Here is a 57,671-nt window from a genome sequence, read left to right on the forward strand (position 1 = left end):
GTATGGGTTTGTAGTGAGGACTTCAGTCCGCAATAAAGAAGGACTAAAGTCCTCACTACGAACCTTTTGTATGGGTTTGTAGTGAGGACTTCAGTCCGCAATAAAGAAGGACTAAAGTCCTCACTACAAACCTTTTGTATGGGTTTGTAGTGAGGACTTCAGTCCGCAATAAAGAAGGACTAAAGTCCTCACTACAAACCTTTTGTATGGGTTCGTAGTGAGGACTTCAGTCCGCAATAAAGAAGGACTAAAGTCCTCACTACGAACCTTTTGTATGGGTTTGTAGTGAGGACTTCAGTCCGCAATAAAGAAGGACTAAAGTCCTCACTACAAACCTTTTGTATGGGTTTGTAGTGAGGACTTCAGTCCGCAATAAAGAAGGACTAAAGTCCTCACTACAAACCTTTTGTATGGGTTCGTAGTGAGGACTTCAGTCCGCAATAAAGAAGGACTAAAGTCCTCACTACAAACCTTTTGTATGGGTTCGTAGTGAGGACTTCAGTCCGCAATAAAGAAGGACTAAAGTCCTCACTACAAACCTTTTGTATGGGTTTGTAGTGAGGACTTCAGTCCGCAATAAAGAAGGACTAAAGTCCTCACTACGAACCTTTTGTATGGGTTTGTAGTGAGGACTTCAGTCCGCAATAAAGAAGGACTAAAGTCCTCACTACGAACCTTTTGTATGGGTTTGTAGTGAGGACTTCAGTCCGCAGAAATCATCCGATATTTGTTAAGGCAATTGATAACTACTCGATCGCACAATCAATTTACCTTGACTCGGGTTGCGACTAAAAATAAAAGCTCCTTCTTTAGTTTCGCCACTTGACAAAAAATCAATTTGCTGGTCTCCCGATTCCAAAACTTCGCCGTTGACGCGCAGCTCGGCTATAACTTGCACTGATTGGGCCGTTTCGCCGCCCGTGTTAGTAACTGTAAACGCGACGTAAAATTGCCCTTGGGTGGCGCGAATTGGGGCGTTGCGAGTCACAGAAATCACCGGAGGTTCCTGCTTTTTAGTCACCCAGTTGTAGAGTACGAGTCCAGTGAGGGTTGACAGGATCGAACAGGCGATCGCAAATGTCACCCATTCAGCAAAAGTTCTTTTTTGTGGCTGTTCCTTCTGACTTTCCGTATTACTGTCACTCATACCGCCAACCTCCCCGCCGCGCCGCCAACAGTCGCAGGTAATCCCAATACTAACGTATAGCTCAACCAAACAGACCAAGGGTCATCAAAACTGAGTTTTTGGAAGAAAAACAGCATAAATGCAGAAGCCACCAGCGATACTAAATACGCCATCACAGTTTCGCTGAGGGGACTCTGAAAAATTCCTTGCTGCTGCTGGCGTTTTGCTTGATAAGTAAAGCCGGCGGCGAATACAATACCGTAGGAAATTAGCAGCGAAGCGGCGATAATTGCTAATTGCCAAGGTGGCGAAATAGCTGATGCTAGCATGGGAATTTCGTCAGTTGGGGCGATGTTGAAAGCGATTATCATCGCGCCGATTAAAGTAGCGCCGATATCTGCTACAGTTGGATTAATCATCGGTTCGCTGTCGCTGTCTGAGGTTTGATAGCGATCGCCACTCAAGAAACCGCTGGCTAGGGCCACTCCCAAAGCAAAGGGCAAGCCTTCAAACACAATTTTTCCCAAAGCTTCTTGCAGCGGAGTATCCGGCTTAATTTCCCTGAGCAAAAACAGGATAACAGCGGCGCAGACAATGCCAATCGCGATCGCTTCTACGGTATCGATTGCAGCATCTCGCCAGCGGATGTCCTTAGTTTTGCGAAAGCCTTCAGTGCGAGTCAGCAAGAAAACGACGATAAAAGTAGTTGCAATGGCGATCGACATTTGTGCTGGTTTAGTCGAGGAACCGATCCACCAAACCTCCATCGTATAAAGCAGCGGAATTCCGAACAAAAAGCCGCCCGATGCACCGCGAATGATGTCGTTTAGTTCATTTGACCACTGATTTTTGCGTCTTTTTGACTTGTTCATATTTCGGCTAAACGGCGAATCAAAAAATTATAAATTATGGCTTTGTTAACAACATTACGCAGTTGGTGATTGAGTTTCTATCTGCTTAACTTGATTCTGCAACTTTTCAACTTCATCAATTAACTGCAACACTGTAATTGCAATATCTGGTCTAATTGCTGGTTGGGCACTATTGTCAATCTGTGAATGCGCCCAATCTTGCAGTTGCTTTAAACTTCTTAGTTTGCTAAAGATAGGATTTCCGTCATGTTCAGCAATACTCGCAACTTCATGACTAAATTCAGCTAACCTAGCAAATAGTTCGTCCTTCCAGGAACCTACCAAAATGCACTGATTCACTGTGTAATGTACCAGATTAGGAGCCGTGAATCTCACATTAGGCTTAGCTAAAAAGTTATTATCTAAACCTAGCGATGAATCAAAAGTTTCGCAAACACTTTTGAAAATTTGTGTAAATTGTTCCTGCTTTTCAACTGTCAGCGGACGATCAAACAACACAGTGTGAGTATGTGCAGTAATGCCATTATCTGTACTTGTGCGATTTGTAGAACGAATTGTTAAATCGTTAATAGTGTATTTTTTTTTCATTAATCCTGCTTCCTGGCAAGGTTGAAAGTCAGCTTTTTTATTTAAAAAATCAAAGGCCTTAATTGAAAACCATGCTCCTTTATTTTTATACTAACTTAATTCACCACATTCGGGCGATCGCATAAGCATCAAAAATAGCATCCACGCTCAAAACGGGTATCTGTTCCGCCATAGACTGGGCAATTATCAGCCTGTCAAATGGATCGCGGTGGTGTAAAGGAAGTGAAGCCACAACCTCAATGTGGTCAAAACTTATTTCCAGTATCTCAATCCTATTAACTGCGATCTGCTCCTTGATAAACTCCATAAAAGGCATACTAAAATTTAGCCGGCTTATGCTGTGCTTAATCGCCATTTCCCAAACGCTAGCTGTGCTGAGGAGAATATCGTTATCTCCGTTGTCAATTAGCGATCGCCCTGTTATGCTGAGGCTTGAACTGTCTGTCGCGTACCAAATAAAGGCATGAGTGTCCAACAATAGCCTCATTCCATGTACTCCTTAAACTCTTCTAGCGGTTCATCAAAATCATCGGACATCCAAACCATGCCTTTAGCACTTCCTGCTTGCCGATTGGGTTTAGCTTTTTTAGGGATTACTACCAATTTTACAACAGGCTCGTTATCCTTAGCGATCGCAACTTCTTCACCTCTCATCGCCGCTTCGATTAATTCCAGAAGTTTTTCTTGGGCTTCAACAATATCTACTTGATACATAATTTTTGCCTCCATACTCTTGATTTATCTGTCAACAGTCAACAGTCAACAGTCAACAGTCAACAGTCAACAGTCAACAGTCAACAGTCAACAGTCAACAGTCAACAGTCAACAGTCAACAGTCAACAGTCAATACATCACCATTCTAACTCAACTCGATAAATCCTCTTCTTCCAAATCAATAGACGGCAACTCCATATCATCAGAGTTTAACTGAGCCGGAGTAGCTGGAATCGCCGCAATAATTGCATCGATTACTCTAGCCACCGGAATAATCTCCATCCCCAAATCTGGCACCGATTGATTCTTAGGAATAATCGCCCTTTTGAAACCCAATTTCGCCGCCTCCCTGATCCGTAACTCTAACTGGGAAACAGGCCGAACTTGTCCGCCCAAACCGACTTCTCCGAGCAAAACTGTGCGCGCATCAATTACCCGATCGCGAAAACTGGCCACAATTGCGATCGCCACCCCCAAATCTGCCGCCGGTTCCTCCACCTTCAACCCGCCCACCGACGCCACAATCACATCCAATTTAGATAAAGGAATCCCCACCCTTTTCTCCAAAACAGCCAAAATTTGCTGCAATCTACCAGTATCCACACCAGTAGTAGAACGGCGTGGCGCACCAAAACTCGCAGGGCTGACTAACGCCTGAATCTCCACTAAAATCGGTCTAGTTCCCTCACAAGCAACCGTCGTCGAAGTACCCGGAGAAAATTCATCTTTATTGCCTAAAAACAACTCCGACGGATTATCTACTTCTCGCAAACCATTTGCTACCATCTCAAAAACACCGATTTCATGAGTCGCGCCAAAACGGTTTTTCATCGATCGCAAAAGCCGATGAGAAGCAAAGCGATCGCCCTCAAAATACAGTACAGTATCTACCAAATGCTCCAAAACCCTCGGCCCCGCCAAAGATCCATCCTTAGTAACGTGGCCAACCAAAAACAAAGTAATATTTTCCCGTTTCGCAACCTGCATCAAAGCAGACGTACATTCCCGCACCTGAGCCACCGAACCCGGAGCCGATGTTAAATTAGCAAAATAAATAGTTTGAATGCTATCAATCACCGCCACATTCGGTTTCAGTGATTCCAACTCCCGCAAAACAACTTCTAAATCCGTCTCTGGAAGCAAGTAGAAATTCTCGGCTGAATTGTCCTCGGAATCGGTTTTAGCTTCCCGATTGCTATCAGATATCTTTCCGCCATTACTTGACAAATTAACCGGATTAGCCACGCCCAAACGCTGCGATCGCAATTTCACTTGCTGGCCAGACTCCTCCGCACTCACATAGAGTATTCTATCCTTACGAGCCAACATATTCGCCATCTGCAACAGCAGAGTCGATTTCCCGATTCCCGGTTCCCCACCAATCAACACCAGCGAGCCCGGAACAATCCCACCTCCCAAAACTCGATCGAGCTCCCCGTAACCAGAAGGCCAGCGAGACTGAGTTTGGTCAGAAATCTGCGATAATCTAAAAGATACCTTTGGTTGACCCTTCGACTTATCAGGAGGCGAACCGTGCAGTCCCTTACTTGTCACCCCAGTCAAACCAGCCCGCGGCCCACCAGCAGCATGTGGTTCTAACTGCTCGTCAAAAGAATCCCACTTGTGACAGCTAGGACACCTGCCAAAATATTGTGGTGAATCATACCCGCATTCCCGACAAATATATTGTATTCGAGGCTTAGGCATTGTTTACAGATATGATAAATAGTCAACCTTAACATTTGAAAAAGTCTGAGTTAAAGCAATTATCAAGCTTTCAGACCGATCGCCACAGGCCAATGAGTTTGTGTCTTCTATGATAGGGTAAAAAAAAATAACATTATCTGAAATGTAACTTAAGGAGTGCTCGGTAACTTGGAAAACCATAAAGAAAAAATTCTGGTAGTCGATGACGAAGCCAGTATCCGCCGCATTCTGGAGACTCGCCTTTCCATGATTGGCTACGATGTCGTCACCGCTGCTGACGGCGAAGAAGCTCTCGAAACATTTCGCAACACCGAACCCGACTTAGTGGTTTTGGACGTGATGATGCCAAAACTCGACGGTTACGGCGTCTGTCAGGAGTTGCGTAAAGAATCAGACGTACCCATCATCATGCTAACCGCTTTGGGAGACGTAGCCGATCGCATCACCGGTTTAGAATTGGGCGCCGACGATTACGTAGTCAAACCCTTCTCTCCCAAAGAGCTCGAAGCCCGCATCCGTTCGGTACTCCGCCGGGTTGACAAAAACGGCGCTTCCGGCATTCCCAGTTCTGGAGTCATCCAAGTCACCAACATTAGGATTGACACCAACAAGCGCCAAGTTTACAAAGGCGACGAACGAATTCGGCTCACGGGCATGGAATTTAGCTTGTTAGAACTGCTTGTCAGCCGTTCTGGAGAGCCTTTTTCGCGATCGGAAATTTTGCAAGAAGTTTGGGGATATACGCCAGAACGCCACGTAGATACCCGCGTTGTAGACGTTCACATCTCCCGGCTGAGGGCAAAGTTGGAAGACGACCCCAGCAACCCCGAATTAATTCTCACCGCCCGCGGTACCGGCTATCTCTTCCAGCGAATTGTCGAAATTGGTGAAGTCGGTTAACAGTTGACAGCTTGCGCGCTCGCGACTTGCCCGCCCGCGAAGTCGAGGGGAGTCGAAGAGTTGACAGTTGACAGAAGAGCCCGCCCGCGGAGTCGAGGGGTTGACAGCTTGCGCTGAGCGAAGTCGAAGAGTTGACAGTTGGCAGTTGACAGTTGACAGTTGGCAGTTGGCAGTTGACAGTTGACAGTTGGCAGTTGTTAAACTACCAACTACTAATTTATAGAACTTAAGCACGGGTGTCCAGAAACCGGGTTTTTTAAGCAAAATACTTGGTTAAAACCCTCAATCTCGTTAAAAAACCCGGTTTCTTGGTGAGCAAGTGCGTCAGCCTAAATGACCAATGATATCATCTCAGATCAATTACCATAACAAACATGGTTCGTAGTGCGGACTTCAGTCCGCAGCATGAGAGCGGACTGAAGTCCGCGCTACGAACCTTACTGATTGCGGTCACGGTTCGTAGTGTGGACTTCAGTCCGCAGCATGAGAGCGGACTGAAGTCCGCGCTACGAACCTTACTGATTGCGGTCAATCGATCGGCATGATATGACCAATGACCAATTCCCAATGAGTAATGACAAAATCTGATCCAAATAGAGTTTTACGGCAATTGCCCTTAGTTGCGGGAGGATTAGCAGGTACGCTGCTGATGGTCAACCGCTTGCTGACGCCGCAAATTACAGACTCTCAAGCTCGATCGGACGTTTTGGGAGTAATTATCAGCGCCCTGCTGATTTTAACAGGTTTGCTGTGGCAACAAGTGCAAGCGCGATCGCCCGATTCCGTGCAGCTTATCGGCTCTGAAGGGTTCGAGTTAGCGCCGGATTTGCCCGAGGCTGTCAAGCTAGAATTAGCCTGGGCGTCGCGTTTGCTGTTGACAAATACGGCCACAAGGGCGATCGTCATTGTATATCAAGGAAAAGTCCTCTTGCGCCGGGGCATCTTAGGCATCAATCCCGAAGTCAAACCAGGGCCAATATTGCAGCGAGTCCTAGACAAAAACAAACCAGTTTATTTAGTAAATCTGAATATTTATCCCGGTAAAATTGAATTTGATTACTTACCAGAAAACACCCAAGGAGTCATCTGTCAGCCCATTGGCACCCAAGGCGTTTTAATCTTAGGTGCCAACGCCCCCCGCAGCTACACAAAACAAGACGAAAACTGGGTAGAAGGCATTGCTGAAAAACTAGAAAATACGATCGCTCAGCACCTAAATGATTAAAATTGTAGGTGCGGATTACGCACCCTACTAACTAAAAAATCACAATTCGTAGAGTACGCAATCCGCATATAACAGAACTCAAAACCACTACCTAGCCCAATCAGTACCGCGCCAGATTGTGAAAAACAAAACGCTAGAAATCAGCGCGCCCAGCAGCCACTTAATAGAATTTTTAAATAACCCCATCCGCTGATTAGACTGCACCGCAGCGCTTTGCGTCTGCAACCGTTCCTTAGCCGGAGTAATTCTCGAAAGAATTTGGTTTTTCAATTCCTGCGGGTTTTGCGTATCCGCTGGTACTCCCAAACGTGTAAGTTCCCCCGCCAAATTCTTTAAATCTTCAGGAGTACCCTTGTTCAGCCGTTCTTCCACCTGTTGCAATTGAGCTAATTGTTGGTTGGCTTGAGTAGTAATTTGCTTGTTGTTTTGGTTGTTGACGTAAATCGTGCCAAAAATTCCCAAAGGCATCATCAACAGAAAAATTACCGCCAGCAGCAGAGAAATCCACGACAACGCCTTCAAAAACAAATCTTCAAAACTTCGGCGATCGTATCCTTCGCCAAAAAATATTAGCGCCATTGCTAGCAAAGGAACTGGTACTCGTTCCACTATAGCGCCAATAGTCTGCAATTCCCAGACGCGATTGCCAAAATTTGGTGGTATCAAAACTGCGATCGTATCTAATAAAGATAGAATTAATAGACCGTAGCCAATCCAACGCAGCCTGTAAATAGAAAAACCTTGTTCGCCTTGTACGTCATTCATAAATAATCACAATTGTGGTTCCAAAAAATCTCTTTTGACTAGAATTAAGGTTCGGGAAATCGCGGTTGCCACCACCCATGCCAAGAAACCCAAGCATTCTCTAGAATTTTTGTGGCCTCTTTTGGAGTGGTTTTATCCAAAGGTACAGACATTTGAGTCCACAAACAGCGTCTGTCTTGAATGTTTCCCCTACCCAAAAGCCAAAACAGAATGCGGTTCGGCTGCCAATCGCTAGTATTTCGATTGTATCTAAACTGTTGGGAAGTGACTGTAGCAGGGCCGCGAGGGTTGATACAGGAACTCAAATACAGTCGATTTTGCAGTTGCAAAATTCCGTGATATCCACCACCTGGAGTGTTAGCTAATGCTAGTTTACCAGGAGATGACTTGAGAACAGTATTTCCCTTCATCATAGCTTCCACATCCCCAATGGTGTTGACCGCGTAGCGCATTTCTATTTCGAGATTCGTGCCATTTTTTTGATATTCATATTTCCTGGCAGCTTTGAACTCGGAATTGTCAGTAATTGCCAGCGGCGCGCTCTTCTCCTGTTTCCAGTCTGCTAGAGGCACCGCCGGGGGAAAGTCAAAGTTGGTTGCCGCTGTGTTGGGTGCGGAGGGATAAAATATTAATTTTCCGGTCACCAACAAAACCCCTCCCAAAGTAACAGCCAACAGGGAAATTCTCAATGGTTTCCAATAAGTAATAGCCATTAGAAATTTTGTTTTTCCTTATTTTTCGGTTCGTCTTTCAAAATTGCAAACCAGCAGAACAACCCGAAAATGAATACAGCAATCATCGAAAAGACTACCGAACCATTTCCTTCGTGCCAGTATTTAAATGCTTGCGGTTGAGATAGCGATACCAGCACGGCCATGAGAGCAACTCGCGCGGCATTGACCACAAATGCAATAATTATTGCCAGGATTGGTACTACAATTTTTTGACCCGTAGTTGTCGGAAACATCAGCAAGAAAACCAGGGCTAGTCCTAACAATTGTAGAATCGCATTCACGCCCGAACAGCCGTGATACACTTCGACGCTGCCTTTTTCTAGGATGAGAAATACTCCTTGCCGCACCACTTCAAATCCTAAGTAGTGCAGGATGAAAGCGGAAAATTTTGCTGTTAATTTGGCTACGTCAACGAATACTCCAATCAATCCGGGAGGAATAGCTGTGTAGCCAAGAATTAGCAGTTCCTGCCAGTATTGTTTCAGTCCTTTTGTGCCGGATGCTAGCAACGCCAGACTTACTCCTGTCAAGAATGGCGAAAGTCTGATGAAAAAGTCGTATCCACTAGGTATCGAAGAACTTTTGAGTAAGATGAAAGCAATTAACGATGCTCCAAAAAAGCTGGCGAAAATTCCGCTTTCAAAGGTTAAGGATTCGTGTCTTTCCCAAATGAGAAATGCTACGACTCCCCAAAACAGTAACATGGTGCCAAATAGGTCAGTGTCGTTGGTTCTGGAAGTCAGAGTCAGGTGGAGGGCAATCAAACCGGAGCCGATGCCTAACAGCCAGTATTTAGGTTCTTGGACTTGTTTGAGCCAGTTGATTTCGGTCATTGCTGCTTTCTGTTTTTTACTAAAAGCTTTTAAAATGCTTAATACTCTAACTCTATTGAAATTATCAGCGACAAGCACTTAAATTTAGGCGTTGGCGATGACTGTTAACTAAATCTTCACAAAGATTGACAATTGTCAATCTTTGTGATATTGACTTCTAGCTAATTAAATCAGAGTAGTTTGTAGGGTGCGCGCTGCCCACCCGAATTAGCAATTACCAATTACTAATTAGCGTAAACTTTGCGGTAGTAATTTTGATATTCCTCCGAAAGCAGGGGTTCCCACCATTCGCGATGGGCTAAGTACCATTCCACAGTTTGTCGCAAACCTTGTTCAACTGTGACTGAGGGAGTCCAACCTAACTCTGTTTTAATTTTGTTGGCATTAATAGCGTAACGCCGATCGTGCCCGGCTCTGTCTTTGACAAATGAGATCAGTTGTTCGCAAGGACGTGCTGGCAATTCAGGAGCTAATTCGTCCATTAACTCGCAGAGCATTTTGACTAAATCGAGATTTTTTACTTCGTTGTTGCCGCCAACATTGTAGGTTTCCCCGGGCTGACCGCGGTTGATAACGGCATCTAAGGCGCGGCAGTGGTCGAGCACGAACAGCCAATCTCGGACGTTTTGACCGTCGCCGTATACTGGTAGCGGTTTGCCCAATAGCATATTGATGCACATTAACGGAATCAGCTTTTCGGGGAAGTGATAGGGGCCGTAATTGTTGGAACAGTTGGTGATAATTGTTGGCAGCCCGTAGGTGTGGAAATAGGCGCGGGCGAGGTGGTCGCTGCCGGCTTTTGAGGCTGAGTAGGGACTGTTGGGCGAGTAGGCGGTGGTTTCGGTAAATGCCGGGTCGTCGGGGCCCAGACTCCCGTAAACTTCGTCGGTAGAAACGTGGAGGAAGCGCATTTGGGCTTTGACAGACGAGTCATCAATGACTTCCCAATGCTTGCGGAAGGCTTCTAAGAGTGTGAAGGTGCCGACTACGTTGGTTTGAACGAAGGCGCCGGGCCCGATAATTGACCTGTCAACGTGGGATTCTGCGGCAAAGTGGGCGACTGTGTTGATGTTTTCTTCTTTGAGCAAGCTATCGACGAGGGTACGATCGCAAATATCCCCTTGGACAAACCGAAAATTTTCTCCTCCTTCCAAACTTGCCAGGGTTTGTCTGTTACCGGCGTAGGTTAAAGCGTCGAGTACGATTACTCGCGAGCCCGGATAGCTGCTGCACCAGTGATGCACAAAATTCGAGCCGATAAATCCAGCTCCGCCCGTCACCAACAATCTATGAGGCTCTCGCTCAATGCCTTGATTCCCGCTGTCTGTCATAAAAATAAGAGTTTTTCCAATAACGAAGTCTTTTCAAAAGTAGCCTTAAAAGTAGTTTGTCATCAAGTGTTTCCCTCACTGTGATTAAAATTTCTATTGTCTGGCTTCAGATTTTCTAATGGGAGCGCGATCGCCCGCGCGGGGAGCGCCTGATTTTTTTTTTACCTTTTTTTTAAGCTAAACGCTTGCGTCACAACGGTTTCAAATTTGAAAAACTGGAATTTGAAATGATAATTGCGATCGGGCGAGCGCTGAGATTTGCGATCGATCTGTGATTTGGGGCCGCCCTTCGAGTTGATACATTTGTAAAGAGCTGTTACCATTTATTTTTTAATTATCCTTTACCAAATCGCTTGGCACCATGAAGAAGTTTCAAGTGTTCGCTGGCATTGCTTCCACCATCGCGATCGCGAGCAGCATCGCACTATGTGAGGCCGCATCTGCTTTTCCCTGTTCCTACCAGAAATCTGGGGGTGGGGTAACTCAATCTAGTTCTGCGCCAACTGTTCTAGGTTCCGGTGGCTCGGATGACATGAATCCGTGGAGATCCAACAAAATATTAGCTCTCGGTTTCCTGGGTTTGGCTGGGGTTTTGGGCTCGGGTGCAGCTTACATGAGCTATCGCGCCGGCCAGCGCGTTTCTGCTGCTTGCGCTGCGATGAGCGATAATTTTGAAGTTTTTGAGGAGCCGATCGAGCCGATCGCAGATGCAGGTGTTGCTGAGCCAGCAGATGCGGTTACAGGCGTTCGCGAACACCCGGAAGCCCCTGGCGGCGAACTGGATGTGCCAGTTTCGCCAGTTGCCGAGTTAAGTTCGGAAATTGCGATCGAACAAGTGGATCGGGCGATCGTCAAATAGTTATTTGCAACCAAAATATTCGCGAGCATCGCCTCCAGTCGCAAGGCTGGAGGTTTTTTGATTGGAAATTATTGACTCGTACACCAAATCGCGATCGTGCGCAATAACCTACAACGTTGGTATTTTTATCGTTGGAATCCGGTTGCTGCGTCAGCTATTTCTACAACTAATACCATTTTTCTAAAGATGCAATAGAGAGCAACGACCGTTGGACATTGTAATTATCTCCTTGACCTTTTCATAAAACTCTATCATAACTTTAAAAAAATGGTATAAGGTTCGTAGTGTGGACTTTAGTCCGCTCTTATTGCGGACTAAAGTCCACACTACGAACCATTTTTGTTATGGTCATACCATTTTTCAAATATCTGGTAGAGATACAGGACAATTGGGCTTTGTAATTATTTACTTTACCTTTTAATGAAAGTTTCTCACCACATTAAAAAAATGGTATAACTAACTCAATAGGCTTGAATTGCCCAAATTTTTGATAGTAGAAGTAAAGCGCAGATGAAAGCTGATTAACGCCAGAGAATTTTCCAATTGGAGGGCGAATGCTGGCAATTGGACTATCAACGATACTTGAAGTTGAGTTGAAGCGAGACAGTGCGGCGAGCCGATCGCTCAAAATACTCCTTGATCTCAATCTGAGGTTAGACGGCAAGAGTTCCAATTGCCTGCTACGGTTGGAGATATAGCCCTACAAATTAGAAAGTATAGGTTGTCAGTAACTCAGCCCTTTAGGGACTGAGCTTGTAAGATAAATCGAGCAAGCTGTACTGACCAGACCCCTCGATCGCGAGGAGCCGTTATTTAGGTCACGACACCGAAGAATGCGACGCCAGTTTTTCGCTCTGTCATCTGCAATTAAACAGTTTTAAAGTCACTGAAACAGTGTTGCAGGTCTAACAAGCCTTTATAACCAGGTCGAGGCCAACATTACCCCGCAAGGGAGAAAGGAGACCACAATATCTCCATTGGAGGGGCAACCATACCCTTCCAACCCCGCAAGGGGGTTCACGGGGACTAAAGTCCCCCGGGTCGTTTCCCTCTCGGGACTAAAGTCGCCGAGTTTCCCACTTACCGTATTTCTTTTTATGAATGCTTGGCGCGATCGATTCAATCAATTTACAGGTAAAACTCGATTGGCAGTTTGCCGCATCTTCGTTCAGCTAACAGGCGAAGAAGTGGCACCGCTGTTAGGAGTTCTCAACCGCACCGCCAGAGAAGGGATAGATGCCGATGGCGACGTAGTAGCGTTAGGAGAAGGGCTGGTAGAAATTTGCAATCACCTGTTGCAGTATGACAACTACTGGCAAGCAGCGGCCAATGAGGGCGATGTTTTTTGGGATGAAGGCGAAGCCGGCGATTATGTCGATGAAATTTTTACTGATTCAGCCGATCGCTATCTCAGCGAGCCTCAATACAGCACATCTGTTTATGATAAAAATTCCCCCTTGTCTTTACCAGTAACGAGGAATGTCGTGGTGATGCTGACTGTCGCCTATGAAGGCGAAGTTCCGGCCCTGGAAACTGACCTCGCTGAGCTCGGCGCCCTGAAAGTCGGTTTAAAAGCACTGATTAATTTACATTACCAAGAAAGGCTGCGAGCCGTGCAAGTTCACTTTTCTCCCGCACAGTTGGGAGATGAACTCACTAACGACCAAGTTTTGGTCAATTTCCCAGAACTCATTCCCCTTTAAAACAGTTGACAATTGACAGTTGACAGTTGGCAGTTGACAGTTGACAGCTTGCGCTGAGCGAAGTCGAAGAGTTGACAGTTGACAGCTTGCGCTGAGCGACTTGCCCCGAGCGAAGTCGAGGGGAGTCGAAGAGTTGACAGTTGACAGCTTGCGCTGAGCGAAGTCGAAGAGTTGACAGTTGACAGCTTGCGCTGAGCGAAGTCGAAGAGTTGACAGTTGACAGTTGACAGTTGACAGTTGACAACTAAAAAACAGATACTGCGATTGCTTCGTTCCTCGCAATGACAAACAAAAAAAGCGTTAAGTTCAGTGAATTGATGACAAATGACTACTGACAAATGACTACTGACAAATGACTACTGACAAATGACAAATTATTATGATGCTGCGAAAATTGACAATTTATTTAATGGCTTTAACTTTTTTGTGGACGACAACTGCCTGCGGTTCTCCTCGCACGGAAACACGTGTAAATGAGCCACAGAATCCTCCGGCAAATCGGAGTGTTAACACAGTGCCTCAGGCACCGAGCAATAACTTGACTCAAGGTCAATATTCCGTACAGCAAGCTGCCTACGATGATAGTGATGGCGAATACAGTTTGATGTTGCTGAATACTCCCCCCGGCACAACTCCGGTTTACCGCACTACCGATTTGCAAATGGCTCGCTTGACGGAGGAAGAAATTTCGGCAGGTAAGAAAAGTTATCTAAGTCTGGATAACAATAAAGCAGTTTTGCATTTAACAGAAGATTTTAAAATAGAGTACGTTCACAACGTTACTGAAACTGTTAACAATTCTCAAACAGGTCAGCAGGAAACGGTGGTAGTTCGGCAGCAATCAGGCTTCTGGGCGCCGTTTGCAGGGGCGCTGGCCGGTCAGGCGATCGGCAGTTTGCTATTTACACCGCGATATTACGTGCCGCCGTTCTATCAGCCGGGTGTGATGGTAGGCTATGGGGGGTACGGCAATACTTACCGCCAAGCTGTGGTGCAATATCAAACTCGCTACCAAGCACCGCCTCCGGCTGTGAGAAACCGTCAAGTTTTAAGGACGACTGGCCGCTTGCGATCGCCCACGTCGAACGTGCCAGTAAGACGCCCAGTACAGCCAGGGGCCAATCGCTCGACTGGTTCGGGTTACGGTGGCAGCGATTTGAGGCGATCGCAGCCGGGCCAAAATCAAAACAGGCGGAGTCCGAGTTTTGGTAGCGGCAGGAGTTCTCGTCAACCGAGTCGCAATCGCTCTTCCGGCGGTAGAAGGCGGTAAGAATGTCATGTTTGAAACTCAGGCAAAATGTATCCTGGCCTTACATCAGTGCAAATTCGAGGATTCCACTCTGGATTTAATGTCAGCAATTTAGGCCAAGGCTGTAAAGAATTCTCCCTCAATTCCTGATGATAAAAATAGAGAACAAGACAAAATAGACCTGAAACTGAAAACAAAGCATTCTTTAGATTAGCCTCTTTGTAAAATTTGTGGCGCTCATGTTTTATATTATTATAAAGCTTCCACCAGTCTGGGTTCTTAGCTGAAACCCAGGAATCCCAAGGGGTGAGGCTAAGGTTATATCGAGGAATAAGTACCTTCAGATCGGGAATAAACTTATATTGTGAGTGAAGGATTTCTCTGTAATGGTTGATATTTTCTGCCTTGCTTGTGGGTTGCACCTTATTGCAAAGAAGCTTGCTGACAACATCAACTTCAGACCCAGCACTTAAGATAATTTGAGCATAAGCAACCGAATAGGTGTTATAGTTCTCTTCGCAGCACTCAACGTATCGAGTGGTAGCCTCTAAATCGGATTCAAGAGCAACAAAGAATTGCCAATAAGGATAAGACATCATTACACCTTTCGTCTTGAGTAACTACATATAACCACAAAATACCGCGTCAAGACACGTAAGATTTTTACGCGGGGATTTTGACCGACTTATAGGGTTGGATGAGAATTTCAGCCGGAATCCCCAGTTCTTGATTCAACTTCCGAATCATCTCCAAGGTCAAGGAACGTTTACGAGATAAAACCTCGGATACCCTAGCCCGACTACCGAGACATGACTCTAAATCGCGACGAGACCATCCGCGAGTTTCCATGTAATAATAAATCGCTTCGATCGGCTCGGGGATTGCGATCGGAATGTGTTTCTTCTCGTAGGCTTCCACTAAGGTGCTGAGTACATCTAATCGATCGTACTCAGGAGTGTTTGGGGCTGCATTAAACAGTAACTCGATTTCTCGAATGGCTTCCTGATAGTCGGTTTCATTTCTAATTGGGCGCAATTCCATACATCCACCTCTATTTAGACTATTTCTGCATCTACTTTGTCATATTCGGCATGAGTGCCAATAAATCGGATGAAAATAATACCCAGGTCATAACGAATTGCCACAATCAGCCGATAGCTGTTGCCTTTAATATTGAAAACGACACGGTTGTTTGCAATGATGCTGGCATTACGATGAGCAGTTTTCACATCTACCGGACTCTGCCAGTCGGCGTGAGATGCTTCGTAGTACCAAGTTTTCAGTGCTTCTTCGGTATCTGGATGAGATTCCCAGAAGTCTCGTAGGGTGCTGCGGGACAAAATACGCATAGCGTCTATAATAGCGCGCTCCCATTTGGGGAGCAAGAGGCACTTGAAGAAATGCTAACTTTTTTCCCAAACTGGCTAACGTAAAGTTTTGCAATGAGCTTCAACCTGGAAGCATTGCTGGCAATGGGTTTAACCGTAGAGCAAGTGGCTCAGGCTTTGTCAGTGGAAGATGTGCAGAAATCCTGTTGTTTGCTTTTTATCCAAAAACTATTGCCATCGGGCTAAACTCATGGCAATATAGTATATAAGATCCAGAGGGTTAACCTCATGGTGAATTATAAATTAACTCAATTGAGGGTCTCCTGATGTCCAACAAATTAAGAATTGAAGGTGTCAAAAGCAAGGATATTACAATTGGTGGAATCCCTATACCCGTGTATATGGATTTGGATGGTGAATATCGCTGGTCGATGCGTCAAGCAAGTATGACAGTTGGGTTTAATGAAGGATGGTTAAGCGACACATTGCGTACCGACGGTAATGCTCTCAATACGCTAAAAGGCTATGGCTTCAAAGGAGATATAGTTGAGTTTCAGGGGAAAGGTTTCATTGAAGGTAATCTGATTTCAACTGAGGATTTCATGGCAATGATTATGTACGCGGCTGTAATTGGTAGACGGAGACAAGCAATTGCTCTGCTTGCTGCCGCTTTCTACGAGACCTTGGAGAGACGTGCCGATCATGCCTTCGGAATCATTAGAGATGAAGATGAATACATTCAAAAGTTTGAGTTCCGCCATGCCTCCATCCTTTTGAACAAGGATCTGCGCTCGGCAATTGGAGAATGGATTGAAGAAAATCAAGACTCTCTCCCAGTTTACATAAAAGAGTATTCAATTAAAGGAGGACAGAGGGGAATTTATGCTTCCGCTTTGGGTAAGATTAACCAACTCATTTTTGGTATGTACAAAAAATCGATCAATGAAGCTTTGGATGTGAAATACTATGAAACACCAAAAAATAATGTTCATGTAACTCAACTTCAGCGTATTGCACAAATTGAGGATCTTGCTTCTAAATACATTCGACGTAAAAGAATGAACCCAATTGAGGCAATTAATGCTGCCGCTGAGGCTCTGATGATTGAGACCGAAGAACCGCGACTCGGCGACCGGATTACTCGACAAGATGTATACCGAGTCTTAGGAGCAAAGAAACAGTTGGGAGGTGCAAAACAAAAGAAGAAATTAGATGTTCACTGACTTAAAAGTCAAAGTAGGGGTGATTTTCACTGGAAATGCTGGCAATGGGTTTAACTGTAGAGCAAGGTGAATTATACATTAACTGAATGGAGGGTCTCCTGATGTCCAACGAATTAAGGATTGAAGGTGTCAAAAGCCAGGATATTACAATTGGTGAAATCCCCATCTCCGTGTATATGGATTTGGAGGGTGAATATCGGTGGTCGATGCGCCAAGCAAGTATGACAGTTGGATTTAATGAAGGATGGTTAAGCGACACATTGCGTACCGACGGTAATGCGCTCAATACGCTAAAAGGCTATGGCTTCAAAGGAGATATAGTTGAGTTTCAGGGGCAAGGTTTCATTGAAGGTAATCTGATCTCAACTGAGGATTTCATGGCAATGATTATGTATGCGGCTGTAATTGGTAGACGGAGACAAGCAATTGCTCTGCTTGCTGCCGCTTCCTACGAGACTTTGGAGAGACGTGCCGATCATGCCTTTGGAATCATTAGAGATGAAGATGAATACATTCAAAAGTTTGAGTTCCCCCATGCCTCCATCCTTTTGAATAAGGATCTGCGCTCGGCAATTGGAGAATGGATTGACGAAAATCAAGACTCTCTCCTACCCGCAATATTACCTCCCGCCTTTCCCGATCACACCCAACTACCTGACTCCGACGGCACGTTTGTGAAAAACTTCCAAGAACATCCCCAGAGTATCCTACTCACCGACTCCCTGGAAACTACGCTGCAAACCCTCCACCCCGACGGACAATATGCGATCGGGCAAGATTGTGGCATTTACTGGCGCGAAACCGACCCACCCGAACGCGGAGCCGAAGCACCTGACTGGTTCTACGTTCCCAACGTTCCGCCCCTAATAGATGGGGAAATTCGCCGCTCTTACGTAATTTGGCGCGAGTATATTGTGCCATTGATTGCCATCGAATTTGCTAGTGGTAATGGCTCTGAAGAACGAAACAATACTCCCTTATCTCGCTTACCAGAAGGTGTCAACCAGAAACCCGGAAAGTTTTGGGTATACGAGCAGATTATTCACATTCCTTACTATGCGATATACATCATTAAAACGAGCGAATTGGAAGTCTATAACTGGGTGAATACTCGTTATCGCCGTTTGCAACCGAACGATCGCGGACATTATCCGATCGACCTGATGGGAGTAGAGTTAGGTGTGTGGGAAGGTAGCTATCAAAATCAGCATCAGCGATGGTTGCGTTGGTGGGATAATGAGGGTAATTTGTTGTTAACTGGTAGCGAACAAGCTAGACTCGAACGCCTCCATACCGAACAGGAACGCCAAAGGGCCGATCGCGCAGAACAAACCCAACGGGATGCGATTCCCCAACTGCTGGCAATGGGTTTAACCGTAGAGCAAGTGGCTCAGGCGCTGTCGCTGTCGGTGGAAGATGTACAGAGATTGGGTTGACAGTTAACTTTGATGATTCAGAAACAAAATCTCTTTTCTCGAATTGCTGGTATTTCTACGATCGTCCTTTGTGCAGTCGGCGGATTTTTTTTACTCAAACAACCCGCACAATCTATCCCCACCAAACCGACACCGGAAGAAATTGTACAAGTGACTGAAGTGCGATCGCTCCCCGGCCAACTCGACAACATTCCCCTCTTCAACAGCGACAGTCCCGAATGGGTAAAAAAAGAAGGGATTTTGCTCTCAACCTTTCCCCCAGAAGGCAAAAAAGTCCCCGCCGCGCACCTCAACTTTCCCTTGCAAGGGCAATTTAACTTGTTTGCTCACCATTTTTCTCACACTCCTCCCAATTTACCGACATTATATATAGGCGCGATGCTATACAATCCGGGAACGGAGCCGATAACGGTGGAAGTGTTGCAGGCAGAGAGTTATCTCATGGAACCAGACCCGCCTTTCAAACAGAAACCAGAACAAAGTGAGAGTCCCAACGGTGAAGTATATTCCGGCCCGGGAATTCGGGCTGTCGATAACGTGTTGCGGGGAATGCGGCAGTCGGATTTTCCCGAAAAACTGGTAATTCCAGGCGGCGAAAGCGCAATGCTGATGAATCGTCCGATTCCGGTGCGGGGTCTGGAAAAGCCGATAAATGGTCGTTCTACCTTTATGCGCCTCAACTTTAGGGGCGGTGCCCCCGTGCCCGCCCACCCCGTGTCCGCCCCAGCCAAGGTTTATGCGGCTACTTTGGCGATGTACGCGAAGCAAAATCCTGATGGGAGCGATCGCCCGCCGACTCTGCAAGAATGGCAGGAATTGCTCGATAACGGCGGTTTGGCAGGCCCGCGCGACAAAACGCCGACGCCCCCCGGCGGTGCTGGTAATTTGATTTACGGGCGCGTGGCGGGGGTGCAGCAGGGTTCTGGGTGGCAGGCTCAATTGGTCGATCGCGATTCCACCGATCTCAAAATTCCTGAGATGGGGAAAGGGATATCTTTTGCGATCGCCACCTTGCGCGGAGGCAAATTGGGAACCGAACAAGTGCAAGCAGCCAAACTGCTGGCGCGCTATCCTGACACCGCCTGCGAAGCCCGCGGCAACTACGGCGTTTACTACGATCTGGCTTTGCAACGGTACAATGCTGGTGACAAACTGCAAACGGTAGGGCTGAGTTTGGCAAAGCCTTTAAAAGAAGATGTGCTGTCAAAAAATGGCTGGCGCTTTCGCAAACCGTCGCTGGATTTTCCTTATTTTCGAGGCACTGTGCGGCTGCGCTACCAAGACGGTGGCGGTGTAAATACGACTCGTTACGTGCATTTGTGGCACCGCGTGGGTCAAGTTGTGGAACCGATGGTAAAGTTGAAGTTAGCTGCGGGTGAAAGCCGATCGATCAAGGTTGATTTTATCTATCCTCCCGATGCTACGCCGCCGCAGGTATTGACGGTGAGAACTTTGGAATAGTTGATGGGAGCGATCTCTGCCTTTGCCAGACTCAAAAAATATGTGATTTAATTGCTACATTGATATGTAGGTGACAAGTATGTCTTCTTCAATACCCCCGTCAGGGAAAAGAAACCCTTTAGGATTCGATGAATTGATTGCGATCGTGGTCACTTTCGGCACGATGGGAGCAATTTTCTTTTGGATAACTGGCAGAAATCCCGATCGATTGAATGCCAGAAGTTGGCAATTTCCAGCGGTTTTTTCTCAGCCTGCTGCTGCGCCAGACAATCTGAAAATATTAACGCCTGTACCGCCGAGTTCGGATTTGCGATCGCCCGCTACAATCCTCCTTCCCTCGCAACCAGATATCGTCCCTGTCGCACCTTTAGCGCCAGTTGTACCAGTAGTTCCTCCCATGGGGACGATCGTAGTTCCCGAAACGCCAATCCGCGGCGAGACTGTCCCTCCAGTCATTACCAAACCGAAAGCGGCTACACCAAAAGCCGGGCCGGCTAAACTCTCGGATGTCCCTGAAAAATATTGGGCGCGTCCGTTCATTGTAGCTTTAGTCGATCGCAAAGTCTTTACTGATGTCGCAGACAACAAGTTTCGTCCCGACGAACCGATGACGCGAGCCGAATTAGCGCGCTTAATTGAGCGAATAGGCGACAAAGAAGCGCGGCGAAAACCAGTTGATTTTAAAGACGTAAAAGACAGCAGCCCGATCGCTGGGGCGATCGACCACAGCGTCAAAACTGGATATCTTAAAGGATACCCAGACAATGCCTTCCGTCCCGATAAAGAAGTTCCCCGCGTGGAAGTCATAGCATCTTTAGCTAGCGGTTTAAACCTGAAACCGTCAGCAAAACCCAACCAAACATTACAAGTTTATACAGATCGGAAAAAAGTCCCTAAATGGGCAGTCAACAAAGTAGCAGCCGCAACCGAAGCGGGCATTGTTGTCAACCATCCGACACCCACACTTTTGCAGCCCAATAAAATAGCAACTCGCGCGGAAGTAGCAGCCATGATTTACGAAGCTATGGCAAAACAAGGAAAAGTGCCTGTTAAGCCTTCAGAGCGTGTTATCAAGCCTGTAAAGCCGTCTAAATAAGATTTTTGGGGCGCAGCAGAAGCAACGCCCCAGAATAAGATTTAATCGTTAGGGTTTGTAGTGAGGACTTGAGTCCTTTTTTTTGTATTTTCTGAGGACTGAAGTCCTCACTAATACCAATTTAAAAAAACCTTGCTACAAAAAATAAATTAGAGGTTGTTACCTGTAGGGACTTAGGCCAAGCCGTATCCGGCAATTTATGATGATGACAGATAATTTATATACTTAATGGGCGTAGCAACATTTTTTTACCCATGGTATAACAACCTGGTTTGTAGTAAGGAATGCGAGTCCTATTTCTGGATTTTTTGCGGACTGAAGTCCTCACTACGAACCTGGTTTTTAGTAGGGAATGCTAGTCCTATTTCTGGATTTTTTGCGGACTGAAGTCCTCACTACGAACCTGGTAGATTAATCTTGGAATACCATAATGCTGCCTGAATAACAAGCTACCCAAACCTGATTAGTTTCCGGATCGTAAGTAATGCCGATCGGACTTGAATTAACATTCACTGTTTGCAGAATTCTCAAGTCGCTAGTTCTGACTTTACTAACCGTATTCGAGAAATAGTTAACCACATAAATCAATTTTCCATCACCAGAAATTGTCATGCTGCGAGGTGCATTTCCAGTCGAAACTTTATCTACCACTTCACCTGTTTTTAAGTCAATTTTTGCCACATTCCCTTCACCGTTCAAAGTAGCATACAGATACTTGCCGTTAGGATCGATCGTCAAATGACGCGGCGCATTGCCAATATTTTTCAGCCATTCTACTGAAAAGTCTAGGAGATTGACTTTGGCAATATCGGAAGAACCCATCACAGCAATATAGGCATTTTTGGAGTCGGGAGTGACAACAATACCGCGAGGGTATGCACCTAGTTTTACTCGCTCGATTTCGCGGTTTTTGTTGATGTCAACTACGCTCAAATCCCAACTGCACCAATTAGTAGCGAGTACGAAACGATTGTCAGGCGAAACAGCATTAAATTTCGGAACCGCACCTACAGGAATTATCTTTTCTATTTTTAATGTTTGGGTGTTGATGCGGTACAGGAAACTTTGGTCGTGTTTTGCTGATGGAGAACATTTGTCGCTACCAGGATTGTCAAAGCCTGAACCGTACATTTGATAGTTGGATACGTAGCCATACTTACCATCTGTTGAAAAAGCGGCTTCTACGGGAGAACCTTGATAATTGCCTTTGAATTTAGAAAAGCCGAATTTTGACAAGTTTACTGTATCGGAAATAGTCTTGACTAATTTAAATTTGCGATCGTAAACTGTGATGCTGTGGCTGTACATCATATTTTGAGCAAAAAACAAACCCGCTCCGGAATAAACTATTGATTTCGGCGATATTTTGCCGTAAATTGTTTTTTTCAAAGTCATTTTACCTTCTGTGTTGACAAGCCTTTTCCCTGGTGATTCATTTTCTGCTTGTTCAGGGCTTGGCGCTGAAGTTTCTGTTTTAAATGGTGGTAAAAAAGGTTTTTGAAATAGAGGTTGTTTTGGCGGATTTTGAGTGTTATCTTCGAGTTTGTTGCTGTTTTCTGTGGCGGTAGGAGATGGCGAAGGTCGATCGACTTTTGACGATGTTTTTTCTGTATATGCTTCGTCAGCGCTGGCGGCGGGCGACTTGCCTTTGAGGGCTGAGATGGTTTGAGGGCCGACTATTCCGTCAACTTTCAGGTTGTTCTCTGCTTGGAACTTTTTCACCGCAGCCTGGGTGAGTGAACCGTAAAATCCTGTAGCCCTCCCGCCAAAATGTCCTGATGCTTGTAGGGTTTTCTGTAGTTCGACAACTTCCGGGCCCGAATCGCCTTTTGTGATTTTAATGGCGAGGGCGGGATAGACTAAATTTAAAATTGTGAGACAGATTGTAAAGAAAAGTAAAGGAGTGGAAGCTAAATTTAGGTGATTTTTCGAGTTGGGCGATCGAGTTTGAGCTGGGGGTGTTTCCCAAGTTTCAGCTAAATGCAGGTAAGCCAGTCCGTCCATACTTTTTACCGGGTATTTTTGTTGCTATGATACACCAGCAAATACCATTTTAGATGTTAGATGTTAAATTTTAGATTTGAGATTTGGGAAGGACTGATGACTTAACGGTTGGGAGGTGTCTGGTGTTGCAAGATTTTTGGGAAGTGCATAACATTGATTAAAGGCAAAATTTAATTATAATTACACCGAGGGTGCAATCTCCGAGCAGTTTTTAATGGTGCTAGCAAGTAGGAGCGATCGACAATGTGGAGTGGGGAACAAACAACCGCAGCATCAACGACCAAAGAATCCCGCCAGACGGTGCTGTGGGAAGATGACGGCGGACTTTGCCAGCGGGCTTGGGTTGAAATCAATTTAGCAGCTTTAACTCACAATGTAAAACAGCTTAAAAATCTCTTATCTCCCCATACACAACTGATGGCTGTTGTGAAAGCTGATGCTTACGGACACGGTGCTGTTGCAGTCAGTCAAACAGCTTTGCAAGCAGGTGCTAGTTGGCTGGGAGTGGCGACAATTCCCGAAGGCATAGAATTGCGAGAAGCTGGGATAGAAGCGCCGATTTTGCTGTTGGGGGCAACTCATACAGCGGCGCAGGTAAAGGCGATCGCCCAATGGCACTTGCAGCCTACTATTTGTACCGCCAAACAAGCCCTAATTTTTTCGGAAGTTCTCGTCAGTCTCGATCGCTCTTTGCCGGTTCACGCTAAGTTAGATACGGGAATGTCTCGTTTGGGTACGCCCTGGCAAGAAGCAACAGAATTTGTGCAATTAGTCAATAGTTTGCCAAATTTAAAATTAGCCAGCATTTACTCTCACTTGGCGACAGCCGACAGTCCCGATCCCGCCGCTATGCAAGAGCAGCACCAGCGGTTCAAAAATGCAGTCGCCCAAATTCAAACAGCAGGAATTAACCCCCGCAGCCTGCACTTGGCAAACTCTGCTGCCGCCCTCACAGACGCGGATTTGCACTACGATTTAGTGCGCGTCGGTTTGGCTACCTACGGTCTTTATCCTGCTCCTCACTTGCAGGCGATCGCTTCTTTGCAGCCCGCAATGCAGGTAAAAGCCCGCGTAACGCAGGTAAAAACAATTACAGCAGGTACTGGCGTCAGTTACGGCTATAAATTCATCGCTGCGCGCGAGACACAGATTGCGGTAGTTGGTATCGGTTATGCCGATGGGATTCCCCGCAATCTTTCTAATAAAATGCAGGTTTTAGTTAGGGGCAAATTTGTGCAGCAAGTCGGCGCCGTGACGATGGATCAATTAATGCTCGATGTTACCGAGATTCCCGATTTAGAAGTCGGTGAAGTCGTGACTTTGTTGGGTAAAGATGGAGAGAATCAAATTACTGCTGATGATTGGGCGGAAACTTTAGGGACAATTTCGTGGGAAATACTCTGCGGTTTTAAACATCGATTGCCCCGCGTTGCACTAAACTCTTAACTAGCGGTATCTGGAGGCGGGTAGGCTGCGTATAATTGCGGGCGGGAATTTGATATTATTACATATTACTTACCAATTACCGAGGGCTTACGGATGGGGCAAGAAACCCGGTTTCTACGAAAAATTTGCGAAGGTAAACGATAAATATAGGAAGAAACCGGGTTTCTGAGGTCTGCGCGCATGAGTCCTGTTACAAGTGACAAATTACCAATTACCAATTGACATGACAGCGATCGGCACATTTCTACAAATAGCTCAAAGTCTGCCACTAAATGCAGAAAGAATACAGGCGATGCAAGTAGCCCAAGAATTAACGAAAAAATCCGTAGAATTGGGGTTTAAAATTGTACCTCAAATGCTGTGGGCGATCGGCATTTTGTTAATTACGCGATTTGCTATCGATCTTGCGGGCCGCGTGACTCGCCGCACCCTCAGTCGCACGGAAGCCACGCTGCGGAAATTTTTAGTTCAAGCTGCGGAAATTGTGATTTTGATAGTGGGAGTAGTCGCCGCTTTGAATCAGTTAGGGATTCAAACTACTAGCGTCGTGGCTGTTGTGGGTGCGGCGGGTTTGGCGATTGGTTTGGCGTGGCAAAATACTCTATCTCACTTTGCTGCTGGGGTAATGTTGATTAGTTTACGGCCTTTTGAAGTCGGAGATGCGATCGAAGCAACGGATGTTAAGGGAGTTGTCGATAGCATCGGGATTTTTTCGACAACCGTCGTGACGGACGATCGCATAAAAATTATTGTTCCAAATAATAATTTATTTAACGGTACACTGAAAAATACCACGGCGATGGGCACGAGGCGGGTAGACTTAAAAATTGATATTGGCGATCGCCCGATCCGTCCGATGATGGCTGAGTTGTTAGAAATTGCTCACTCTCACCCGCTGGTATTGGAGAATCCGCCCCCGACTTGTTTGGTAATCGAGATCACTCCAGATACAACTATTCTATCTCTCCGACCCTGGTGCGCCTCGGTGGCCTACGAACAAGTGCGATCGCAAGTTCAAGAACAGGTCAAAGAAGCCATGAATGCCAACAAAAATCAAGCACAATAAAGCTCAATCAAACCTGAACCTGCATCACATCGACTCAGTTTATGAATAAATGTCTCGTCACCGAATGCCAAATATTTTATAAAAACGAAATCTCTTTCAATCAGCTATAATCATTCCCAAATCCCCAAATTCCCAATCCCTAATCTACAATCCCCAATCTACAATCCCCAATCCCCAATCCCTCAATCTACAATCCCTCAATCCCTCAATCTAAAATCTAAAATCTAAAATGACCAAGTTAAATCCCCAGCAAATTTTGCAAGAACCCGGTGTCAGGATGTCCGCCACCGATAAAGACGAAATTCTCAAAAAATTTCCGCCTCCCGACAAAGACGGTCAAATTTATGCAGACGCCATTTTTGAAGGTGGTGGCGTGCGCGGAGTTGCCTTTTTAGGAGCACTCAGATGCTGTCACGATTTAGGCATCCGCTGGCGAAAACTGGCCGGTACTTCTGCGGGTGCAATTACAGCAGCCGTATTGGCAACAGACTTGTCAATGGATAAGTTAGAGGAGTTGTTAGGGAACCTGGACTATAGCATATTTTTAAGTCAAAAAAATAGTCCTCTAATTCTAAATGGCGACCCAGCAGATGACTTGCACTCTCCTGCTTGGACGCTACTTTTCCTCACAGTGAGTCGTCAGATGGGAGAATATTCTACTCAGCCTTTCCGCCAGTGGTTGGAAGAAACACTTGGTCAAGGTCACTTGCGTACTTTTGCCGATGTCAAAAAACTCGTAAAAGACCGGGAATTAAAAGTAGTAATATCCAACCTAACTCGCGGTGAAATGTTGGTACTGCCCGATGACTTGCGGCGTCAAGAGTCGGCTGATTCCGATGCTTTGTACCAGCAGTTGCGGCTGCAAAATCCCGAAGACTTTAGCGTAGCTGAAGCGGTGCGGCTGTCGATGAGCATTCCGCTATTTTTTGAGCCGGGAAAACTGGGAAATGACTTAATTGTCGATGGTGGAATTCTGAGCAATTTCCCGCTGTGGATTTATGACAAACAATCCGTAGGTTCGACTCCGGTTGCGCCCCGCTGGTTTACCTTTGGGTTTCGATTGGTTGATACAGGCATTGAAAATCAAGTTAAGATTGATAGTCCGCTGTCGATGCTGGCGGCGATGTTCCGAACGATGATGAAAGCAAGAGACCGCTATCACCAGCGGGAAATGGATAGAGGCCGAGTTATTAATATTGATGTGACTGAGGCTGCGGTGACGGCGACGGATTTTAATCTAGATGGCGATCGCAAGGCGAAACTTTACCGATTGGGGTATTTGTCTACTAAGAGGTTCTTTTTGAGTTCTAATTTTAGCTGGGAAAAGCACTTGAAGGCCAGAGGCTTTGGGGAGTAGTTTCGAGTTGGGAGAGTGGAATATTGGGATATTTATTTCAGTTGACAGTTGACAGTTGACGGTTGACAGTTGACCTAAAAGGAAGAGGATTGGAGTAATAGACCTCTTGCAAAAGTCCTTTTAATCAAATTTTCGGACGGGCAAGATGCCCATCCCACAAGAGAATTTTTTTTTGTGGGATGGGCATCTTGCCCGTCCCAGGTATTTTTGCAAGAGGTCTAATGAATAGTTTTCTTTTAATTTCTCCCGATCAGGGTTCCGGCTTTAAACCAATTCTTTCTGGTAAATCCGTTAGATTCTATCAAGTAGTTCGTAAACGAACTACCTTCAGCCGTGGTCAAAAGCATACAAGGTAAGGGATTGAGGAATTTTTCAATAAGGGGTTGCAAGACGAAGATGTGTATGGTATAGTTAGTTACTGTCATCTTGGAGAGGTGGCTGAGTGGTCGAAAGCGGCAGATTGCTAATCTGTTAAGGGTGTTATCACCCTTCGGGGGTTCGAATCCCCCCCTCTCCGTTCTAAAACTTCTAAGAAACAATTCATTTTAATGAATCTTTGGGACGGGCTTCTAGCCCGTCCCAATTATTTTTACAATTCAAGTATTGTGTAGCCACAATCATCAGCTACTCAATCTAACCAAGTGCCTTCATTGCTTCGACAAACTGCCGCGAGATAAAAGGCAAAATCTCTTCATTCTTGCTATTCTCTTTCCCCTCGGTAAATACAACTAACAAATACGGCCGCGAACCCGGTATTTCAATATAAGCAGCATCGTGACGAACTTGACTTGTCAGTCCAGCTTTTGACCACAATTTTGCATCTTTTGGCAATCCGCCGCCTAAAAAACCTGTAACTTGATTTTCGGGATCTGCTGCTAATTCTGCTGGTTCCAAACTGCGTTTCATTAAACCCATCATGTCTTGCGATGCTTTGGGAGAAACAGCTACACCGCCGATGATGCTGTGCAGCAAACGCGCCGTTGCATTTGTAGTGAGCATATTTCTATTTTCCATTAATTCTCCCAGAAATGCTCGCTCGCGCCCGTAGGGGCCGTCGCACCAGGTTTTTTGATTGGCGTTAATATTTTGTAATTCCGGCCAATCTAATGATTGAAAGTAACGGTTGATCAGGTTTCGCTGCTGTTTCCAAGTTTCAAAGGGGCCTGGTGATAATTCTGGGCCGCTGGTGGTGCCGGTGAGGGCGTCTACTACTAAACTGGTGGCGTCGTTGCTGGAGTCAACTATCATATCTCGGACGGCACGTTCTAATTCTGGCGATGTTTGAATCATGCCTTTTTGTGCCCATTCCCAGATGGCGACGAGGTAGAATAGTTTGACGATGCTGGCGGGATAAATTCGTTCGGATTCTCTGGCGCTAAAGCCTCGCGGTTGATATTTCCAAAATTCTTGTGCGCTGAGGGCGCCGCCTGTGTTGACTCGGACAGGCGGATCGTAGACGATCCAGGTTATTGCTGTACGATCGCCCTTCAATCCTGTAAATTCTGCCAGGGCGGAGTCTATAATGCTACTGCCGAGGGTTTCTAACTGTTCGTCTTTGTGGAAAAATGTCATGGTTAATGGCTGACTGCTGACGATTAACGGTTAACGGCGGTTGGCTAATGGCAATAAATCGTTAAGTGCGAACAATTAACAGCAAACAATTAGCAATTAGCAATGGTCAATTATCAATTATCTGATGGTGTGGAGTATCGGGCGCGATCGCACATAAATATTTACGATTCCCCAAAGTGCGATCGTTTGGCGACTCAAGCCGCGCTGGGACGGCATTTGCGTGCCTTTAACCAGACCCGAAGCGAGGTAAATTTGGAGACAACGGCTGTGATGGTGCGGCTGTGCGAAGACGATTATCCGGGTTGGCTGGATTTTCGAGATATTGAGTTGCTCGAAGTTACAGAGATAGTGTATCATCCTCTGGTGCTTTCTGAGGAAGAAATTAGAGATAAATTGCCAATAGTAATTAATTTCACTCGCGAGGCGATGCAGCAATCAAATTATTATCTTTGGGGCGGTACAGTCGGGCCAAATTATGATTGTTCGGGATTGATCCAAGCTGCTTTTGTGGCTGCGGGCATCTGGTTGCCGAGGGATGCGTATCAGCAAGAAGCTTTTACTACATCTATTAATATAGATGATGTAGAACCGGGAGATTTAGTTTTTTTTGGCACGCCGGAAAAAGCCACTCATGTAGGATTGTATCTCGGAGAGAGTCGCTACATTCACAGTTCTGGAAAAGCACAAGGTCGCGACGGTATCGGTATTGATATTTTATCGGATAATGGCGATGCAGTCAGTCAAGCTTATTACCAGCAATTGCGCGGATATGGTAAGGTTGTGGCAAGTTATCAACCTAGTTAGCTTAATTGGCGATCGCACTACCAACAAAGAAACCGGGTTTTTATCGAGATTGAGGCTGGGAAAAAATGATTTTCGTAAACAACCCGGTTTCCGCCCACCCACGCTTAAGCTATGTAGTTGTTAATTAATGACAACTGACAACTGACAACTAACAACTAACAACTGACAACTGACAACTGACAACTGACAACTGACTAATGATCTTATCTAACAAAGCAATGGACGCTGCATTATTTTTGGAAAAATTGGCACTACAGCAGGCTGCAACTGAAGTTGCGATCGACATTTCGGTCGTAGTGCCCGTGTATAATGAGGTAGAAAGTTTGCCTCATCTGGTTGAGGCGATCGCCTCTGCGATTCAACCATCTGGACTCAGCTATCAAATTATCTGTGTAGATGACGGTTCTAAAGACGGTTCTGCTGACCTTCTCAAACAGCTAGCCGGCAGTCGCGATGACCTTTGTGCTGTGCTTTTGCGCCGCAATTACGGACAAACTGCTGCCATGTCCGCAGGTTTCGATCGCGCGACAGGTCGTGCTATTGTTACCCTAGACGGCGATTTGCAAAATGACCCGGCTGATATTCTGATGTTGCTGGAAAAGTTAAATGAAGGCTACGATTTAGTTAGCGGCTGGCGCAAAAATCGGCAAGACAATACTATTAGCCGTCTGATTCCTTCTAAAATTGCTAACTGGTTAATTGGTCGAGTTACTGGCGTAACTTTGCACGACTACGGCTGTTCTTTAAAAGCTTATAAATCCGAGTTAGTTGCAGACTTGAATCTCTACGGGGAGTTGCACAGATTTTTGCCGGCTTTGGCGTTTATTGAAGGAGCGAGAATTGCCGAGATTCCGGTGCGACATCACGCGCGGCGTTTCGGTCAAAGTAAGTATGGAATTTGGCGGACTTTTCGGGTGTTGATGGATTTGTTAACTATTTCTTTTATGAAGAAGTTCCTAACTCGACCGATGCACGTTTTTGGACTTTTGGGTATGAGTTCGATGGCGGTGGGAACGGTGTTAGGGATTTATTTGACATTCGTAAAATTGGGTTTAGGTCAAAGTATTGGTAATCGTCCTTTGCTGATTTTGGCTGTGGTGTTGTTGTTAACTGGCGTGCAGTTATTTTGTTTCGGTTTGTTAGCGGAAGTCATGATGCGGACTTATCACGAGTCGCAGGGAAAACCGATTTATCGAGTGCGTGAAGTGTTTGGTTCTAAGTAAGATAATAATTGGTCTTGAATAAAATTTAGTCCTGCGAACAGGTTTGTAGTGAGGACTTTAGTCCGCATTCAAGAAGGACTGAAGTCCTCACTACAAACCCCAATCAAAAGGTTTGTAGTGAGGACTTTAGTCCGCATTCAAGAAGGACTGAAGTCCTCACTACAAACCCCAATCAAAAGGTTTGTAGTGAGGACTTTAGTCCGCATTCAAGAAGGACTGAAGTCCTCACTACAAACCCCAATCAAAAGGTTTGTAGTGAGGACTTTAGTCCGCATTCAAGAAGGACTGAAGTCCTCACTACAAACCCCAATCAAAAGGTTTGTAGTGAGGACTTTAGTCCGCATTCAAGAAGGACTGAAGTCCTCACTACAAACCCCAATCAAAAGGTTTGTAGTGAGGACTTTAGTCCGCATTCAAGAAGGACTGAAGTCCTCACTACAAACCCCAATCAAAAGGTTTGTAGTGAGGACTTTAGTCCGCATTCAAGAAGGACTGAAGTCCTCACTACAAACCAATTTTATTGTAGGCGCTCCACAAAACAAGATATTATTATTAACTCATGACTTTTTGAGCTTGGCGCAGAGATTGAATAGTCGCGATCGCGTGTTGAGACACTGCATCGATTTCAGCAGCAGTATTGAACCGGCCAATCCCGAACCGGATTGAAGCGTAGGCTAATTTGTCCGATCGCCCGATCGCTGCTAAAACATGAGAGGGAGATATCTTAGCCGAAGTACAAGCAGAACCCGAAGAAACCGCAGCCGCCGGTTGCATACCCAACATCAACGCTTGACCGTCAACGCCGCCTACACTAATATTCAGATTTCCAGGTAATCTCTTCGTTGCGTGACCATTCATCACCACATCACCCAATTCACTTAAATTTTCCCACAAACGCTGCCGCAAACTTACAACTCGTGCGGTTTCCGACTCCATTTCAGCAAGGGCTAATTCTACTGATTTGGCAAATCCTACTATTTGCGGTGGGTAAAGAGTACCCGATCGCATTCCCCGTTCATGGCCTCCTCCGTGCATTTGTAGGGCCAACTGTACCCTCGGCTTATTCCGGCGCACGTAGAGAGCACCGATGCCTTTTGGGCCGTAGATTTTGTGCGCCGTCAACGACATCAGATCGATGTTCATTTCGTCTACATCCAGGGGAATTTTGCCGATCGCCTGGGCCGCATCCGTGTGAAATAGAATGTCATTTCCGCGACAAATTGCAGCAATTTCAGCGATCGGCTGAATCACACCAATTTCGTTATTAGCCGTCATCACCGAAACTAAAATTGTCTCAGCCCGAATCGCTTTGATCAAATCGCCGATATCAATCAGCCCGTCGCTTTTGACTGGTAAAACAGTAATGTCAAACCCCAATTTTTGTAAATAGGTACAGGGATCGAGAATTGCATTATGTTCAGTTTTGACTGTGATAATGTGCTTTCCTTTACTGAAATAGGCTTCAGCGACGCCTTTAATCGCTAAATTATTTGCTTCCGTTGCGCCGCTGGTAAAAACAATTTCTTCTGGAGAGGCATTGATCGCTTCTGCGATGATTTGTCGCGACTGTTTTACCGCTGCTTCTGCTTCCCAGCCGTAGACGTGGTTGATGCTGGCTGCGTTGCCGAATTGTTCGGTAAAATAAGGCAGCATCGCATCAACTACTCGTTTGTCTACAGGGGTTGTGGCGTGGTTGTCGAGGTAGATAGGACGTGCGGACATAGTGGGATTTTGGTTAAAAAAGGTGTTAGGTTTATTGTAGACGAGCCCTTTGTTCTACAACCAAACTTTATATTTAACAAATATTTGTAAAGATTTATGCGAGCTGACATTCAGGGATTAGAAATTACTGTCGGTGAGCTCAAGCACCTCAGCGGCGCGGGCCCCGATCGCGTATACCGGCCTGCAACTAAGACTAAATTTGCCCGGGAAGCTTTGAAAACAGTCGGTTTAATTGTTTTGGTTTCGATCAGTTGTTGGTTGCTGGTGGGGATATTTCCGAGAGCTTATTTGTTGTGGTTGGCCCTGCATCTCGGTGCGATCGTTGGTTTGCTCTTCGAGGATGCGTGGAAAATTTGGTGCAGCCAAAACAAACATTTAGTCAATCTTTTTGATGGTGTCGATCGCTATAATGGTATAGTTAAGGCGATCGAAATTAATGACCAGATAGAAGAGGCTGGCAATGCGTCCGTCAAAATAGGCGATCGTCCACAAGTCATTAAAGCCTTGCAGCTAATCAGAGAAGATTTAGTGCGAGCTTTGAAAACTGAGAAAATTCTCAGGAAAAACCAGAAATTTGTTGATACTAACTCAGAACTATTTGCTAATAATTTGAAAACTTTGAATACTCTGCTGATTAGCGATCGATCGAGCCAGTCGGGGCGATTGCTCAACGAAGCTTTGCAGTTAGCTGTCGGAGTCCAAGCAGAAATTAAAAAGTTACAAGAGCGAAATGCAGCCAAGTAAAAAAATAAAAAATATTAACGTGGTGCCCACGGCTCACCTTATTTGGTAGCAAGGCGCACTTTACTGAAGCGATCGAACTCAAACACATTTTAAAATTTATGAGTGATGAGAATTGTTAAGAAAAATCAGGATTGTAAATTTTTACCTGTTAGGTAACAGGTAAGGATATCTTGGAAAGGTGACGTTAACAACCAGGTCAATATGTCTTCTACCAAACCTAAGATTATAGTTCTCGATGACGATCCGACAGGTTCTCAAACCGTCCACAGTTGCTTGCTGCTGACACGCTGGGACGAAGAAACCCTGCGTTTGGGACTGCGGGACAAGTCCCCGATTTTTTTTATACTGACAAATACTCGATCGCTAACTCCCGAAAAAGCAGCCGCCGTCACCCGCGAAGTGTGCCAAAATCTGAAAAAGGCGATCGCCAGCGAAGAAATCTCGGACTTCCTAATCGTTAGCCGTTCCGATTCTACCCTGCGCGGGCACTATCCGATCGAAACCGACGCGATCGCCGAAGAACTCGGCCCCTTCGACGCGCATTTTCTAATTCCCGCCTTTTTTGAAGGAGGCAGAATTACCCGCAACAGCGTACACTACCTGATGGTGAACAGCGTCGAAACCCCCGTTCACGAAACCGAATTTGCCAAAGATTCAGTCTTCGGCTATAGTCACAGTTACCTGCCCGACTACGTAGAAGAAAAAACCAAAGGTCGCATCCATGCTGATGCAGTCGATCGCATTTTACTCGCAGACATCCGCTACGGAAGTTTAGATCGGTTGATGGAGATGACAGACAATCAATGTGCAGTTGTTGACGGCGAAAGCCAAGGCGATTTAAACACATTTGCCAAACACATTCTCGATGCAGCCAGTCAAGGCAAAAAGTTTTTATTCCGCAGCGGGGCGAGTATTTTAACATCTTTAGCTAACCTCAGTCACCAGCCTGTAGCCGCCGATGAAATGTCAAAATACGTCAAAGACGGCAAACCAGGTGCAGTAATAGTTGGTTCCCACGTTAAGAAAACCAGCGATCAATTGGAACGCTTGTTAGAAGAACCAAATACAGTTAGCATTGAAATAGACGTATCTCACTTGCTAGAAGATTCACCTGAGGATCGCAGCAAAATTCTGGATGCAATCCTCGAAAAAGTCCGCACAGCTCATGCAGATGGCAAAACGCCTGTAATTTATACCAGCCGCGAGGAACTGCAATTTGAAAATGCAGAAATGCGGTTAAAATTTGGAGAAGCCGTTTCTGCTTTGTTGATGGATGTCGTGCGGGGATTGCCTGCGGATATTGGCTTTTTAATTAGCAAGGGCGGCATTACTTCCAACGATGTTTTGAGTACAGGTTTGTCGCTGACAAATGTCAGGCAAATCGGTCAAATTATCCCAGGTTGTTCGGTGGTAAAAACAGAGCCAGACCATCCTCTGTTTCCCGATTTACCCGTGGTTTTGTTTCCGGGAAATGTGGGGGACAGCAATGCTTTGGCGACGGCTTATAAGCGCCTGATTAAGCAGGATAGCTAGTTGATTCGTAAATTGATGCAGATTAATTAACTTTTAGTCATGGAGGAGACATTGATATCAACATCAGGCTAAAACCGTTGAAAAATTCTGTTTTCTACTCGTCTAATCGTTACCAGGCTGTGCCTGGTAGTGCAGATATAGAGGCTTTGCCGATCTAATTCTGTGCAGAGGCTGAGCAATGATATAGGTTCCCAGGCTGTGCCTGGGAACCAGTTAATTTACTTTTTTTTTGCCAAAACTACCCAAATATGTTATTGTAGGAGATTGGCTTTAAAAATTGTCACCAGTAATGCTCAATCTAAAATCTGAAATCTAAAGTCTAAAATCCTATAAAGCCGATCGCCCAATCTCCAAATCGCCCCTCAGCAGCTCTCGAAAAAATCAAATTTAGAAAAAAAAATTTCCGGCAGAACTCTACATATAGATCCAACAGCGCCAGAGCTACTGCTATCAGTAGCGTTGCCAGCTTGTATCAACCGATTTTAAAACTAAGTAAAAATTTTCATATAGTAATTTTTAGCTAAAAGGATTAGCATATAAGGGTTCGGTGCTGGCAGGTAATATATCCGTAGAGCTGTGCGAATGTGTGTAGCAATACCCAGATATTCATGCCATAATAAGAGTACGCTTGATTAGTGCGGGTTGTTAAAGCTTAGTTGGCATGAAAACCAAACAAACACTTGACACTAACTAATCATCAAAAAATTGAATACTCAATAGTCTCGTACTGAAATTCGTTTCAGTATCTCTAACTGGGGATTAGTGGTCAAGGAACTTGAGTCACGAGGCAAGGGAACCAAGTAGAAATACGCTTCTAATCGAGCGAACTTAAACCGTAGAGTTGAACTTGCCCGTATTTACGGATTTATGCCCAGATATGCGTAGGTTTTTAGAAGCGGTGCCAGAACATTATCATCCACTAAACTCATTAAAAGATGGTCATTGGTTCAAGCTGATATGTGGGGCGAGCTTTCAACACCTGCCGGCGGTTCGGAATCTCACATTGGCTTACACCTTAGCAGGTGCTGACTGTATTGATGTCGCGGCAGATCCCGCCGCCGTCGCAGCAGCGAAAGAAGCCCTACAAGTTGCCAGCGAATTACAGGCAAAAACTCAAAACCGCAGGTTTGGCGGCACAGGGTTGCCCTTGCTGATGGTGAGTTTAAACGATGGGGAAGACCCGCATTTTCGCAAAGCCGAATTCAACCCAGCCGATTGTCCGACGGACTGCTGGCGGCCGTGCGAAAAAATATGTCCAGCCGAAGCAATAGTTTTTCAGGGTGCTAGCGGCGGTGGTTTTTCCGGGGTGATAGACAAGCAGTGCTATGGCTGCGGTCGCTGTCTGCCTATTTGTCCGAGCCAACTGATTTACACTCGTTCTTACGTGTCTGCTCCGGCGGCGATCGCACCTTTAATCTTACAATCCGGTGCGGACGCCCTAGAAATTCACACGCAAGTAGGCAGAGAGGCAGATTTTGCACGACTTTGGTCGAGCATAGCTCCGTGGGTCGATCGACTCAAGTTAATCGCAATTAGTTGCCCCGATGGAGACGGTTTGATTGATTATTTGCGGACACTCTATCAAATAATTTCCCCCCTTCCTTGTCCTCTAATTTGGCAAACCGATGGTAGGCCGATGAGTGGAGATATTGGAATCGGAACTACTAGAGCCGCGGTCAAACTCGGTCAAAAAGTTTTGGCTGCCCGGTTGCCGGGATACGTCCAACTTGCAGGCGGTACTAACGATCGCACTGTCAGCAAGCTCAGAGCCTGCGGACTGCTTTTGGATGGCGGAAAAAATTTGTCGGTTCCTCCTGTCCAATACATTGCAGGTGTAGCTTACGGCAGCTATGCCAGGGTTTTGCTATCGCCAATTTTAGAACAATTAGAAACAATGCAAACCGATCGAGCTTGTGCCGTTCCGGTAGCAGTCCCTTGCGGCGCAGCCGAAGTTCAAACACCTCGGTTGACTCAGCTCGAAGCCGTCCCAGAACTTCTCTCGGAGGCGGTGAGTTTAGCTCGTTCTCTAGTTTCTCAAATCAAAAGTTATTAGTTGTTAGTTGGTAGTTGGTAGGGGCGGTGCCCCCGTGCCCGCCCTCTCTTAGTTGTTAGTTGTTAATCAAAAAAACTGACAACTGATAGCGAATAACTGTTGTTTGCGATTTCGCGATCGCACTTGCACCCTGGTGAAACCCGGTTTCTTAGTATATTTCTCGTTCCAGTTCGCAAAACTCGTAGAAACCGGGTTTATAACCCCACGCGCAATCCGCGAACTGTCAACTGTCAACTGTCAACTGTCAACTGTCAACTGTCCACTGTCCATTGTCCACTGAACCGAACACACCGAGGCGAATGCAGATTACAGACGACCTCAACAGACTATTAGACATCGTGCCAGATGAGATCCGGCAGCCCTTAGAGCAGCACCCGCAGCGCAACAATCTCATTGAGGTTGTGATGGATTTGGGCCGCCTACCAGAAGCTCGTTTTCCATCCTTGGCCGAACCTCTTTCCCAAACACCAGTTTCCAAAGCAGACCTTAGCTATTGTATCGATCGAGTCGGCAACTTCGGCGGCGACAATCGAGCCGGTATCGAGCAAACCCTGCACCGAATTAGCGCCCTTCGCAACCGCAGCGGCGAGATTATCGGCTTGACTTTGAGGGTGGGCCGCGCTGTGTTCGGGACGATCGGCATTATCCGCGATTTAGTCGAAACCGGTCAATCAATTTTGATGCTCGGCCGCCCGGGAGTAGGCAAAACTACGGCTTTGCGGGAAATCGCCCGCGTGCTCGCCGATGACTTGGAAAAACGGGTGGTAATCATCGACACCTCCAACGAAATTGCTGGAGATGGAGATATCCCGCATCCGGCGATCGGCAGAGCCCGCAGAATGCAAGTTTCCCGTCCCGAACTCCAGCACCAAGTCATGATCGAAGCAGTGGAAAACCATATGCCGGAAGTGATCGTGATTGACGAAATCGGTACGGAATTAGAAGCTTTGGCCGCTCGGACGATCGCGGAAAGGGGCGTGCAATTGGTCGGTACCGCCCACGGGAACCGGATCGAAAACTTGATGAAAAATCCAACTCTGGCCGACTTAATTGGGGGCATCCAAGCGGTGACGCTGGGAGATGACGAGGCCCGGCGCCGCGGTTCTCAAAAGACAGTTTTGGAACGCAAATCACCGCCAACTTTTGAAATTGCGATCGAAATGCTCGAACGCCAAAAGTGGGTAATCCACGAACGAGTCTCAGATTCGATCGACAGCCTGCTGCGGGGACGCGAACCGAACCAGCAAATCAGAAGCGTCAGCGACAGCGGAGAAGTAATTATCGAGCGGGAATCAGCATCTCCCCCCGCCCGGTTCCCAGGGATGCCAGCTTCCGCCTCAGGCCCCGCTGCGGTATCAGCAATGCGGCCAGTCACACCGATTTCTGGGTGGCGGAGTGCCGGGAAAATGGTGCCGATGCCGCCTCAAAACGAGAAATTCGCTGCTGCTGCTAACAGCGCGCCGGTAGCTCCTGAGACTCGGTATTTCGAGCAACTCCTCGAAGAATCCCTGTCCGTGGAACCTGTACCGCAGCAGCGGGGTCGTTATTCCCAGAATGTCGGCCCTAACGGGGAAGATTTGCCCCTCCACGTTTATCCTTACGGCATAGCTCGCCACCAGCTCGAACAGGTGATTTCCACCCTGAACCTGCCGGTGCAGTTGACGAAGGATATTGAAAGTGCTGACGTGGTGTTGGCTTTGCGATCGAACGTGCGGAACCAGTCAAAATTGAGGCAGTTGGCAAAAACTCGCCAAGTTCCCTTGCACACAATCAAAGCTGGTACTATTCCCCACGTAGCGAGAGCTTTGCGGCGCCTGTTGGACATGGATGACCCGGGTACCCCAGAAGTGGCAGACCTCGCCTTGTTCGCCCGCAGCGGTACTTCTGACGAGCTCGAAGCTCTCGAAGAAACCCGTTTAGCCGTGGAGCAAATTGTCATTCCCAAGGGACAGCCGGTGGAACTCTTACCCCGTTCTCCCAATGTCCGCAAAATGCAGCACGAACTTGTGGAACACTATCACCTAAAATCCCACAGTTTTGGGGAAGAACCCAACCGCCGCCTGCGGATTTTTCCAGCTTAACTGTTGGAAATTCCCCTGTGTGAATGCAGAAGGTAGAAGACAAACGGCTTTCTACCTTTTGCCTTTGAAAATTTTCGATGTTCGGACTTGAGTCCTCTAATGTAAAGATGAACGCTCAAATCCGAACATCGAACCTATATCAGTTCCAGCTCTCACATGAGGTATTGATTAGTCAATCCTTCAATTTTTACCCTCCGAGCGAAGCCGCTCCGGGCCAATCCCCCAATCCTTCAATCCTTCAATCCTTCAATCTAAAATCAAAACCTCACCTTTTTGAGACTCGGCCATAGTTAATACCAATTTTATAAAGATTTGCTAGAGATGAACTCTTAGCCCCCCCTTAGTAAGGGGGGGTTGGGGGGGGTGATTGTATAACACTACTTTAGAAAAATGGTATAAGTAGCCCAGAACCGAATTTTGGGGTCGATCGCCCCTACATGATATTATTTCCGTTGGTATGATTTTTGTTTGTGAGTGCGATCGGCTCAAATCCTAGCCAATTCGCAATTCTCCATCCATCACCAACCCCCTATAATTACACATTATACTTAAACACATTTACCAGATTTGACATGAATGATGCACAAGTTGAGCTATTTATTCAATTAATTGCAGCTCGCACAGGTTTACAAATTCGGCCGCAAGACCGAGCGGCTTTGTGTCAAAAAATTTTGAGTCGGATCGACGCTGCCCAAATAGCATCTCCCGAAAAATATCATCAAATATTAGCCGCTCCCAGTCACAAAAGTGAGACAGAATGGCGCGAATTAACGCTGTTGCTAACAACGAATGAAAGTTATTTTATGCGGGATAAAGGACAGTTTTCAATATTAAAAAAAGTTATTTTACCTGAATTAATAGCACACAAAATAAAGTCATATAAAACATTAGGAATTAAGCCAACATTACGAATCTGGAGTGCAGGATGTTCGACAGGTGAAGAAGCTTATTCTTTAGTAATTATTTTAAAACAGCTCATTTCTGATTGGCAAAATTGGACAATTTTAGTTTTAGGTACTGATATCAATCAATCAGCCCTAGAAAAAGCCCAGCGCGGAATTTATAGCCCTTGGTCGTTTCGCTTAGTTGACCCGGAACTGCAAAGACAGTATTTCGATCGGCGGAAAACCGAGTGGGAAATCGACCCGAAATTGCGTCAATCGGTCAGATTTAGCGGTGTCAATTTAGTGACGGATAATTTTCCTAATATTTACACAGATATTCATAACATCGATTTGATTTTGTGCAGAAATGTTTTTGTTTATTTTGAAAAAAAGTATATTTTACAGGTATTGAAAAAGTTTGCCAAGACGCTCAGGCCTGGAGGATATTTAATGACGGGTCACGCTGAGGTTCACAATCACGTGACGAACGAGTTTCAATCAAAGGTTTTTCCGGAATCGGTTGTTTATCAAACCAAGAATGTCCAAGGCGAGGAACCAGCTAAAATAAATTGTTTGATGGGGCATAAATCAAAAGCAACACCGATATTTGGAGGAGATAGAAACAAAAAAAAAATCAGCGAAGACAGCGGTCAGTTGCTAGAAAAAGAGAGGCGGTCAGCTAGTTTTTGTAACGGCTATTTGGGGCAAATAGAGTCGGTGTTGACGGCAGGTAGCGGGCTGGGAAAAATAATCAGAAATTGCTATGTCGAGGCGGATATTGTGAGCAACAAAGTCTCGGGTTTACAGGCAGAACCAGCAGCAGAAAAAGCCGATAGCCCAACCTCTGGTATACTGGTTTTAGAGGCAAAAGCTTGTTTTAAAAATCAAGCTTATTTTCAGGCGATTCACAAAGCAAAACAGGCGATTGACCTGCAAGCTCATAATTTTGAAGCTAATTATTTGCTGGCTCAAATTTATGCAAATTTGGGAGAGTATTCTCTCGCGATTGAATACTGCAATCGAGCTAGCCAAGTAGATACAATGTCAGTATTTCCTTATTATTTGCAAGCTCAAATCGCCGAAGAACAGGATGACTTAGAAACAGCTAAATTTTTTATTAAAAAAGCTATTTATATTTGCCCATCTTTTGTTTCTGCTTATCTGGAACTCGGGAATATATACAATAAAGAAGGTAAGCTAAATAAAGCTATTAAAATGTACAATTCATCTTGCGATCTTCTCAAAAAACTACCGCCCCATACTCCGATCGAGCAACAGGGAAAAATGACAGCTACTCAATTACTGATCGATATTAAAAAAAAATTGGTAAAATTGTACAGCCAACCAAACTGACGCCCCAGGAGAATCTAAACACCGAGTTTTTTTGTAAGTGCCTTGCTGGCAAAACCTATACAATCCTAAAAACCAGTTTTTTTTTCAAGTCCTACTAGATAAAGTGTCAGAGTCAATATGGAAACTAAGCCGTATCTTATATTTGAACAGAACGGTTTGCTGTGCGGTGTAGAAGTCGCCTGTGTTCGGGAAATTTTCTTTTTGCCGGAGTTGACACCGATCGCCCAAGCGCCTCAAGATATTGTCGGGGCGATCGATCTCAGGGGCTCGATTCTGCCCGTGATGGATCTAAATCTCCGTTTTGGGTACGTTTGGGAGGAGTATTCTGTGACAGATAGTGCGATCGTCATAGAATGGCAAGAGGTTAGAATTGGCATTATTGTCGATCGAGTTACCGAAGTTAAGCACATCCCCGCAGACGCCATAACTCCCCAGCTATCTTACGGGCGAGACAATGCAGAAGCCCCGCATCATTTTTTAGCTGGATTTGCCCGCTGTGAAGCAGATATGATCGCGCTGATAGATATCGATCGCCTAATTCGAGATTCTCCCGAAAAAACACAAACCAAAATCCCAATTTCTGCAAGCGATGTAGAAAATTTAACCGCAGCAGACAATCTAGAAACCTCAAACTTGCAGTTAACAATAGAGCCAAAATTGCTAGCGAAAAATCATCAATTTTTGGGCAAACCGCAGGTTTTTGTTCCCAATGCTACACCGGAACAAAAAGCAATTTTTCGAGAGCGAGCCCACAATTTGAGGCAGCAGGACGAGCCGGAAAATTCTGCCGCAATTAATATGTCACTAGCCGTAGTTCTTTTAAACGGCGAATACTTTGGTATTAATCTAGCGGTAGTGCGCGAATTTACTGACATTCGCCAAGTAACTCCGATTCCTTGCACTCCCGCTCGCATCATTGGAAATATGAATTTGCGGGGCGAAATTCTGACGCTACTGGACATTCGCAATGTTTTAAATATGCCGTCGGCCCAGGTCAAATCTCTATCTAAGGCGATCGTTGTGGAAATTGAAGATTTGGTCGCCGGTATAGTCGTTGACGAAATCTTAGATATTATACATTTAAATGTGGCAGAGATTGCGACTATTCCTGCGGCACTAAATTCCGCTAACCGCGAATATCTGCGAGGCACCGCTTTTTACCAAGAAAAACTGATCGCTGTTCTGCACTTGCACAAACTGTTAACAAAAGGAGGAGTTGTTGTTGATGAGGAGGTTTGAACAAAGATTTTACCGCGAAATCGGCGTCGCACTTGCAAAAACGATGTCAGCGCCACCCGAAACTAAAGAAAAGAGAGTAAGAGAACAGAATTTGCTATGATACTATTTTCTACTGTCACGGCACGGCATCGATTCCACAAGTGGCCGGCTGATTTCGGTTGCGAACGCCGGACGGGAGCAGCTCAGTTTGGTATTTGTAGTGCGAGCTCGCAAGGAATCGCGAATCTTATATATCACCAAGGGAGGCGTGACGCTCGTACTGTAAAAAATACTTTTTGCTCTCCGCAAAGATCCTCCTACGCCGGACTCCTAAGGACTATCACAAGGTCACAACCTTACTCAGGGAAATGCTATCTTAAGTTAACCCCAAAAATATGTTTTATAAAATTAAAAAAATAAATATTAGAAACAAGATGCTGCTCGGATACCTAGCGCCAGCAGCTATCTACTTAGCGTTACCAGTCATAGTTATTGCTACTACCAATAAGGTTTTTGAAACTTTTAAAGAAGTAGAAAGGGTAGAAAATTTCATCGGAGAAACAAGTAATATGTCCGTAGGTGCTGAGCAAATGGTACGGGGGATGCGCGGCTATTTAATTAATAAAAATCCACAGTTTTTAAATGATTTTAGAATAGGTGCAGATTTAGCTCGTAAGTCGGCGATTAATGTAGAGCCCATCGTTAAAAATCCCCTACAAAAAGCCCGTTTGCAGAGAATGAGGGAGCTGGTCAACGAATATTATGATGGTTCTAACCAGATAGTTCGCTTATTTCAAGAAAATCAAACAGCCCAAGCCCTTGCTATATTTAATACAGGCAAATACACAAAATTTGTGAATGAATTTGTGGAAGTAAACCGAGACTTTCGAGAAACAGAATTACAAATTATTAAACAAGAAACGCAAATTACGAAGGAAGCTTTAAGCTTTTTGGTATCAATGCTGGTGGTGGGTTCGGTGGTGTTAGTCCTGTTTGGTGCGAGTGTTGCTTGGCTGATTTCCTTAGGAATTGCTGGAACGATCGATCGCGCAATTAGTTCGATCGCCAGTTCTTCCTCCGAGATTGCCGCCACAATTGAACAACAGGAACGGATGGCCAGCCAGCAAGCAGTCTCAGTCAATCAAACCACTACAACAATGGACGAATTGGGTGCATCTTCTAGGGCGACTTCACAGCAGATAGAAGCTGCCGCATCTCAAGCAATGCAAGCTTTAATGTTAGCTGGTGGCGGCACAAAAGCTGTCGAACAAACTTTAGAAGCAATGGCAACACTGAAAACCAAAGTCCAGGATATGCAAGGGCAAATTATGCAGTTGAGCGAGCAAACCGATCGCATTGGCAACATCTCAACTGTAGTTAGCGATTTGGCAAATCAAACTAATATGTTAGCACTAAATGCGGCTGTCGAAGCAGTGCGAGCGGGCGAACACGGCAAAGGTTTCGGCGTTGTCGCCTCAGAAATTCGCAAACTTGCCGATCGCAGTAAAAAATCTGCCGCACAAATAAATCTCTTAGTCGCTGATATTCAGCGGGCGATTAACTCAACCGTAATGGTAACAGACGAAGGAACTAAAACTGTGGACTCTGGCGTAAATATTGCTGAGGAAACCGCAGCGGCATTTGCTGGGGTAGCTGATGCAATTAACAACGTGGTTTTGAGCTCTCAGCAAATTTCGCTGAATGCCAAACAGCAAGCAATTGCGATCGAACAAGTGGTAGAAGCTATGAACTCCCTCAACCAAGCAGCAGCACAAACGGCTTGCGGTATCACTCAAACTAAAATCGGTACACAAAAATTGAATGAAGCTGCTTTAGATTTAAAAGCAGTTGTGTAGAAGAGTTATCATTTATGAGAGTTTATTCAAAAAATGCAAGTGCAAGCAAGATCCCAAACCAGATACTGAGCATTCCTTCGGCAAATCCGCAAATCCGCAAATCTGCAAATTTGCAAATATTCAAATCTAAAATCTAAAATCTAAAATCTAAAATCCCATGAGTTATTAATAATTATGCTCCCAAAAATCAAAAAATTGTCTTTAAGAATTAAAGCGATTGTTTTTGCGATCGCCCTCAGTACCGTCCCAGTTATATTGACAGGAACGATGACTTATGTATTTGCCAGCCAACACCTGACTAACTACGTAATTAAGTATCAAGAATCACGGGCGGTCTCTACTGCAAATCAGGTGAAAAACTTGATATTAGAACGCTATCATGAAGTTGAGGATATGGCTAATCTAAGTATACTGAACGACCCCCGAGTCAGCCAAACCACATCACCAAATCAAAAACAAGCTGTGTTAGATAAATATATCACAGCAGCGGATGGCTATGACAGTATTGCAGTCGCCGACTTGCAGGGAAATACTATTTTGCAATCGAGCGGAGAAAAAATTATAGATATCGAGAAGCGCGAGTATTTTCAGGAAGTCATCAAAACTAATCGTCCTACAGTTGTGCAACCCAGAAAGTCATTTATTAATGGCAAATACGCCATTTTTGCTGCGGCTCCCGTGATCGAATTAAACACAGGAAAAACTATCGCAGTTATCAGAACTCGCACGCCTACAACTTATTTAGAGCAAAGTTTTCATGAAAACCAAGCACAATTAACGAGAGAATCGAAGGGATTACAACAAGAGCAATACCATTTAATTGATGGCAATGGCAAGTTTTTTTCCGCAACAGAAACTGACCAAGTGAGCAGAGATGCAAGGTCAGACTTTAGTGTTTTCAAAAGAATGCAATCCCTGAGAAGAATTGACAGTGCCATAGATATAGATCGCATTAATGGAGCTGAGCAACTAATTACTTACGCCCCTATTGAAACATCCAAAGAACTGCCAGAATTGGGTTGGAGCGTGATTATTGCCAACGACAAAAAAGAGGTATTTGCTCCGCAAAATGAGTTGCTGTATGCTTTGATGGCAGGAGTTGGCATAACTGTTGCTGTTGTTAGCGCGATCGCAATTTTTATAGCTAGTCGCACTACTCGCTCGGTAAATAACATTGTGCGGGCGATCGCCTCTTCTTCCTCACAAATTGCTGTCAGCATCGAACAACAGGAGCGCATCGCCAGCCAACAACTATCTGCTGTCGATCGCACTGCGACTACAATGGACGAATTGGGCGAATCAAGCCAAGCTTGTGCCTCGCAAGCCGAAGCCGCTGCTTTCGGGGCAGCCCAGGCTCTGCAACTCACGGTAGGAGGGAGTCAAGCGGTAGACAACAGCTTGAAACAAATGGCAAATTTGACAGAAAATGTCGGAGCAATTCAAAAGCAAATTTTGCATTTGAGCGAGCAAACCGATCGCATTGGCAATATCTCCAGTTTAGTCAGTGATTTAGCCAACCAAACAAATATGCTCGCCCTCAACGCTGCTGTCGAAGCAGTTAGAGCGGGTGAAAGCGGCAAAGGATTTGCTGTAGTTGCGAGCGAGATTCGCAAATTAGCCGATCGCAGTAAGGAATCTGCCAGCAAAATTAATGCCTTAGTTGCCGACATCCAGAAAGCGATTAGTTCGACAGTAACAGTGACGGATGACGGCACAAAAACAGTGGAAAATGGCGTGAAAATTGCCCGCAAAACTGCCGACGCATTTGCTGGAGTCGCCTCGGCGATCGATCGCATTGCTTTGAATAGCAAACAAATTTCTGTTACATCCAAAAATCAGGCGATCGCCATTCAGGATGTAGTTGAAGCCGTCAACTCTCTCAACCTCGCCGCCCGGGAAACGGCCTCCGGCATTTCTCAAGTCAAACTCGGCATTTCTCAGCTCAACCATGCAGCACAAAATCTAAAATCAGCAGTGTAGTGGAAGGAAGAGGGCATCAAAGACTATATTATAGCAATCGCCACAGCGGTGAGGACATAAATAACCTGATGAATAGAGCCTAGAGCCCATAGCAGAAACCGTTTGATTTCCTTGACGAAGCAACTCTTCGACTCCCCTCGACTTCGCTCGGGGCAAGTCGCTCAGCGCGCAAGCTGTCCACTCTTCGACTCCCCTCGACTTCGCGGGCGGGCAAGTCGCTTTTCGCGCTCTTCTGTCAACTGTCCCAGGTCAACTGCTATAAAGGCTACATCAAAGGCAGGTGATCTTCGGAGAAGTCGCGAGCAAGCAGGCGATCGGGTAAACAGAGGCAATTTTTATCATCAATAAATAAAATTTATTTCCCATTAGCGATTACCAATTCCGAATTACCGATTACCAATTCCTAATTACCCATGCTCAATAAGTTTTTCCAAAAAATCCAACACCGAGTGCTACTGCTTTTAATTTTAAGTACCTTGATTCCAGTATTTCTGGTAGGCTGGTATGGAATTTCTTCTTCCGCAGCAGCACTGCAAACTTTAGCATTAAGCAATCTTGATGAAAGTGTAGCTTCTAGCGGAGAGAAAATCGTTAACAATTTGCAAAATATCAGTTACGATGTTTTAATTCTCAGCAAATCTCCCCCTATTCAAGGAATGATTAGAGCCAAAGAGGGCAATGGAGTAGACAAAGAAACTAATTCAACTTATCAAAATTTGGCACAGCGAATGCAAATTATATTTTCATCAATGATGGAAGTCAAGCCATATTATATGCAGTTGCGCTACATAGATGAGAAAGGTAATGAACTCGTGCGCCTAAATTATGATGGAAAACAAATCAAAATAATTCCCGAATCCCAACTACAAAATCAAGCTAATAGAGATTATTTTTCGGCAACCATGAATATCAAAGCTGGAGAAATCTATGTGTCCCAATTCAATCTGAATCAGGAGCGCGGTAAAATAGAAATTCCTTACAAGCCAACCATTCGCCACGCTACTCCAATTTTTGATGCCAAAGGAGAAAGAAAAGGTATTTTAATTGCTAATTCCTTCGGGCAGAATTTGATCGATATAGTTAAAAATATCAATCACGAAGGTTCAGAGCAAGCTTTTATATTCAATCAAAAAGGTAACTATATATACCATCCCAATCCTAAAAAAGAATGGGGCTCGGAAATAAAAACAAATGAAAATATCACAAAAGATTATTCAGCAGAGATAGTGAATCTACTTCTTTCTGGCGGCCAAGGAAATATTGATGTCGGTGACTTAGTGATTGGTTACCATACAGTATTTTTGACAAAAGACAGCCACAAAAATTTTGTGGTAATTGTCAATGAAGCACAAAAAAAATCGCTCTTTGCTTCAGTTTTTGCTTTAAAAAAAATCGCCACTCTTATTACTGTATTTTCCCTAGGTACTGTACTGGCATTAGGATTTATTGTCCTGCAACAACTAATTAAGCTGATCCGAGGAATAATCTACGAAATATCGTCATTTTCCCTGCAAATATTATCTAATATGAACCAGCAAGAGCAAGTAGTGGGCCAGCAATTTCTGTCTGTCAATGAAACAACTGCAACTCTAGAAAAATTGGGCATATCTTCTCGACACACAGCCGAGCAAGCTGAGGCTGTTGCAGCAGCAGCTCTCCAAGCTTTAACACTAGCCCAAGAAGGTACTCAAATGGTTGACCAAACTCTCAATCAAATGCTGAGTCTCAGACAAGCTGTGACAGCAATTTCTCAACAAAATCAGCGCTTGGGGGATAGCACGAGTCAGATTGGTAATATCTCGGCTTTGGCAAACTTAGTTAGCGATTTAGCTGCTCAGACAAATATGCTGGCTCTGAATGCCGCTGTCGAAGCAGTGAGAGCTGGGGAGTATGGCAAAGGTTTTGCGGTGGTAGCCAGCGAGATTCGTAAATTAGCAGATGAAAGCCAACAAGCCGCACAAAAGATTAATGGTATTATTCCAGAGATTAAGGGCGCGATCGAATCGACAGTGAAAGCAACCGAAGAAAGTCGCAAAATAGTCGTGGCTGGGGTAAAAACGGCGCAGGATACGGCAGAAGCTTTTACGGGGGTTCGGGAAGCTTGCAATCTGGTGTTTGCTAGCAACCAGCAAATTTCTTTGAATATTAAACAGCAGGCGATCGCTATTGGGCAAGTAGCTGATGAAATGAACTCTTTGAACCGTACTGCATCTCAAACTATCAGCGGCATTAGTCAAGTCAAACTAGGCACTCAAAAACTCAATCAAGCTGCTTTAAATCTTAAGTCTGTAGTCTAAGAAGTCAGTAGTCATTAGTCATTAGTCATTAGTCATTAGTCATTAGTCATTAGTCATTAGTCATTAGTCATTAGTCATTAGTCATTAGTCATTAGTCAGTAGTCAGTAGTCAGTAGTCAGTAGTCAGTAGTCAGTAGTCAGTAGTCAGTAGGTAGGGGCGGTGCCCCCGTGCCCGCCCTCAGTAGTAAGTAGTCAGTAGTCATTAGTCAGTAGTCATTAGTCATAAACAACAAGAAAGAGGTAATATTAATTACCAATTACCAATTACCAATTACAATTACAATTACCAATTACCAATTACCAATTACCAATTACCAATTCCCCAAATAAATACCTATGATTGAAGATGAAGAACTCCGAGGTGTATTTAAAGTTGCTAGTGAAGAACACTTGCAGAAACTCGACGATGGATTGCTGTACTTGGAACAACACCCCGGGGACTCAGCTAAGCTAGAAGAATTGCTGCGGGAAACCCATTCTCTTAAAGGCGATGCGGGGATGCTGGCGGTTAAAAATGTCGCCTCTTTAGCTCATCAAATAGAGCATATTTTGGGAGGTATCAAGCGGGGAGAGACTCAACTAAATCCAGAGATTAGCGATCGACTTTCCCAAGGTTTAGACGCCATCCGCAAACTCGTTGACGAAGCCGTAACGGGTAAAGACTCTGGTGTCAATACATTTTACGTCCTCGCTAGCATGATGGGCGCTTCTAACAAGCCCCAGCCCGCCGCCCCCACAGCAGAGCCAAAATCCTCAGAAATACCAGAAGAAGCATTAATAACAACGGAATTTACTGATTCGGAAACTGCTCCAATCGAAAGCAATAGTGAAACTTATTGGCCCACTAACTTAGATAATAATTACTCTGTTTCGACGCTACAATCAGAGCAAGAACTGCTGCTGCAAGCTCAAAAAAAATCTGTCGCTAATGGCTCGGTTACAGCACCGACTTCCCAAACAAATGTTACCGCTTCGTCTAGCTCATCCTACCGCATCGAAACAATCCGCGTTGCTACGGAAAATTTAGACGATTTAATGACTCAAGCTGGGGAACTAACTGTTACCAAAACTAGGCTAATTCACCGACTTAACGATATCGAAAAACTTACCAATCTGTGGGAAAATTGGAGCAGGGAAGCTTTTATGAATCGGTTGGTTTTTCATCAGATAGCATCCGAAAAAAATGGTATTCAACAAAACGCCCTGATCGTGCAGCTACAGAGTTATTACCAGCGTACTGAAGAAAGTTTAGAACGTTTGGGAATTCTAGCAAATCGATTGAAAACTAGAGTAGATGAAGATACGACTAGACTCGAATTAATTGCCGAGGAATTAGAATCAGGAATTCGCACTCTCAGATTGCTGCCTTTGTCTACTATTTTTAATCTATTTCCCCGAGCGGTGAGAGACTTGGCTAAGCGGGAAGGGAAAGAGGTTGAATTAGTCATTGAAGGTGGAGAAACTAGAGCTGACAAACGCATTTTAGAAGAAATGAAAGACCCTTTAATGCACATGATTCGCAATGCGATAGACCACGGGATAGAGACGCCCGTGGAACGAGAAAATCTCGGCAAAAATCGCGCAGCTACTCTCCGAATTAAAGGCTACCAGACTGCTAGCAATATAGTCATTGAAATTTCTGATGACGGCCGGGGTCTGAATCTCGATCGCATTAAACAAACTGCTGTAAGACGCAACATTTGTACGCCTGAAGAACTCGCGGTTATGACAGAAAGCCAAATCCAAATGCTGATTTTTGCTCCGGGTTTTTCTACCCGAACATTTGTGACTGAAATCTCGGGACGCGGGGTGGGTTTAGATGTAGTTCGGACGAATGTTGAAGCACTAAAAGGTAGCATTCAAGTTGAGTCTTTATCCGGTAAAGAATGCACTTTTTGCCTGCAAATAGGCACGTCACTAGCTACTGCTAATGTATTAATTGTAGCTGTTGATGGTATTGCTTATGCGCTGCCAATAGAGTTTATTGAAACTGCAAAATTTGTGGTAAATTCGGAAATATTTTCCCTGGAATCTAAGGCAACTATAATTTATGAGGCTCAACCACTATCTGTAGCTTATTTGGCGGATTTACTCGATGTGAATAATAGAGAATTGCTGCAAAAATATCGCGTTCAGAGACCGGATAGTTGGATAAAATTTAAGAGAAGAACGGAGGGAGAATCCCTGACATCAGACGATCGGAAAATGTCTTGTATTGTTTTGAAAGTTGGGGAGGAAAGATTGGGATTATTTATAGATGCTTTGATTGACGAACAGGATGTGGTAATTAAACCTCAAAGTCAATTGCTCAAACGGGTGCGAAACGTTTCAGGTGCAACGATTTTGGGGACGGGGGAAGTTTGTATGGTGCTCAATCCCCACGATTTGATCAAGTCTGTACGCCAGCAAGTTTTGTCGCGCGGGGTGGCTGGCGCGCGATCGCCCATTGAGACCGTCAGCCGCAAACAAGTTATACTTTTAGCGGAAGATTCGATCGCTACCCGCACTCAAGAAAAGCGCATCCTCGAAGGTGCAGGGTATGAAGTGGTGACAGCAGTAGACGGATTGGATGCTTTCAACAAATTAAAAACTCGCTATTTTGATGCTCTGATTTCTGACGTACAAATGCCTAATTTGGACGGTTTGGGACTGACTGCTAAAATTCGAGAGCAAAAAGAATATAGTGAGTTACCGATTATTTTGGTGACATCTTTGGCCTCGGATGAAGATAGAAAAAGAGGCGCTGATGCTGGGGCTAATGCTTATATTCCTAAAGGTACGTTCAATCAAGATGTATTAATCGAAACTTTGAAAAGGTTAGTTTAGTTGGAAAATGGGTAGGGAATTGTCAAAAGTCATGAGGCTCAAATCCTGATTTTCAATTACCAATTACCAATCACCAATTACCGAAAACAATCTAAAATCTAAAATTTAAAATCTTAAATCCTATGATATTATCGCCGATTAAAGTTTTGTTAGTAGAAGATTCCCCAGTAGCTACGATCGTTCTCAAGCGAATTTTGGATGGTTCGCCAGAAATCCAAGTTGTGGGAACGGCTTGTAACGGCTTAGAAGCGCTAGAATTAATCCCGAAACTTCAGCCACAAGTCATCTGTACCGATTTGAATATGGCACAAATGAACGGGTTAGAATTCACCCAGGAAGTGATGAAGAGATACCCGCTACCGATTTTAATCATTAGTGCTTCTGTCCAAGCAAAGGATACTCAAAATGTCTTTGAACTGATGAAAGCAGGTGCATTAGATGTTTTCCCGAAACCTATTGGCGGGTTGGCGTCTGACTACGATCGCCTCGCAAATGAATTAATCGCTAAAGTCAAAGTTTTGTCGGGAGTTAAAGTATTTACTCGGCATCAAAAGCTGGGATTAATCGAAACAGGCGATCGCCGCCCCAGGCAAAATTTTCATCAATTACCAATTCACAATTACCAATTATCCAGCAAAAATCTCAATTCTCAAACTATTAAGTTATTGGCTGTGGGGGCGTCTACGGGCGGGCCGCAAGCGCTGCACTCGATTATTTCGCAGTTTCCGGCTAATTTACCAGTGCCGGTAATTTGCATCCAGCACATCAGTGAGGGATTTTTGCAGGGATTGGTTGACTGGTTGGGTTTTGAATCTAAACTGCCGGTCAAAATAGCGGGTTGTGGGGAATTCCCGCAAGCTGGTATTGTTTATTTTCCGCCGGAAAAACGTCATTTAGAATTGGATGCTCAAGGACGATTTATTTATTCGGAAGCTGCTCCTGTCGCGGGACATTGCCCCTCTGTTACGGTAACATTTGAGTCAGTTGCTAATTTTTACGGTCGCGGGGCGGCGTCCGTGTTACTAACGGGAATGGGCCGAGATGGTGCTGAGGGTATGTTAGCGATCGCCCGAGTCGGCGGCTTGACAATTGCTCAAGATGAGGCGAGTTGCGTTGTGTTCGGAATGCCGAAAGAGGCGATCGCCCTGGGTGCGGCCCAGCACATTTTGCCCGTCAGCGCGATCGCTCCTCTGCTGTTGGCGAAGTTAAAACTTTAGGATTTAAATAAAATATCGCGGTTTGCACTTACATCAGGTAGGGGAATTAGCAACTAATCAAATAAGGTTTTACTCGCGGATTCTAGCGCTTTTGGTGCTGGCAGCACACCCTACATATAAAGGACTGTTTCTTTGATGTAGGGCGGGTAAATTTTATGATTTTAGATTGATAAACTTACCAATTACTTCGCGCAACTTCTCAGCATCAAACGGCTTAGTAAGATACTCGGTTGCTCCCGCCAAACGTCCCTGTACCTTATCAAAGGCTCCATCTCTGGCTGTCAGCATGACGATCGGCAAATTCTGAAATTGAGGCAAGCTACGCACCGTCCGGCAGAGTTCCAATCCGTCAATTCCAGGCATCGAAACATCAAGCAACAAAACCGAAATTTGTTCGTGATAAATCGTTGACAAGGCGTCCACTGCATTGTCTGTCACCAGAACTCGAAATTCTTTGCTTAAAGCTTGTTTGACAAGTCCTTGCATCACAACGCTATCATCAACTGCCAAAATAGTTGGTACTTGACTGCTATTTGCAGACATATGATTCTCCCGGTTTATTTATATTTCTTGAAAATAGCAAACATAATTCCCGCCGTCATTCGATTTGAGATTGAATAATTTTAGATTTCCTCCACTGATGAATCTGGAAGCTGGAAACTTATAGCATTTCTCAGAAAGATTCGCGGACGTTTGCGGTAATTGGTAATCGGTAATCGGTAATCGGTAATGAAAGAAAGGCAATCAATAAACAGCAAGGCTCGTTGGGCATCTGGTGTAGTGCTTTCTTACCCCCCTTCGGCAACGCGCGCGAGGGTAAAATTACCCATTACCCATTACCCATTACCCATTACCCATTACCCATTATCAGACATACCTAATCTTTTTGAGACTCGGCTATATCTCTAAAATTGGGATCTAAATCTTGATGAGTGTCGGGGGCTTGCATCCATTTTTGGGTCGGTCAATTTTTGAGAGTTGCCTCTACGAAATAACTGCCAACCTTGACGCGAGCGTTAGTAGAAACCCCAGCCCTGTTTCTTTGCCCTCAAACTCGAAAATAGGGATTGCCAGAGGGGGCGATCGGCGATTACAAGAGTTGCCAAATGTGCATCCGATCCCAGAAACCCTCGACGCTGGAGTTTGAACAACTATTGTTACAAAGTTTAACATTTGGGTAATCTTTCGTAGTTCATTTTTTGACTGTAGTTGAGCTACGTGCCGCACAGCCCGGTAAACCGCACTGGTATTGTGGCACAAACCAATTATTTTAATCTACCAGCAACCCTGCTACCCACGATTAGATAAGTCTGTTAAAATACAATTAAACTTTTTATGAAATTCTATGTAAGGTATGCGGTATTTATTTTTGAAGGGTGCTTCCTCCCAACCGAGGCAATACGGTTCACCCAGCCGGAGGCATTCTAAAGCATAGTCAACTCGAAGTATACTTTCTACAGTATTAGATTTGTGGTGCTCTCTAACTCCCATAACTCAAAAGTTTTCATGTCAGTCAAAAGGTAGGCCCGAGTTGGCGCAAGCAGTCTGGGCGAGACTTGCGCCTACAGTAGTCTCCCTGGACAAAATTCATAGCTCGTTTTTATCGGTCAGTATTGAGAATGGCGGTTGCCAGCAATTAGATGGGCAGTTATACATGATGAAAGCACCCTTGTCTTTTGGTAAAAAAGTCTTCGATCTCGATCGCATCAACTTGTATCAACTTTTGGGATCTGCTCCGGAGGATTGCTTTGACGATTTGGTGGGCTTGGCAGCTCAAGTGAGCCGAACTCCTATTGCTTTTTTGAGCTTGATTGATGCTAGCCGCCACTGGTTGAAGTCGCTCTTAGGTATCGATCGAACTTTTGCCCACCGTTACCTAAATTTTTGCGATCGTGCGAGCGATCCAACTCCGGCAGATATAGCCATCAGCTCAAACTCTCTCTCGGAATGTGACCGGGCAAATTCCCTGCAAAAACCTGCGGTTGCTCCCGCACCAGCAACCGCGCTCCCTGCAAATTCCTTCCGGGAACCGCCCGCCGCCGTCATTGTCCCAGACGCTTCCACAGATGTGCGATTTATCGATCATCCGCTCATGGTTTCCGATCCCTTCGTGAAATTTTATGCCGGCATCCCAGTCGTTACCTCAAGCGGACAGATGCTGGGAGTGCTGTGTGTGATGGACTCCGCACCAAAAGACTTGACAAAGGAAACCATTGACAGCCTGCAAACTTTGGCGCGGCAAGTTGCGAATTTAATAGAGCTGCGCTGGCAATTAGTCAAAGCGCAGAAAGAGGCAGCAGAGTTAGAAAATATCACCTCCCAAGAGCAGCAAATCTCGGAATTAGCTCGCTCAAACCAGGACTTTTTGTGGGCAGTACAGACGCCACAGAGCAGGACGAGAATATTTCCCACACCAAAGCTCGCGATGCTGGGGGAAACAGGCAAATCTCCTGATTTGCCCGAAACTTCAGCCTGCATCGGGTACGATACCAAAGAAATCCCCGAAATATCGCCCCTAGGCCAGCCAACGCCAGACTTGCTGAGCGAGCGATCGCCCCTGGCAACCCTGCAAGCAAAAATCGGTGCAGCCCTCCGGCAAGGCGGGACAATATCGGCCACCCTCAGCCGCTGCACCGACGCAATGGTAGACGATATGGACGCCTCTGGGGCGAGTATCTGGACGTTCAACCCCCAGACAGAGCGGCTAGAATTGCAGGCGACTTCAGGACTCAGCAGCCAAGAGTGGGAAGCGGAAATAGAAGATTGGGTGCGAGCCGAACTGGGAAAAATCCCAGCAGCTCCGGTGTTCCTGCTTTCGCTGCCGTCCCTTTGGGCCATTGCCTATCCGCTGATTGTGGAGGAGCGGCTAGTGGGAGTGATGGCTCTGTCTAGCAGCCAAGCCTTAGCCGTCGGAGCTTTAGAAGTTCTGGGATGGATGGCTAACGCCCTCGCCGTAGCGATCGATCGCCTCAAGGCCCGACAAGAATTGTTGAGCCGCCGCGAAGGCTTGCTGTTTGGCCTCGCCAGCCAGATGCGAAATTCCCTCGACCTCGACAAAATTTTAGATACGGCTGTTAACGAGATTCGCAACTTGTTGCAGGTTGACCAGTGTTACTTTTTGTGGTATTCAGTATCGCGACACGGACAGCCGAGCTTTGCGATGACCCACGAGGCGGCAAATCCCGAACTCAAGGAGCGGCTCGCAGAATATCCGATCGACCAAGTAACCCTGCTAGCCGAGAAAATTCGCCACCGCCAAACCCTGCGGATCGGCGACGCTGCTACAGCACCCTGCATCGAACCCCTCACACGAGATTTTTTGACCGATGCTGGGATTGTTTCTAAGCTGCTGTTGCCGCTCAAGACTCGCTCGGGTCAAATGGGGGCGGTAGTTTGCAACCATTACAGCAGCAGCCGTTCCTGGGCGGCGAGCGAAGTGGAATTGCTGCAAGCGGTGGTGGATCAACTGGCGATCGCGATCGACCAAGCCGAACTTTACGCCCAAACCCGAGCAGCCGCCTTAGCCGCTCAAACTCAAGCCCGCCAACTCACCGAAACTTTGCAGAGTTTGCAGCAGAAAGAAGCTCAGCTCATCCAAAACGAAAAAATGTCCTCTCTCGGTCAAATGGTCGCCGGCGTTGCTCACGAAATCAACAATCCCGTTAATTTTATTTACGGCAACTTGACTTATTGCGAGCAGTACGTCAAGGATCTGCTGGATTTGCTGCGCTTGTATCAAAAGCACTACCCGGAGCCGGCCCCGGAAATTCTTGACAAAAGCGAAGAAATCGATATTGATTTTGTAGTGCCGGATTTGCTGAAAATTCTGTCTTCCATGGAGATGGGAGCCGAACGCATCCGCCAAATAGTCCTATCTCTGCGGAACTTCGCGCGGCACGACGAAGCCGAGATGAAGCCGGTGGACATTCACGAAGGGATTGACAGCACGCTGCTGATTTTGCAGAGCCGTTTGAAGTCAAACGGGCTGATACCGGGAATTGAGATAATTAAAGACTACGGCGCTTTGCCGAAGGTAGAGTGCTATCCCGGACAGCTCAACCAAGTATTTATGAATATTTTGGGGAACGCGATCGACTCTTTGGAACCTCAGCCCGCACCCAAGACGATCGCCATCTCGACGGCGGTGGTGCCCTGTGACTCCCAGGATCGTCAGTCAGGAAAGTCGATCGGTCAACTTGCCGTGATTCGGATTCGCGACAACGGGCCAGGATTGGCCCAAAAAGCCAAATTGCGCTTGTTTGACCCTTTCTTTACCACCAAGCCAGTAGGTAAGGGCACCGGACTCGGCTTGTCGATCAGCTACCAAATTGTGGTGGAAAAACACGGCGGCACTTTGACTTGTATCTCAGAACCAGGACAGGGAGCCGAGTTCAGGATAGAGATCCCGCTGTATCGCCCCGTGGGCCTCAAGCAATAAACCCGCAGGCGATCGGTTGGAAAAACATTTTTTAAGTTTTCTTGTCAAAATGCTTGACAGATTCTGGTGGTTGAATGTTAAGATGATGAAGGTTAAGACATTGGGGCGTCGCCAAGTGGTAAGGCAGCTGGTTTTGGTCCAGCCATTCAGAGGTTCGAATCCTTTCGCCCCAGTTAAATTGTTTTTGCGATGGTGAATCAAGAAGGACTAAAGTCCTCACTACAAACCTAATTAATTGGTTTGTAGTGAGGACTTTAGTCCTTCTTCATCTCAGGACTAATACCAAATCCGGGATTTCTACCCCCTTTATTTCTTAGCCCGCGGAGGCTGGCTTCGTTTGTATAGAAGCGGTTTCAACCGCCGAATCATAAAGGAGATGCCTAACTCGGATTTAGTATAAAGTCCGAACGCTCAAACCAATTTGATTTTGGTTGTTCGATCGCACATCATATCACTTTGAGCTACCCGGGCCGCGAGCGTTGAGCCGATCGAACACGTATCGCGAAATCGCCGGAAAAGCTGTTTCGTCCTGGGCATAAGCCGGATTGTCGGCAAAAACGACTAAAATATAAATCGCGCGATCGTCTAAAGTTCTGACAAAAGCAGCTTCGGTACGGGAACGAGAAGTATAGCCAACTTTGGAACCAAAATAAATATTAGTTGGTAAAGATTCGCCGATAAATCCCTGTATCGAGTTGTTAGGGTCATTTTTCCACACCTTAGGGTCTAAATCTCTCGTCAGCAAGTAAGCCATTTTGCGGCTGGCAATACTCGAAACAGCTTGTCTTGTATATATTTCATACATTAATCTGGCGGCTTGGTCAGTAGTTACTTGATTGCGAATCGG

Annotated in this window: 45 protein-coding genes and 2 tRNA genes (1 of these 47 running past the window's edge); 29 read left to right on the forward strand and 18 right to left on the reverse strand. The window is 45.5% G+C overall.

The window, feature by feature from the left end:
- Nucleotides 1–730: 730 nt before the first annotated feature.
- The 6 genes from QZW47_RS03740 to radA form a co-directional block, all read right to left on the reverse strand.
- Nucleotides 731–1,147 carry a TIGR02588 family protein gene (locus QZW47_RS03740; protein WP_293124098.1) on the reverse strand — a complete coding sequence of 139 codons (417 nt, stop codon included), beginning with the start codon at nt 1,145–1,147 and terminating at the stop codon, nt 731–733.
- Nucleotides 1,144–1,998 carry a TIGR02587 family membrane protein gene (locus tag QZW47_RS03745; protein ID WP_293124100.1) on the reverse strand — a complete coding sequence of 285 codons (855 nt, stop codon included), beginning with the start codon at nt 1,996–1,998 and terminating at the stop codon, nt 1,144–1,146. Before QZW47_RS03745 ends, QZW47_RS03740 begins: the two co-directional genes overlap by 4 nt.
- 54 nt (nt 1,999–2,052) lie before the next feature.
- Nucleotides 2,053–2,586 carry a hypothetical protein gene (locus QZW47_RS03750; RefSeq protein ID WP_293124102.1) on the reverse strand — a complete coding sequence of 178 codons (534 nt, stop codon included), beginning with the start codon at nt 2,584–2,586 and terminating at the stop codon, nt 2,053–2,055.
- A 100-nt stretch (nt 2,587–2,686) separates the two neighbouring features.
- Nucleotides 2,687–3,073, reverse strand: coding sequence for a type II toxin-antitoxin system VapC family toxin (locus QZW47_RS03755; protein ID WP_293124104.1), 387 nt, complete (start codon nt 3,071–3,073; stop codon nt 2,687–2,689).
- The gene (locus QZW47_RS03760; RefSeq protein WP_293124106.1) at nt 3,070–3,315 is read right to left on the reverse strand and encodes a DUF2281 domain-containing protein; all 246 of its coding nucleotides are present in this window, start codon (nt 3,313–3,315) and stop codon (nt 3,070–3,072) included. The genes QZW47_RS03755 and QZW47_RS03760 overlap by 4 nt, the downstream gene beginning before the upstream one ends.
- A gap of 135 nt (nt 3,316–3,450) precedes the next feature.
- Nucleotides 3,451–5,007 (reverse strand): DNA repair protein RadA, encoded by a 1,557-nt coding sequence (gene radA, locus QZW47_RS03765; protein ID WP_293124108.1) that lies wholly within the window; start codon nt 5,005–5,007, stop codon nt 3,451–3,453.
- Nucleotides 5,008–5,175: 168 nt separating this feature from the next.
- Between radA and rpaB the strand changes: the two genes are divergently transcribed.
- Nucleotides 5,176–5,907, forward strand: a complete 732-nt coding sequence (gene rpaB, locus QZW47_RS03770) for a response regulator transcription factor RpaB (protein WP_293124110.1) — start codon at nt 5,176–5,178, stop codon at nt 5,905–5,907.
- Between the two features lie 574 nt (nt 5,908–6,481).
- Nucleotides 6,482–7,132 (forward strand): cofactor assembly of complex C subunit B, encoded by a 651-nt coding sequence (locus QZW47_RS03775; protein ID WP_293124112.1) that lies wholly within the window; start codon nt 6,482–6,484, stop codon nt 7,130–7,132.
- 87 nt (nt 7,133–7,219) lie between these two features.
- Here the strand turns inward: QZW47_RS03775 and QZW47_RS03780 are convergent, their stop codons facing one another.
- The 4 genes from QZW47_RS03780 to rfbB form a co-directional block, all read right to left on the reverse strand.
- On the reverse strand, nt 7,220–7,897 hold the full coding sequence (locus tag QZW47_RS03780; RefSeq protein ID WP_293124114.1) for an HpsJ family protein: 678 nt from the start codon (nt 7,895–7,897) through the stop codon (nt 7,220–7,222).
- Nucleotides 7,898–7,941: 44 nt separating this feature from the next.
- Nucleotides 7,942–8,610: a cyanoexosortase A system-associated protein gene (locus QZW47_RS03785; protein ID WP_293124116.1), complete on the reverse strand. Its 669-nt coding sequence runs from the start codon at nt 8,608–8,610 to the stop codon at nt 7,942–7,944.
- Entirely contained in the window at nt 8,610–9,464 is an 855-nt protein-coding gene (gene crtA / locus QZW47_RS03790; RefSeq protein WP_293124118.1) for a cyanoexosortase A, read from the reverse strand. Before crtA ends, QZW47_RS03785 begins: the two co-directional genes overlap by 1 nt.
- 224 nt (nt 9,465–9,688) lie before the next feature.
- A complete protein-coding gene (gene rfbB / locus QZW47_RS03795) occupies nt 9,689–10,795 on the reverse strand; it encodes a dTDP-glucose 4,6-dehydratase (RefSeq protein ID WP_293124120.1) in 1,107 nt (368 codons plus the stop codon).
- Between the two features lie 361 nt (nt 10,796–11,156).
- Between rfbB and QZW47_RS03800 the strand changes: the two genes are divergently transcribed.
- The 3 genes from QZW47_RS03800 (at nt 11,157) to QZW47_RS03810 (ending at nt 14,627) form a co-directional block, all read left to right on the forward strand.
- Nucleotides 11,157–11,654 carry a hypothetical protein gene (locus tag QZW47_RS03800; RefSeq protein ID WP_293124122.1) on the forward strand — a complete coding sequence of 166 codons (498 nt, stop codon included), beginning with the start codon at nt 11,157–11,159 and terminating at the stop codon, nt 11,652–11,654.
- Nucleotides 11,655–12,751: 1,097 nt separating this feature from the next.
- Nucleotides 12,752–13,357, forward strand: coding sequence for a DUF1517 domain-containing protein (locus tag QZW47_RS03805; protein ID WP_293124124.1), 606 nt, complete (start codon nt 12,752–12,754; stop codon nt 13,355–13,357).
- A gap of 379 nt (nt 13,358–13,736) precedes the next feature.
- A complete protein-coding gene (locus QZW47_RS03810; RefSeq protein WP_293124125.1) occupies nt 13,737–14,627 on the forward strand; it encodes a hypothetical protein in 891 nt (296 codons plus the stop codon).
- Between the two features lie 5 nt (nt 14,628–14,632).
- Here the strand turns inward: QZW47_RS03810 and QZW47_RS03815 are convergent, their stop codons facing one another.
- The 3 genes from QZW47_RS03815 to QZW47_RS03825 form a co-directional block, all read right to left on the reverse strand.
- Nucleotides 14,633–15,205 carry a hypothetical protein gene (locus QZW47_RS03815; protein ID WP_293124126.1) on the reverse strand — a complete coding sequence of 191 codons (573 nt, stop codon included), beginning with the start codon at nt 15,203–15,205 and terminating at the stop codon, nt 14,633–14,635.
- A 64-nt stretch (nt 15,206–15,269) separates the two neighbouring features.
- A complete protein-coding gene (locus QZW47_RS03820; protein ID WP_293124128.1) occupies nt 15,270–15,647 on the reverse strand; it encodes a transcriptional regulator in 378 nt (125 codons plus the stop codon).
- Between the two features lie 14 nt (nt 15,648–15,661).
- A complete protein-coding gene (locus tag QZW47_RS03825; protein ID WP_293124130.1) occupies nt 15,662–15,955 on the reverse strand; it encodes a type II toxin-antitoxin system HigB family toxin in 294 nt (97 codons plus the stop codon).
- A 93-nt stretch (nt 15,956–16,048) separates the two neighbouring features.
- On the opposite strand from QZW47_RS03825, the gene QZW47_RS03830 reads away from it, so the two are divergent.
- The 5 genes from QZW47_RS03830 to QZW47_RS03850 all read left to right on the forward strand — a co-directional run bounded on the left by QZW47_RS03830 (nt 16,049) and on the right by QZW47_RS03850 (nt 21,150).
- Nucleotides 16,049–16,180, forward strand: a complete 132-nt coding sequence (locus tag QZW47_RS03830; protein ID WP_293124132.1) for a hypothetical protein — start codon at nt 16,049–16,051, stop codon at nt 16,178–16,180.
- Nucleotides 16,181–16,260: 80 nt separating this feature from the next.
- Nucleotides 16,261–17,157: a hypothetical protein gene (locus tag QZW47_RS03835; RefSeq protein ID WP_293124134.1), complete on the forward strand. Its 897-nt coding sequence runs from the start codon at nt 16,261–16,263 to the stop codon at nt 17,155–17,157.
- Nucleotides 17,158–17,774: 617 nt separating this feature from the next.
- Nucleotides 17,775–18,593 (forward strand): Uma2 family endonuclease, encoded by an 819-nt coding sequence (locus QZW47_RS03840; protein WP_293124420.1) that lies wholly within the window; start codon nt 17,775–17,777, stop codon nt 18,591–18,593.
- A gap of 12 nt (nt 18,594–18,605) precedes the next feature.
- Entirely contained in the window at nt 18,606–20,054 is a 1,449-nt protein-coding gene (locus tag QZW47_RS03845; protein ID WP_293124136.1) for a DUF3370 domain-containing protein, read from the forward strand.
- 79 nt (nt 20,055–20,133) lie between these two features.
- A complete protein-coding gene (locus QZW47_RS03850; protein WP_293124138.1) occupies nt 20,134–21,150 on the forward strand; it encodes an S-layer homology domain-containing protein in 1,017 nt (338 codons plus the stop codon).
- A gap of 411 nt (nt 21,151–21,561) precedes the next feature.
- Here the strand turns inward: QZW47_RS03850 and QZW47_RS03855 are convergent, their stop codons facing one another.
- On the reverse strand, nt 21,562–23,154 hold the full coding sequence (locus QZW47_RS03855) for a peptidoglycan-binding protein (RefSeq protein WP_293124140.1): 1,593 nt from the start codon (nt 23,152–23,154) through the stop codon (nt 21,562–21,564).
- Nucleotides 23,155–23,397: 243 nt separating this feature from the next.
- Between QZW47_RS03855 and alr the strand changes: the two genes are divergently transcribed.
- From alr to QZW47_RS03875, 4 genes are all read left to right on the forward strand, one after another.
- Nucleotides 23,398–24,600 carry an alanine racemase gene (gene alr, locus QZW47_RS03860; protein WP_293124142.1) on the forward strand — a complete coding sequence of 401 codons (1,203 nt, stop codon included), beginning with the start codon at nt 23,398–23,400 and terminating at the stop codon, nt 24,598–24,600.
- 196 nt (nt 24,601–24,796) lie between these two features.
- A complete protein-coding gene (locus QZW47_RS03865; RefSeq protein ID WP_293124144.1) occupies nt 24,797–25,666 on the forward strand; it encodes a mechanosensitive ion channel family protein in 870 nt (289 codons plus the stop codon).
- 229 nt (nt 25,667–25,895) lie between these two features.
- Entirely contained in the window at nt 25,896–27,023 is a 1,128-nt protein-coding gene (locus QZW47_RS03870) for a patatin-like phospholipase family protein (RefSeq protein ID WP_293124146.1), read from the forward strand.
- A 428-nt stretch (nt 27,024–27,451) separates the two neighbouring features.
- Nucleotides 27,452–27,540, forward strand: a tRNA-Ser gene (locus QZW47_RS03875).
- Nucleotides 27,541–27,656: 116 nt separating this feature from the next.
- Here the strand turns inward: QZW47_RS03875 and QZW47_RS03880 are convergent.
- Entirely contained in the window at nt 27,657–28,595 is a 939-nt protein-coding gene (locus QZW47_RS03880) for a serine hydrolase (protein WP_293124148.1), read from the reverse strand.
- 102 nt (nt 28,596–28,697) lie between these two features.
- Here QZW47_RS03880 and QZW47_RS03885 point away from each other — a divergent pair, with 102 nt between their 5' ends.
- Both QZW47_RS03885 and QZW47_RS03890 read left to right on the forward strand, forming a co-directional pair.
- Nucleotides 28,698–29,399 (forward strand): C40 family peptidase, encoded by a 702-nt coding sequence (locus tag QZW47_RS03885; protein WP_293124150.1) that lies wholly within the window; start codon nt 28,698–28,700, stop codon nt 29,397–29,399.
- A gap of 218 nt (nt 29,400–29,617) precedes the next feature.
- Nucleotides 29,618–30,622 carry a glycosyltransferase family 2 protein gene (locus QZW47_RS03890; RefSeq protein ID WP_293124422.1) on the forward strand — a complete coding sequence of 335 codons (1,005 nt, stop codon included), beginning with the start codon at nt 29,618–29,620 and terminating at the stop codon, nt 30,620–30,622.
- Between the two features lie 552 nt (nt 30,623–31,174).
- Here QZW47_RS03890 and QZW47_RS03895 read toward each other — a convergent pair.
- Entirely contained in the window at nt 31,175–32,344 is a 1,170-nt protein-coding gene (locus tag QZW47_RS03895; protein ID WP_293124152.1) for a cysteine desulfurase family protein, read from the reverse strand.
- Between the two features lie 96 nt (nt 32,345–32,440).
- On the opposite strand from QZW47_RS03895, the gene QZW47_RS03900 reads away from it, so the two are divergent.
- From QZW47_RS03900 to cheB, 11 genes are all read left to right on the forward strand, one after another.
- Nucleotides 32,441–33,088 carry a hypothetical protein gene (locus QZW47_RS03900; RefSeq protein ID WP_293124154.1) on the forward strand — a complete coding sequence of 216 codons (648 nt, stop codon included), beginning with the start codon at nt 32,441–32,443 and terminating at the stop codon, nt 33,086–33,088.
- 201 nt (nt 33,089–33,289) lie between these two features.
- Entirely contained in the window at nt 33,290–34,621 is a 1,332-nt protein-coding gene (locus QZW47_RS03905) for a four-carbon acid sugar kinase family protein (protein ID WP_293124181.1), read from the forward strand.
- Between the two features lie 877 nt (nt 34,622–35,498).
- Nucleotides 35,499–36,674 carry a circadian clock protein LdpA gene (gene ldpA, locus QZW47_RS03910; RefSeq protein ID WP_366665104.1) on the forward strand — a complete coding sequence of 392 codons (1,176 nt, stop codon included), beginning with the start codon at nt 35,499–35,501 and terminating at the stop codon, nt 36,672–36,674.
- A 299-nt stretch (nt 36,675–36,973) separates the two neighbouring features.
- Nucleotides 36,974–38,755 (forward strand): R3H domain-containing nucleic acid-binding protein, encoded by a 1,782-nt coding sequence (locus tag QZW47_RS03915; RefSeq protein WP_293124183.1) that lies wholly within the window; start codon nt 36,974–36,976, stop codon nt 38,753–38,755.
- 572 nt (nt 38,756–39,327) lie between these two features.
- Complete coding sequence (locus QZW47_RS03920; RefSeq protein WP_293124185.1) at nt 39,328–40,992, forward strand: CheR family methyltransferase; 1,665 nt, start codon at nt 39,328–39,330, stop codon at nt 40,990–40,992.
- Nucleotides 40,993–41,109: 117 nt separating this feature from the next.
- Nucleotides 41,110–42,231, forward strand: coding sequence for a chemotaxis protein CheW (locus tag QZW47_RS03925; protein WP_293124187.1), 1,122 nt, complete (start codon nt 41,110–41,112; stop codon nt 42,229–42,231).
- 413 nt (nt 42,232–42,644) lie between these two features.
- A complete protein-coding gene (locus tag QZW47_RS03930) occupies nt 42,645–44,066 on the forward strand; it encodes a methyl-accepting chemotaxis protein (protein WP_293124189.1) in 1,422 nt (473 codons plus the stop codon).
- 174 nt (nt 44,067–44,240) lie between these two features.
- On the forward strand, nt 44,241–46,046 hold the full coding sequence (locus tag QZW47_RS03935; RefSeq protein ID WP_293124191.1) for a methyl-accepting chemotaxis protein: 1,806 nt from the start codon (nt 44,241–44,243) through the stop codon (nt 46,044–46,046).
- A gap of 413 nt (nt 46,047–46,459) precedes the next feature.
- Nucleotides 46,460–48,343, forward strand: coding sequence for a methyl-accepting chemotaxis protein (locus tag QZW47_RS03940; RefSeq protein WP_293124193.1), 1,884 nt, complete (start codon nt 46,460–46,462; stop codon nt 48,341–48,343).
- 336 nt (nt 48,344–48,679) lie between these two features.
- Nucleotides 48,680–51,169: a hybrid sensor histidine kinase/response regulator gene (locus QZW47_RS03945; protein WP_293124195.1), complete on the forward strand. Its 2,490-nt coding sequence runs from the start codon at nt 48,680–48,682 to the stop codon at nt 51,167–51,169.
- Nucleotides 51,170–51,291: 122 nt separating this feature from the next.
- Nucleotides 51,292–52,386, forward strand: coding sequence for a chemotaxis-specific protein-glutamate methyltransferase CheB (gene cheB, locus QZW47_RS03950; protein ID WP_293124197.1), 1,095 nt, complete (start codon nt 51,292–51,294; stop codon nt 52,384–52,386).
- A gap of 153 nt (nt 52,387–52,539) precedes the next feature.
- Here the strand turns inward: cheB and QZW47_RS03955 are convergent, their stop codons facing one another.
- Entirely contained in the window at nt 52,540–52,929 is a 390-nt protein-coding gene (locus tag QZW47_RS03955; RefSeq protein ID WP_293124199.1) for a response regulator, read from the reverse strand.
- A 1,111-nt stretch (nt 52,930–54,040) separates the two neighbouring features.
- On the opposite strand from QZW47_RS03955, the gene QZW47_RS03960 reads away from it, so the two are divergent.
- Both QZW47_RS03960 and QZW47_RS03965 read left to right on the forward strand, forming a co-directional pair.
- Nucleotides 54,041–56,824, forward strand: a complete 2,784-nt coding sequence (locus tag QZW47_RS03960; RefSeq protein WP_293124201.1) for a GAF domain-containing protein — start codon at nt 54,041–54,043, stop codon at nt 56,822–56,824.
- Nucleotides 56,825–56,925: 101 nt separating this feature from the next.
- Nucleotides 56,926–56,997 (forward strand) — tRNA-Gln (locus QZW47_RS03965).
- Between the two features lie 278 nt (nt 56,998–57,275).
- Here the strand turns inward: QZW47_RS03965 and QZW47_RS03970 are convergent.
- Nucleotides 57,276–57,671, reverse strand: partial view of a serine hydrolase gene (locus QZW47_RS03970; RefSeq protein WP_293124203.1) — the end only. The gene runs 933 nt beyond the window's last position; 396 of the gene's 1,329 nt are visible here — the last part of the coding sequence; the start codon falls outside the window, past its right edge; it ends in the stop codon at nt 57,276–57,278.

Origin of the sequence: Microcoleus sp. bin38.metabat.b11b12b14.051 (assembly GCF_013299165.1) — a bacterium.
Classification (GTDB): domain Bacteria; phylum Cyanobacteriota; class Cyanobacteriia; order Cyanobacteriales; family Microcoleaceae; genus Microcoleus.

Excerpts from the sequence above, each read along its gene's own strand:
- QZW47_RS03825 (WP_293124130.1), bottom strand. The coding sequence starts at position 15,955 with ATGCGTATTTTGTCCCGCAGCACCCTACGAGACTTCTGGGAATCTCAT.
- QZW47_RS03760 (WP_293124106.1), bottom strand. The coding sequence starts at position 3,315 with ATGGAGGCAAAAATTATGTATCAAGTAGATATTGTTGAAGCCCAAGAA.
- ldpA (WP_366665104.1), top strand. The coding sequence starts at position 35,499 with ATGCGTAGGTTTTTAGAAGCGGTGCCAGAACATTATCATCCACTAAAC.
- radA (WP_293124108.1), bottom strand. The coding sequence starts at position 5,007 with ATGCCTAAGCCTCGAATACAATATATTTGTCGGGAATGCGGGTATGAT.
- QZW47_RS03780 (WP_293124114.1), bottom strand. The coding sequence starts at position 7,897 with ATGAATGACGTACAAGGCGAACAAGGTTTTTCTATTTACAGGCTGCGT.
- QZW47_RS03750 (WP_293124102.1), bottom strand. The coding sequence starts at position 2,586 with ATGAAAAAAAAATACACTATTAACGATTTAACAATTCGTTCTACAAAT.
- QZW47_RS03935 (WP_293124191.1), top strand. The coding sequence starts at position 44,241 with ATGCTCCCAAAAATCAAAAAATTGTCTTTAAGAATTAAAGCGATTGTT.
- QZW47_RS03755 (WP_293124104.1), bottom strand. The coding sequence starts at position 3,073 with ATGAGGCTATTGTTGGACACTCATGCCTTTATTTGGTACGCGACAGAC.
- rfbB (WP_293124120.1), bottom strand. The coding sequence starts at position 10,795 with ATGACAGACAGCGGGAATCAAGGCATTGAGCGAGAGCCTCATAGATTG.
- QZW47_RS03940 (WP_293124193.1), top strand. The coding sequence starts at position 46,460 with ATGCTCAATAAGTTTTTCCAAAAAATCCAACACCGAGTGCTACTGCTT.
- QZW47_RS03880 (WP_293124148.1), bottom strand. The coding sequence starts at position 28,595 with ATGACATTTTTCCACAAAGACGAACAGTTAGAAACCCTCGGCAGTAGC.
- QZW47_RS03745 (WP_293124100.1), bottom strand. The coding sequence starts at position 1,998 with ATGAACAAGTCAAAAAGACGCAAAAATCAGTGGTCAAATGAACTAAAC.
- QZW47_RS03835 (WP_293124134.1), top strand. The coding sequence starts at position 16,261 with ATGTCCAACAAATTAAGAATTGAAGGTGTCAAAAGCAAGGATATTACA.
- QZW47_RS03870 (WP_293124146.1), top strand. The coding sequence starts at position 25,896 with ATGACCAAGTTAAATCCCCAGCAAATTTTGCAAGAACCCGGTGTCAGG.
- QZW47_RS03740 (WP_293124098.1), bottom strand. The coding sequence starts at position 1,147 with ATGAGTGACAGTAATACGGAAAGTCAGAAGGAACAGCCACAAAAAAGA.
- QZW47_RS03960 (WP_293124201.1), top strand. The coding sequence starts at position 54,041 with ATGATGAAAGCACCCTTGTCTTTTGGTAAAAAAGTCTTCGATCTCGAT.
- QZW47_RS03885 (WP_293124150.1), top strand. The coding sequence starts at position 28,698 with ATGGTCAATTATCAATTATCTGATGGTGTGGAGTATCGGGCGCGATCG.
- QZW47_RS03900 (WP_293124154.1), top strand. The coding sequence starts at position 32,441 with ATGCGAGCTGACATTCAGGGATTAGAAATTACTGTCGGTGAGCTCAAG.
- QZW47_RS03785 (WP_293124116.1), bottom strand. The coding sequence starts at position 8,610 with ATGGCTATTACTTATTGGAAACCATTGAGAATTTCCCTGTTGGCTGTT.
- QZW47_RS03905 (WP_293124181.1), top strand. The coding sequence starts at position 33,290 with ATGTCTTCTACCAAACCTAAGATTATAGTTCTCGATGACGATCCGACA.
- QZW47_RS03925 (WP_293124187.1), top strand. The coding sequence starts at position 41,110 with ATGGAAACTAAGCCGTATCTTATATTTGAACAGAACGGTTTGCTGTGC.
- cheB (WP_293124197.1), top strand. The coding sequence starts at position 51,292 with ATGATATTATCGCCGATTAAAGTTTTGTTAGTAGAAGATTCCCCAGTA.
- QZW47_RS03775 (WP_293124112.1), top strand. The coding sequence starts at position 6,482 with ATGACAAAATCTGATCCAAATAGAGTTTTACGGCAATTGCCCTTAGTT.
- QZW47_RS03930 (WP_293124189.1), top strand. The coding sequence starts at position 42,645 with ATGCTGCTCGGATACCTAGCGCCAGCAGCTATCTACTTAGCGTTACCA.
- QZW47_RS03945 (WP_293124195.1), top strand. The coding sequence starts at position 48,680 with ATGATTGAAGATGAAGAACTCCGAGGTGTATTTAAAGTTGCTAGTGAA.
- alr (WP_293124142.1), top strand. The coding sequence starts at position 23,398 with ATGTGGAGTGGGGAACAAACAACCGCAGCATCAACGACCAAAGAATCC.
- QZW47_RS03810 (WP_293124125.1), top strand. The coding sequence starts at position 13,737 with ATGATGCTGCGAAAATTGACAATTTATTTAATGGCTTTAACTTTTTTG.
- QZW47_RS03855 (WP_293124140.1), bottom strand. The coding sequence starts at position 23,154 with ATGGACGGACTGGCTTACCTGCATTTAGCTGAAACTTGGGAAACACCC.
- QZW47_RS03955 (WP_293124199.1), bottom strand. The coding sequence starts at position 52,929 with ATGTCTGCAAATAGCAGTCAAGTACCAACTATTTTGGCAGTTGATGAT.
- QZW47_RS03845 (WP_293124136.1), top strand. The coding sequence starts at position 18,606 with ATGATTCAGAAACAAAATCTCTTTTCTCGAATTGCTGGTATTTCTACG.
- QZW47_RS03890 (WP_293124422.1), top strand. The coding sequence starts at position 29,618 with ATGGACGCTGCATTATTTTTGGAAAAATTGGCACTACAGCAGGCTGCA.
- QZW47_RS03895 (WP_293124152.1), bottom strand. The coding sequence starts at position 32,344 with ATGTCCGCACGTCCTATCTACCTCGACAACCACGCCACAACCCCTGTA.
- QZW47_RS03915 (WP_293124183.1), top strand. The coding sequence starts at position 36,974 with ATGCAGATTACAGACGACCTCAACAGACTATTAGACATCGTGCCAGAT.
- QZW47_RS03815 (WP_293124126.1), bottom strand. The coding sequence starts at position 15,205 with ATGATGTCTTATCCTTATTGGCAATTCTTTGTTGCTCTTGAATCCGAT.
- QZW47_RS03800 (WP_293124122.1), top strand. The coding sequence starts at position 11,157 with ATGAAGAAGTTTCAAGTGTTCGCTGGCATTGCTTCCACCATCGCGATC.
- QZW47_RS03805 (WP_293124124.1), top strand. The coding sequence starts at position 12,752 with ATGAATGCTTGGCGCGATCGATTCAATCAATTTACAGGTAAAACTCGA.
- crtA (WP_293124118.1), bottom strand. The coding sequence starts at position 9,464 with ATGACCGAAATCAACTGGCTCAAACAAGTCCAAGAACCTAAATACTGG.
- QZW47_RS03820 (WP_293124128.1), bottom strand. The coding sequence starts at position 15,647 with ATGGAATTGCGCCCAATTAGAAATGAAACCGACTATCAGGAAGCCATT.
- QZW47_RS03920 (WP_293124185.1), top strand. The coding sequence starts at position 39,328 with ATGAATGATGCACAAGTTGAGCTATTTATTCAATTAATTGCAGCTCGC.
- QZW47_RS03830 (WP_293124132.1), top strand. The coding sequence starts at position 16,049 with ATGAGCTTCAACCTGGAAGCATTGCTGGCAATGGGTTTAACCGTAGAG.
- QZW47_RS03850 (WP_293124138.1), top strand. The coding sequence starts at position 20,134 with ATGTCTTCTTCAATACCCCCGTCAGGGAAAAGAAACCCTTTAGGATTC.